General features: G+C 41.7%; 46 protein-coding genes (1 of these 46 running past the window's edge). 12 read left to right on the forward strand and 34 right to left on the reverse strand.

Annotated features, from left to right (window positions below):
• Positions 1–78: 78 nt before the first annotated feature.
• Entirely contained in the window at positions 79–1,602 is a 1,524-nt protein-coding gene (locus FC96_RS04635) for a glycoside hydrolase family 30 protein (protein WP_056942182.1), read from the reverse strand.
• Between the two features lie 105 nt (positions 1,603–1,707).
• On the opposite strand from FC96_RS04635, the gene FC96_RS04640 reads away from it, so the two are divergent.
• Complete coding sequence (locus FC96_RS04640) at positions 1,708–2,772, forward strand: mannonate dehydratase (RefSeq protein ID WP_191976657.1); 1,065 nt, start codon at positions 1,708–1,710, stop codon at positions 2,770–2,772.
• 3 nt (positions 2,773–2,775) lie between these two features.
• On the opposite strand, the gene FC96_RS04645 is transcribed toward FC96_RS04640, so the two are convergent.
• Together FC96_RS04645 and gntK are read right to left on the reverse strand one after the other, a co-directional pair.
• Entirely contained in the window at positions 2,776–3,720 is a 945-nt protein-coding gene (locus FC96_RS04645; protein ID WP_056942184.1) for a sugar kinase, read from the reverse strand.
• Between the two features lie 110 nt (positions 3,721–3,830).
• The gene (gntK, locus tag FC96_RS04650; protein WP_056942185.1) at positions 3,831–5,375 is read right to left on the reverse strand and encodes a gluconokinase; all 1,545 of its coding nucleotides are present in this window, start codon (positions 5,373–5,375) and stop codon (positions 3,831–3,833) included.
• 258 nt (positions 5,376–5,633) lie between these two features.
• On the opposite strand from gntK, the gene FC96_RS04655 reads away from it, so the two are divergent.
• Positions 5,634–6,308 carry a GntR family transcriptional regulator gene (locus tag FC96_RS04655; RefSeq protein WP_056942186.1) on the forward strand — a complete coding sequence of 225 codons (675 nt, stop codon included), beginning with the start codon at positions 5,634–5,636 and terminating at the stop codon, positions 6,306–6,308.
• A gap of 71 nt (positions 6,309–6,379) precedes the next feature.
• Here FC96_RS04655 and FC96_RS04660 read toward each other — a convergent pair whose 3' ends face one another.
• Together FC96_RS04660 and FC96_RS04665 are read right to left on the reverse strand one after the other, a co-directional pair.
• A complete protein-coding gene (locus tag FC96_RS04660; protein WP_056942187.1) occupies positions 6,380–7,372 on the reverse strand; it encodes a D-isomer specific 2-hydroxyacid dehydrogenase family protein in 993 nt (330 codons plus the stop codon).
• 36 nt (positions 7,373–7,408) lie between these two features.
• The gene (locus FC96_RS04665; protein ID WP_056942188.1) at positions 7,409–9,055 is read right to left on the reverse strand and encodes a mannitol dehydrogenase family protein; all 1,647 of its coding nucleotides are present in this window, start codon (positions 9,053–9,055) and stop codon (positions 7,409–7,411) included.
• Between the two features lie 300 nt (positions 9,056–9,355).
• On the opposite strand from FC96_RS04665, the gene FC96_RS04670 reads away from it, so the two are divergent.
• Positions 9,356–10,699, forward strand: a complete 1,344-nt coding sequence (locus FC96_RS04670; protein WP_191976656.1) for an MATE family efflux transporter — start codon at positions 9,356–9,358, stop codon at positions 10,697–10,699.
• A gap of 77 nt (positions 10,700–10,776) precedes the next feature.
• Here the strand turns inward: FC96_RS04670 and FC96_RS04675 are convergent, their stop codons facing one another.
• The 3 genes from FC96_RS04675 to FC96_RS04685 form a co-directional block, all read right to left on the reverse strand.
• Positions 10,777–11,658 (reverse strand): aldose 1-epimerase family protein, encoded by an 882-nt coding sequence (locus FC96_RS04675; RefSeq protein WP_056942189.1) that lies wholly within the window; start codon positions 11,656–11,658, stop codon positions 10,777–10,779.
• 67 nt (positions 11,659–11,725) lie between these two features.
• Positions 11,726–13,156, reverse strand: coding sequence for a glucuronate isomerase (uxaC, locus tag FC96_RS04680; protein WP_056942190.1), 1,431 nt, complete (start codon positions 13,154–13,156; stop codon positions 11,726–11,728).
• A gap of 38 nt (positions 13,157–13,194) precedes the next feature.
• On the reverse strand, positions 13,195–15,690 hold the full coding sequence (locus tag FC96_RS04685; protein WP_056942191.1) for a glycoside hydrolase family 31 protein: 2,496 nt from the start codon (positions 15,688–15,690) through the stop codon (positions 13,195–13,197).
• 399 nt (positions 15,691–16,089) lie between these two features.
• Between FC96_RS04685 and FC96_RS04690 the strand changes: the two genes are divergently transcribed.
• The gene (locus FC96_RS04690) at positions 16,090–17,526 is read left to right on the forward strand and encodes an MFS transporter (protein WP_056942192.1); all 1,437 of its coding nucleotides are present in this window, start codon (positions 16,090–16,092) and stop codon (positions 17,524–17,526) included.
• Between the two features lie 111 nt (positions 17,527–17,637).
• Here the strand turns inward: FC96_RS04690 and FC96_RS04695 are convergent, their stop codons facing one another.
• The 7 genes from FC96_RS04695 to FC96_RS04725 all read right to left on the reverse strand — a co-directional run bounded on the left by FC96_RS04695 (position 17,638) and on the right by FC96_RS04725 (position 24,917).
• Positions 17,638–17,847 (reverse strand): hypothetical protein, encoded by a 210-nt coding sequence (locus FC96_RS04695; protein ID WP_156403158.1) that lies wholly within the window; start codon positions 17,845–17,847, stop codon positions 17,638–17,640.
• Between the two features lie 340 nt (positions 17,848–18,187).
• A complete protein-coding gene (locus FC96_RS04700) occupies positions 18,188–18,478 on the reverse strand; it encodes a PTS sugar transporter subunit IIB (protein WP_054660086.1) in 291 nt (96 codons plus the stop codon).
• Positions 18,479–18,495: 17 nt separating this feature from the next.
• Positions 18,496–19,860, reverse strand: coding sequence for a PTS galactitol transporter subunit IIC (locus tag FC96_RS04705; protein ID WP_056942193.1), 1,365 nt, complete (start codon positions 19,858–19,860; stop codon positions 18,496–18,498).
• Between the two features lie 14 nt (positions 19,861–19,874).
• Complete coding sequence (locus tag FC96_RS04710; protein ID WP_056942194.1) at positions 19,875–20,330, reverse strand: PTS sugar transporter subunit IIA; 456 nt, start codon at positions 20,328–20,330, stop codon at positions 19,875–19,877.
• 1 nt (position 20,331) lies between these two features.
• The gene (locus tag FC96_RS04715; protein ID WP_056942195.1) at positions 20,332–20,754 is read right to left on the reverse strand and encodes a PTS sugar transporter subunit IIA; all 423 of its coding nucleotides are present in this window, start codon (positions 20,752–20,754) and stop codon (positions 20,332–20,334) included.
• Positions 20,747–22,222, reverse strand: a complete 1,476-nt coding sequence (locus FC96_RS04720; protein ID WP_235804721.1) for a BglG family transcription antiterminator — start codon at positions 22,220–22,222, stop codon at positions 20,747–20,749. Before FC96_RS04720 ends, FC96_RS04715 begins: the two co-directional genes overlap by 8 nt.
• 151 nt (positions 22,223–22,373) lie before the next feature.
• Positions 22,374–24,917: a glycoside hydrolase family 30 protein gene (locus tag FC96_RS04725; RefSeq protein ID WP_056942197.1), complete on the reverse strand. Its 2,544-nt coding sequence runs from the start codon at positions 24,915–24,917 to the stop codon at positions 22,374–22,376.
• 92 nt (positions 24,918–25,009) lie between these two features.
• On the opposite strand from FC96_RS04725, the gene FC96_RS04730 reads away from it, so the two are divergent.
• Positions 25,010–26,005 carry a LacI family DNA-binding transcriptional regulator gene (locus tag FC96_RS04730; RefSeq protein WP_056942198.1) on the forward strand — a complete coding sequence of 332 codons (996 nt, stop codon included), beginning with the start codon at positions 25,010–25,012 and terminating at the stop codon, positions 26,003–26,005.
• On the opposite strand, the gene FC96_RS04735 is transcribed toward FC96_RS04730, so the two are convergent.
• The 7 genes from FC96_RS04735 to FC96_RS04765 all read right to left on the reverse strand — a co-directional run bounded on the left by FC96_RS04735 (position 26,002) and on the right by FC96_RS04765 (position 38,450).
• On the reverse strand, positions 26,002–27,396 hold the full coding sequence (locus FC96_RS04735; protein ID WP_056942199.1) for an MFS transporter: 1,395 nt from the start codon (positions 27,394–27,396) through the stop codon (positions 26,002–26,004). The genes FC96_RS04730 and FC96_RS04735 overlap by 4 nt on opposite strands.
• A gap of 106 nt (positions 27,397–27,502) precedes the next feature.
• Entirely contained in the window at positions 27,503–29,296 is a 1,794-nt protein-coding gene (uidA, locus tag FC96_RS04740; protein ID WP_056942200.1) for a beta-glucuronidase, read from the reverse strand.
• A gap of 18 nt (positions 29,297–29,314) precedes the next feature.
• The gene (locus FC96_RS04745; protein ID WP_056942201.1) at positions 29,315–31,204 is read right to left on the reverse strand and encodes a DUF2264 domain-containing protein; all 1,890 of its coding nucleotides are present in this window, start codon (positions 31,202–31,204) and stop codon (positions 29,315–29,317) included.
• Between the two features lie 52 nt (positions 31,205–31,256).
• Positions 31,257–32,552 (reverse strand): MFS transporter, encoded by a 1,296-nt coding sequence (locus FC96_RS04750; RefSeq protein ID WP_056942202.1) that lies wholly within the window; start codon positions 32,550–32,552, stop codon positions 31,257–31,259.
• A 322-nt stretch (positions 32,553–32,874) separates the two neighbouring features.
• Complete coding sequence (locus FC96_RS04755) at positions 32,875–34,179, reverse strand: MFS transporter (protein WP_056942203.1); 1,305 nt, start codon at positions 34,177–34,179, stop codon at positions 32,875–32,877.
• 38 nt (positions 34,180–34,217) lie between these two features.
• Positions 34,218–36,917 (reverse strand): family 78 glycoside hydrolase catalytic domain, encoded by a 2,700-nt coding sequence (locus FC96_RS04760; RefSeq protein WP_056942204.1) that lies wholly within the window; start codon positions 36,915–36,917, stop codon positions 34,218–34,220.
• Between the two features lie 18 nt (positions 36,918–36,935).
• Positions 36,936–38,450: an MFS transporter gene (locus FC96_RS04765; protein WP_056942379.1), complete on the reverse strand. Its 1,515-nt coding sequence runs from the start codon at positions 38,448–38,450 to the stop codon at positions 36,936–36,938.
• A 265-nt stretch (positions 38,451–38,715) separates the two neighbouring features.
• On the opposite strand from FC96_RS04765, the gene FC96_RS04770 reads away from it, so the two are divergent.
• Positions 38,716–39,681: an AraC family transcriptional regulator gene (locus FC96_RS04770; protein ID WP_056942205.1), complete on the forward strand. Its 966-nt coding sequence runs from the start codon at positions 38,716–38,718 to the stop codon at positions 39,679–39,681.
• Between the two features lie 200 nt (positions 39,682–39,881).
• Here the strand turns inward: FC96_RS04770 and FC96_RS04775 are convergent, their stop codons facing one another.
• The 6 genes from FC96_RS04775 to FC96_RS04800 form a co-directional block, all read right to left on the reverse strand.
• Positions 39,882–40,466 carry a hypothetical protein gene (locus FC96_RS04775; protein WP_054660093.1) on the reverse strand — a complete coding sequence of 195 codons (585 nt, stop codon included), beginning with the start codon at positions 40,464–40,466 and terminating at the stop codon, positions 39,882–39,884.
• Between the two features lie 12 nt (positions 40,467–40,478).
• Positions 40,479–40,901: a MarR family winged helix-turn-helix transcriptional regulator gene (locus FC96_RS04780; RefSeq protein ID WP_156403160.1), complete on the reverse strand. Its 423-nt coding sequence runs from the start codon at positions 40,899–40,901 to the stop codon at positions 40,479–40,481.
• A 128-nt stretch (positions 40,902–41,029) separates the two neighbouring features.
• The gene (locus tag FC96_RS04785) at positions 41,030–41,860 is read right to left on the reverse strand and encodes an AraC family transcriptional regulator (RefSeq protein ID WP_056942207.1); all 831 of its coding nucleotides are present in this window, start codon (positions 41,858–41,860) and stop codon (positions 41,030–41,032) included.
• A 90-nt stretch (positions 41,861–41,950) separates the two neighbouring features.
• Entirely contained in the window at positions 41,951–44,080 is a 2,130-nt protein-coding gene (yicI, locus tag FC96_RS04790) for an alpha-xylosidase (RefSeq protein ID WP_054660103.1), read from the reverse strand.
• A 23-nt stretch (positions 44,081–44,103) separates the two neighbouring features.
• Positions 44,104–45,555, reverse strand: coding sequence for a glycoside-pentoside-hexuronide (GPH):cation symporter (locus FC96_RS04795; protein ID WP_056942208.1), 1,452 nt, complete (start codon positions 45,553–45,555; stop codon positions 44,104–44,106).
• A gap of 388 nt (positions 45,556–45,943) precedes the next feature.
• Positions 45,944–46,507 carry a redoxin domain-containing protein gene (locus FC96_RS04800; RefSeq protein ID WP_056942209.1) on the reverse strand — a complete coding sequence of 188 codons (564 nt, stop codon included), beginning with the start codon at positions 46,505–46,507 and terminating at the stop codon, positions 45,944–45,946.
• 164 nt (positions 46,508–46,671) lie between these two features.
• Here FC96_RS04800 and FC96_RS04805 point away from each other — a divergent pair, with 164 nt between their 5' ends.
• Together FC96_RS04805 and FC96_RS04810 are read left to right on the forward strand one after the other, a co-directional pair.
• Positions 46,672–47,214, forward strand: a complete 543-nt coding sequence (locus FC96_RS04805; RefSeq protein WP_056942210.1) for a TetR/AcrR family transcriptional regulator — start codon at positions 46,672–46,674, stop codon at positions 47,212–47,214.
• 101 nt (positions 47,215–47,315) lie between these two features.
• Positions 47,316–48,422 (forward strand): NAD(P)-dependent alcohol dehydrogenase, encoded by a 1,107-nt coding sequence (locus tag FC96_RS04810; RefSeq protein WP_054660107.1) that lies wholly within the window; start codon positions 47,316–47,318, stop codon positions 48,420–48,422.
• Positions 48,423–48,502: 80 nt separating this feature from the next.
• On the opposite strand, the gene FC96_RS04815 is transcribed toward FC96_RS04810, so the two are convergent.
• Entirely contained in the window at positions 48,503–48,751 is a 249-nt protein-coding gene (locus FC96_RS04815) for a hypothetical protein (RefSeq protein WP_054660109.1), read from the reverse strand.
• Between the two features lie 495 nt (positions 48,752–49,246).
• Between FC96_RS04815 and FC96_RS04820 the strand changes: the two genes are divergently transcribed.
• The 4 genes from FC96_RS04820 to FC96_RS04835 are packed head-to-tail and all read left to right on the forward strand — an operon-like array spanning position 49,247 to position 53,118.
• The gene (locus FC96_RS04820) at positions 49,247–50,101 is read left to right on the forward strand and encodes a MetQ/NlpA family ABC transporter substrate-binding protein (protein WP_054660111.1); all 855 of its coding nucleotides are present in this window, start codon (positions 49,247–49,249) and stop codon (positions 50,099–50,101) included.
• A gap of 12 nt (positions 50,102–50,113) precedes the next feature.
• Positions 50,114–51,196, forward strand: coding sequence for a methionine ABC transporter ATP-binding protein (locus FC96_RS04825; protein WP_056942211.1), 1,083 nt, complete (start codon positions 50,114–50,116; stop codon positions 51,194–51,196).
• Positions 51,193–51,894, forward strand: a complete 702-nt coding sequence (locus FC96_RS04830; protein WP_054660113.1) for a methionine ABC transporter permease — start codon at positions 51,193–51,195, stop codon at positions 51,892–51,894. Before FC96_RS04825 ends, FC96_RS04830 begins: the two co-directional genes overlap by 4 nt.
• A gap of 48 nt (positions 51,895–51,942) precedes the next feature.
• Positions 51,943–53,118 (forward strand): ArgE/DapE family deacylase, encoded by a 1,176-nt coding sequence (locus FC96_RS04835; RefSeq protein WP_056942212.1) that lies wholly within the window; start codon positions 51,943–51,945, stop codon positions 53,116–53,118.
• A gap of 71 nt (positions 53,119–53,189) precedes the next feature.
• Here FC96_RS04835 and FC96_RS04840 read toward each other — a convergent pair whose 3' ends face one another.
• From FC96_RS04840 to FC96_RS04860, 5 genes are all read right to left on the reverse strand, one after another.
• The gene (locus FC96_RS04840; RefSeq protein WP_056942213.1) at positions 53,190–54,002 is read right to left on the reverse strand and encodes a MurR/RpiR family transcriptional regulator; all 813 of its coding nucleotides are present in this window, start codon (positions 54,000–54,002) and stop codon (positions 53,190–53,192) included.
• A complete protein-coding gene (gene aguA, locus FC96_RS04845; protein ID WP_056942214.1) occupies positions 53,999–55,108 on the reverse strand; it encodes an agmatine deiminase in 1,110 nt (369 codons plus the stop codon). Before aguA (FC96_RS04845) ends, FC96_RS04840 begins: the two co-directional genes overlap by 4 nt.
• Before the next feature lie 30 nt (positions 55,109–55,138).
• Positions 55,139–56,104 (reverse strand): carbamate kinase, encoded by a 966-nt coding sequence (arcC, locus tag FC96_RS04850; protein ID WP_056942215.1) that lies wholly within the window; start codon positions 56,102–56,104, stop codon positions 55,139–55,141.
• A gap of 70 nt (positions 56,105–56,174) precedes the next feature.
• Positions 56,175–57,269 (reverse strand): agmatine deiminase, encoded by a 1,095-nt coding sequence (aguA, locus tag FC96_RS04855; protein WP_056942216.1) that lies wholly within the window; start codon positions 57,267–57,269, stop codon positions 56,175–56,177.
• A 20-nt stretch (positions 57,270–57,289) separates the two neighbouring features.
• Positions 57,290–57,671: the 3' end of an APC family permease gene (locus FC96_RS04860; RefSeq protein WP_054660115.1), read on the reverse strand. Its footprint extends 1,010 nt past the window's final position; 382 of the gene's 1,392 nt are visible here — the last part of the coding sequence; its start codon lies beyond the right edge, outside the window; its stop codon occupies positions 57,290–57,292.

Below are 57,671 nucleotides of genomic sequence, written 5' to 3' on the forward strand. Positions count from 1 at the left end.
TTTAACTGCAATTTAAAAAGGTATCGGACTTAAGCAAGGAATAACTCCCACTTATGTTCGATACCTTTTATTGATGAATCATTCAAAATTATTTGCGGGCGTGGGATTCAACTTAAAAGAATCATCCGCTGGAACGTTTGATACATTAATATCACGATTTGATTTGTGGCAAGTCACCGTCCCCCACGCCGGTACCGTGACTGTTTGCCAACAATTTCCATTTCCTGCTAGCCCTATAGAAGCAGTCCTCGCATGAGCATTAGGGTTATACAACTGAATGGTGATATCACCATTAATGCCTAAAAATGCAACCGATCCAATTCCTCCTTCAATACCGTTCTCAGTATAATCAGAGGATTGAATAACAGTAGCTCCCAAAGAAACGTCTTGTCCAAAGTTTCTCAGCATAAAGTATTCAAGGTTTCTTTGCACTTTACCCGTATGATGATCAATCGTAACAACACCACGGCGACCAGTCGAATCAGCCGCATTAGGTAAACCACGTTCATCCAAAGCCAAGTTCCACAGCGTGGCAAAGTTCAAGCCGTTCCTAACAAGCCAATTGCCAATCGTTCCAAACATAATACGTGATGCGTCTTCAACTGTTTCATTCATCATGCACCGTCGTTCAGTCATACCCAACTGCCAATGTGAATACGACCGAACCCCGTTAAACAGATTCTCATGTGGCACTTGGTAGGTATGAATTGCCAAGCCATCTATTTTCATCGCCTGCTCATTAGAAACCGAAGAATCAATCGGCCTATCCAAGACATGTAAACTATCATCATTGATATAGATTTTAGTCTCCGGATAACTCGCATCCAGCGCTCTTCTAAGGTACTGGCTTACAAAGCTTGCCTGTTCCCTCAACGTCCATATCATTGCTGGCCAATGAGCCGCATTTGAGGGCTCATTTTGAACCGTTATCCCGTAAATTGGGATACCGTACTGTGCGTATGCTTCAATATATTTAACAAAATAATTAGCATACACAGCCTCAAAAGAATCAACTGACGAATCGTACCCATTTCCTGTAAATTCACCAAACCTTAAATGCCCCCCAAACGTGAGGTGTCCGGTATTTTTCATCCAAGCAGGGGCCGACCATGGCGATGCAATAATCTTAACAGCTGGATTGATTGTGAGAATCTCCTGAACAACAGGTATGATGTTTTTTAAATCTTTAGTTGCCTGCGAGGCCCCAGGTTTACCCGTGCCAATACTAAAGTTCTCAAGTTTATAGTCTTGTTCCCCAAAAGGTAAGTCATCATACGTATAATACTTTTGGCTAGAGAAGTCACAAGAACCAAGTGGTAACCTGATAAAGTTGAACCCTGCTTGGTCCGGCGAAAATAATTCAGTTAGTAGTCTGTGTCGTTGCTTTGCGTCTTGACTCCGCCAAATCAAAGATGCGGCAGAATCTGTGATGGCAGCCCCAACACCCAACCAATCTTGCTTTCTCTGAGCAGGATCAACGATTATTTTATAGTCTCCATCCGCATTATTTGTTATTTTAGGAGAATTAATGACATTTCTTCGACTCATCAGGTTGCCGGCTGTTTCAGTCCAATATTCATGATCAAATTCAAAAACTCTCATTTCAAATCATTCCTTTCCAAAATCAACTTAAAGTTTCGCTTACCGTGATGAATATAAAGTATGATGGGATTAATCATTAACAAAGGAGACTATAAAATGTCTGAAATTAAAATGGGATTTCGCTGGTTCAATTCAGACGACAATATATCGCTGCAGCAAATTAGCCAAATTCCACAAGTTTCTCAAATCGTCAGCGCCCTTAACCTCAGTGCCGGAGACGTTTGGCCCTTAGATGCAATAAAACAGCTTAAAAAGAGTATTAACAGTCAGGGGTTTGAGTTTAAAGTAGTCGAATCTGTGAATGTTAATGATGATATCAAAGCTGGGCTACCTACCCGTGACGAATACATCGAAAATTACATTACCTCACTCAAAAACTTATCCCTAGCTGGTGTCGAGGTTGTCTGTTACAATTTCATGCCTGTGTTCGACTGGATTCGAACAAACCTTCGCGCACCAAGTAATGACGGCTCTTTTTCAATGCAGTTTAAAAAAGCTCAATTACCTCAATCCCCACTAAAACTCTCAGAGTCGGTTACCGAAACTATTAACTCGTATACTCTCCCTGGTTGGGAAGCAGACCGCTTAGCTGGCCTAACACAAATCATGCACAAATACGATGGCGTCACAGAGACTCAGTTACGTGAAAATCTCGCCTATTTTCTAAAGGCTATTATCCCGGTTTGCGAACAAGAACACATCACAATGGCTATTCACCCTGATGATCCGCCAATGTCCGTCTTCGAATTACCTCGAATCTATAAAAACATTGAAGATATGCGCCTTATCGAAAATATGGTGCCATCTCAGCAAAACGCCTTCACAATTTGCACTGGTAGCCTTGGCGAAAATCCGCAAAATGACGTACCTGCTATCATTACGGAAATGATGAGTCGAGGCAAGGTCCCATTCGTCCATCTTCGAAACGTCCGTCATTTAAATGCTCTTGGTGATTTTGAAGAATCCGCTCATGAATCAAGCACCGGGTCCCTTGATATGTTCCAAATTATGAAGGCACTATCCGACTCTGGGTTCCACGGCTATGCTAGGCCTGATCACGGTCGAGATATTTGGGGAGAATCTGGTCGGCCAGGGTACGGATTATTCGACCGTGCGTTAGGCATCTCTTACCTAAACGGACTTTGGGAAAGTCTCCAAAAAATGAGATAAGGGTCACATCAAGAAAGTCTCCAATTGCTGTTTATTGGGATAACCTTCATTGTCACCCTGTTTTTGAATGGCCATTGCGCCAATCGCATTACCACGAGTCACAGCATCTGGAAGCGATTTTCCAGCCATCATCCCCATGAGCACACCAACATCGAACCCATCTCCAGCCCCCACTGTATCAATGACACGTGAAACGGTAAAACCAGGAATTACCGTACCAGATTTTTCTCTAAGCTTTAAATAGGCACCCTCTGGCCCTAACTTGATAATCACCGCCAGAATCGCCGGACATTGCTGTAGATAAAAATTAGCAATGTCATCAGGTTCTTGTTGTCCTGTTAGTAGTTGCCCCTCTTTCAGCCCTGGCATCACAATATTCGCTGCTAAAGCCAAACTATTTATGTTGGTAATCATTGTGTTTTCATCAGCCCATAACGAAGGCCTTAAATTAGGATCGAACGTGATAGTCGCCCCAGCACTACGGGCCTCATTAATCAGGTAGTCAGTTAACTGGCGAGCGCCGGTAGAGATTGCTGGAAAAATACCTGTGATATGCACAAAATCATTCGAATGAATTTTAACCGTTTCAAATGATTCAACCGTGACCCGAGTGGCCGCTGAATGACGACGATAATAAATCGTGTTAGGGTCACCTTTTGTTACTAATTGTTTAAATTGAATACCCGTAGGGCCTGTTTTCGCCTGCCGCACGTACTTAGTACCGACCCCCGCTTTTTTCAACTCCGAGCGTAAAAATACACCAAATGGATCATCGCCAATCTGAGTAATATACTCACACTCATATCCTAGTTTTGCGATGCCAACAGCTACATTTAATTCTGCTCCTGCTGGATATTTTTTAAAAGTCTGCGCTTCAGAAAGCGTTGCATCCTGCTCTTGAGACGCAAAAACGACTAATGGTTCGCCTACCGTCAAAACTTTAGGCAATGAACGTCATCTCCCTTCAACTTGCTAAAATACCACACGTTCCGGTCAGAACATGTGGTATTTTTGATATCTATAACTTACCAGTACCGGATGCAGAAAATTAACTGTCCTTAATTTTCTGCATCCGGAAATTCACGTTGATAGTCTGCAATACTCTTGTACTCAGTAGCCAATTCTCGACTTAATCGAATATAAATTGGAATAAGTCGCCGATATCGTTCATAAGTTGCATCGTCCGGTTCGTACTTTTTCTCCGACCCAATATACTTTTTAATATCTTCAAGCTTATCCTCAAGCCCTAGGCTCATCTTGGCTAAAAACATTGCCGCTAAACTCCCGCTTTCATATGAATCAGGAATAACAACCTCATGTTCATACACATCCGCTAACATTTGCCGTCCAAGGGCTGATTGAACAAATCCACCAGCAGCAAGAATTGCTTTAGGCTCCCCCGTGACTTCTTTTAGCGCTAATGTCACTGAGTATAAGTTGTAAACGATGCCTTCTAAAACAGCACGAATCATGTGAGCACGCGTGTGACTACGATTAAGGCCAAAAAACGAACCACGAGCATTGGCATCCCACAATGGTGCACGTTCTCCACCTAGATATGGATGAAAAATCAAGCCGTTTGATCCCGCTGGGACTTTTTCAGCAATTTCCGTCAACATATCGAACGAATCCTTTTTCAGTAATTTAGCAGTTTCCTTTTCCGCTCCAAACAAGGCATCATGAGCCCAACTAAACACGATACCACCGTTGTTGATTGGTCCTCCGACGAGGTACTTTCCATTCATAATTGGATAGCAGTACAGCCGCGCTTTAGGATCTACCTGAGGCTCGTCTACAAATGATCGAACTGCAGCAGATGTTCCAATATTAATGGCCAGTACGCCTGTTTCAATGGCCCCCACGCCAATGGTCGATAATGCACCATCGGTCGCTCCCATCACGAAATAGACATCCTCTCCAACGCCCATAACCTTTGCGTACTCTGACTTAATTCCCTGAATTTTATATGTCGTCTCGACAAGTTCAGGTAGTTGATCCTGGGTAACTTCCGTTTCTTTGAGAGCTTCTTCATCCCATTCAGCTGTCTTCATGTTCAATAGCCCTGTAGCGGCTGCCATTGAAATTTCTTCTTTTAGAACGTTAGTGTACTTCCAAATTATATATTCCTTAATACCAACCCAATATGCCGCTTTATCAAAGACGTCTCGTTTCTCATTTTTCAACCAGAGAAGTTTATAAAAAGGCCCCATCGGATGAATCGGCAACCCAGTCCGTTTATACATTGCCAGTCCACGACCATTTTCTTTATATTCAGCAGCATATTTTTCCGCCCGATTGTCTGCCCAAGTAAGCGTTCGCGTTAACGGTTTAAAATCTTTATCAAGTGCAATCAAGCTATGCTGTTGTGCAGACCAAGAAATAGCAAGCACTTTTCCATTGTCCTTGATTCCCTTTGCTACAACCTCTTGAATCGCCTGCAAAGTTGCATTAAAAATATCCTCCGGGTCTTCTTCAGCCATATCCGGCACGTTCTGATATAGGGTATATCCTTTATTTGCTTTCGCATAAATTTTACCGTCTAAATCGTATAATAATGCTTTAGTACTTGTAGTCCCAACATCAATTCCAATAATATAATCCATCGCTATTCACGTCCTTGCAAAACTAATATGTTAGTATCATTTTACGTCTGGTATATCAGTTTGTCAATAGCGCTTTCATTAGCGTGGTTATAGCTTTTCCCTCGTTAATCATCCACATTCCCCAGAGAAAAGTTTTCTTCTTAGTTGATCTAATTCGTTTACTAGTCGCAAAACTAGCATATCTGTTTGAATTCAAATCCACTAACCTCTATAATAACTAGGTGCCCACTATTCAGGAACAAGAAGGAGAAACCCCGTATGGACAACATGCGAAACGATGCTTACAATCAAATCAAGTATAAAATCATCCATTTTGACTACGTACCTGGTCAGAAAATTTCCGAAAAAACAATTTCCACTGAGTTAGACCTTGGTCGAACACCAGTGCGCGAAGCGCTGATCCGAATTGAAAGGGAAGGCCTAATTGAAGTCATCCCCCAAAGTGGTACTTACATCACTAAAATTGACATGAAAGCGGCTGAGGAAGGCCGCTTTATACGAGAGTGCATCGAACCCAAAATTATGACTGAGGCAGCTTTACGAATTGACGACGGAACAATGGAATTACTTCGTCAAAATCTGGACGAACAAGACCAAACTGCTAACAATCAAGAGCCGGATGCTTTCTTTGACCTTGATCAAACGTTTCACCATTCTTTTTATAATGTGGTCGGTAGAGATTCAGTCTGGCAATGGTTACAAATTAACAACACTCAACTCAACCGATTCCGTCGCCTTCGTTTAAAACAGCTCACTCTAGACTGGGACATGTTAGCTACCCAACATAAACAGATATACACTGCTATTCAAAGTAAAAACGTGGACGACTTATTATATCTAGTTGGCCAACATCTACACCTAATGCTTGACGAAAAACAACAAGTTCTAGACGCATATTCCGATTACTTCCAAAATATCGGCGAGAAAAATTAATGCACCGCTTTCTTCTAAACACAATCAAAAAAAGCGAATCGCGCAATAGCGATCCGCTTTTTTGATTGTGTTTAGATAGTTTCAGTCAGCTCTCTTACCAAAGGTTTACCAGATACCAAATTTTTAACATCAGAAACACATTTTTCACCCATTCCATGCAGACACTCATAAGTGTAAGCAGACGTATGCGGAGTGATTAAGAAATGGTCATTTTTCAGGAACGGATGAGAAGCTCGAACGGGTTCAACTTCCATTGTATCAGCGGCGTAACCCGAAACCTTACCGTTTTCCACAGCTGAAAGCATCGCATTCTCATCAATCAGTGCTCCACGGGCGTGGTTAACGAAATATACACCGTCTTTACACTTCTTCAAGGCTTCCGCGTTAATGAAGTGTAAATCCGTATCATTTAAAGATGCATTCAAAGAAATGTAGTCACTTTTTTCCAACAACTCATCAAACGTCACTTCTTTAACCTTGGAATTTTCGCTAAACCAGCCTTTAGGTGCGTGTGGTTCTGGATCATTAATCAACACTTCGCCACCAAAGACTTGAAAGAGTTCCGCAACCCGGCTACCAATATTACCGCATCCGATAACTCCAAATGTTTTACCAGAGAATTCATGCCCCATAAATTGTGCCCGATCTTCATATCGGTCTTCTTTAATTCTTTCCGAAGACGGCGCAGCCTGCCGCACAAGAGCCATTAGGTTAGCTAACGCATTTTCAGCAACAGCGTTGCGTTCAACTAAAGGCGGAACGATTGTAACTTTAGTTCCATGGGCTTTAGCAGCTTTTAGATCAACGTTATTATAGCCGATACCGTGACGTGAGATCAGTAACAGCTCGTCCTTATTGTCAAAAAATTCCTGCTTGAAAAATGGTGTCACGCTTGACACAATAACGTTATATCCTTTAAGTTTTTCAGCCAGTTCCTTACCAGGAATGTCCGGATCCACCATAAAACGGTCCACCGTCCCTACTTCTTCTAGCTCACTCCAGTGCTCTTTAAAAACCTGTCCGAAACTACTGGAATTAACAACCGCAATTTTATACTTTTCCATGCCCATTTCTCTCTTTTCTTGATATATTTTTGATTGTTACTTAACTTCTTGTCCTTTTTCACTAAGCATTTCCTTCAGTGAGGATTCAATCGCGCCGGGACCAGCTAACATTGCTTTGAAATCATCTTCGATTTTTTCACCCAGGCCAACTTGGTAAAGGTTAGCGCCAAAGATGCCCTCATTGCTCAAAATACTTTCAACCGCCGAATGAACATCAACTGTACTGTCACCCAATGAAAATTCAGCTACCTTAGCATGCAACTCATCAAACATCGGATCAGGACTTGGCTCGAATGTTTCTCCCTTATCATTAATGCCCATAAGGTATCGTAACCAAGTGGCAATTACGAGTGGAATAAAGTTAAGTGTCTTAGGATCCCGGTTCACATCGTCAACGTAATGTTGGATTGTCACTCCATAACGAACGCCTAACTTTTGCGAAGTATCTGTTGCGATTCGCTGAGGGGTGTCTGGAATATAAGGATTAGGCAATCGCTTTGAAACAAGTTCATCAATGAACTGTTTGGGGTCAATAACCTTCGGATCTTGAACAACAGGAAGCCCCTCTACATAGCCAATTTGTTTAATAAGGTTAACTAAATCTAAATTCTGCATTTCTGAAGCAATTGAGTCGTATCCCAAGATACTGCCATAGACGGCCAATGCCGTATGAAGCGGATTCAAACAAGTTGTCACTTTCATTTCATCTGCGGCATTAACAGTATCGCGGTCTGTCATAATAACACCCGCATCTTCGAAGGCTGGTCGTCCGTTCGGAAAACTGTCCTCTACAACTAAATAATGGGCCTCTTCAGTATTAGTAAAGGCTGCAATATTAGTATGCTGCGGTGAATGAAGAATTTCTGAATCTTCGAATCCGTCATCTGCTAATGACTTTGAAATTGTTTCGGCTGGATTTGGCGTAATCCGATCAATCATCGAAAGTGGAAAGGCAACTTTCGACGCGTTAGATACGTAGTCAACGAAGTCTTGGCCGACAAATCCATTGTCTTTCCAAGCTTTGGCAATTGTTATAACCGTATTTTTAAGACGATCGCCATTTTGAGAAAAGTTATCCGTACTCATCAAGGTAATTGGCTTAGCACCCTTGTTAAATCGAGCGACCAAGCATCCAACTAATTGCGCCATGTTGTTCTCTGGTTTAGCTGGGCCATTCTTCAAGTCATTAGCGACAGCTGAGAAATAATCTCCAGCACCATTGGTCAAGTGGTAGCCCTTTTCAGTAATCGAAAATGAAGCAACTTGAAGGCTATCTTTTTCAAAAATAGACTTTAAATTTTCATAACCTGTGCTATCACTAGTTGCAGGGCCAGCAAATAATGCTCTGCCAACAGATGCAAATAATTGCCGATCTTGAGAACCGTCTGCTTTTGTTATCACGCGAACAATTCGATTATTATATTTATCATAGATCCCCGGGACAACGTCTTTATCGTGGGTTTCTGCAACAATCACGCCACTTTTGAGTTCTCCCTTTGCGATTAGCGTATCTGCGACGGCGGCGTGAAAAGCGCGGAATAAATTGCCACCGCCAAAGTGAATCCATTGCGGGTTTCTATCTGTCTCAGCTGCAAGTTGGCTAGCATCGTAAGTCGGAACCTGAATTCCAGCTTTTTTAAAAGCTGCTGAGTCAGTTAAATAATTGTCGGTAATTTTAACCATAGAAGTTGCCTCCATTAATTTTGATCGTTTTATAACTGGTATATTAGTATACCTGAATACGCTTTCAGTTTACCATAAAATTATAATCTGTCAAACCGTTTTTTCGCTATATATTCGGCTTTTTAACTATTCTCGTTAATGTCATTTTCTTTTTTTGATATTTCATTTCTCTAAAATCCTTATATACAACGGTTATTGTGAATATAGCAGTACATAGCTTAAAATAAAAAACAGTGTTTTATACTAGTAACTGATATACTTGATCTAGTGATGCTATATTTAGCACTAGGAGTGTTATCCATGATTGAAAAGAACGATTTAACCTCGGGGTCACCACTTAAAAAAATCATTACATTCTCTCTACCATTGGTCAGCGGCAATGTTTTTCAACAATTCTACACACTAATTGATAGCTTTATCATCAGTCACTTTTTGGGGATTAACGCTTTAGCCGCAGTAGGCGCATTCTATCCACTGAGCTTTCTGATTCTTGGATTTATTCAGGGTTGCTGCATTGGTTTTTCAATTCCATTAGCCCAAAGCATCGGTCGGAAGGATAATGTCGCCACTAAGCAAGACCTTTTAAGCGGGACAATAATTTGCTGCGTGCTAATATGCATTATGACCCCGAGCATGATTTTTTCAGCTCAACCCCTACTAACACTCTTACATACGCCTGAAAGAATTTTAACTATCACAACAATTTTTACCATCATTTCGTTTGCGGGTATTCCGGCCAATATTTTATACAATTACTCAGCTAGCCTGTTACGTTCTTTCGGTGATTCAACGCACCCTTTCCATTTTCTTGTTTTTTCACTTTTTTTAAATATCGGGCTTGCCTTAACTTTCATTCTCCTATTTCACCTAGGCTTAAACGGCGTTGCTTTGGCTACCGTTATTAGCGAAACAGTTGCTGGTCTTCTGAATCTCTATTACTATATCCACCATACGACTTTCCCTAAAATTAAAATTTCAAGACAGTATCTTAATTACCAGTCACTGATCCACGTTAGTACCATTGGGTTCCCAATGGGTGCAGAATACTCAGTGTCCGCAATTGGTGCTATTCTGATGCAAAATGCAATTAATATCTTGGGAACAGATGCCATTGCCGCCCAGTCTGCTGGCGATAAAATTAGACAATTTTTTACGCTACCAATGGAAAGTTTAGGTATGGGCATCGCAACCTATATGGCTCAAAACTTCGGTGCCCACGATAAAAAACGTATTTCTCAAGGGTTACTGGATGGCTCATTAATCCAGTTATCATGGTCAATCGTTTCTCTTCTTCTTGTGTGGCTATTAAAAAAACCGTTAATAACTCTCGTTCTTGGTGTGAGTCATGGACACGTCTACAATTTGGCCGAAAACTATCTTGTTACTATAAGTTTCTTCTTTATTATTCACGGACTATTAATGATTTTTAGAAATACACTACAAGGACTAGGTCACAGTATGGTTGCAATTCTCTCAGGATTTGGTGAATTAATTGGACGACTATTCGCTAGTATTCTTGCAACACTCTCATTCGGTTATGTTGCTATCTGTTACGCTAATCAATTAGCATGGGGGATTTCACTTGTTTACTGTTGTTATATGGTTTGGAAAATTCTATCAACAGACCACCAACTCAATAAATAGTGACACAATAAAAAGCCCTTGCGGTGAGAAAAAGCCAGTAGCTTTTCTCACCGCAAGGGCTTTTTAAATCTAGCTTTTCACTTTAATGTGATGTCATAACTAAATTCCCTTGTTTTGCCAGGATCTAAAATTGAATTAGCTTCCTTTTCAAGCAATTCAACTTCATGCCCAGCTACATCAGGTAGCCCTTGGAATGGCTCTACGCACAAGAATTTTGCGTTAGCACCTTCCTTTGTCCAAAGGCAAACATACCTAAAATCATCTAGACTAACATGAATTTGATGTTTCGTTTTTGGAGACGAAATTAATACCCCTTTAATACCATCATTTTGAATGATAATCAGACCGTCATCAAACATCTCATAATTCAAAGCAATTTGACTACCTTTGGCAGCTTTTAAATCAATCACATCACCGCTTCGATACGGATTAGGCGTCTTAACAATCTTATATTGCTTTAAATCAAGGTTTGAAGGTTCAAACGTCACCGTATAGTCTTCAAATTCCCCCTCACCATTAATCGGCAAGTTGAAGGCAGGATGGGACCCAATTGAAAAACTCAACTGTTCAGCTGTCTGATTTTCGATTTTAAAGCTTAATACCAGCCCCTCATCAGTCAATTCAAAAGTCACGAACAACGTAAAATCAAACGGATAGAACCGCCGAGTTGCCTCGTTCGCATTCAACTTTAAAGTCAGTTTAATACCATCGTTATCTTCAATCTCAAATACTTGATCAGCAGCAAACCCATGTTGGGGCATTTCGTATTCTTTACCTTGATAATAATAAGCATCATTTTCAGACCGTCCGATGGCCGGGAAAAGTACTGGCGCATGCTTTGGCCACAAATCATCGTTCCAAATATAATCAAAGTTTCCTGACTTATTCACTAGATGTGTTAACTCTGCACCACGTTCATTTATTTCAGCAATAAATCTTTCGTTCTCAATTTTTTGCATGATTTTCTCCTTCCAAAAACAGTTGCGATGAACTTTATGTCCTCACAACTGTTTTCTCAACTACCGATTACTTGACATCTTCATAAAATCCAAAATAATCGTGAGCATTGTTATATGAAATATCTTCGATAATTTGACCTAAATACTCATCATCGTCAGGAACTTGGCCGCGTTCCGCTAATTCACCGATATAGTCGCATAAAACACGCCGGAAGTATTCGTGTCGTGGGTACGACAAGAAACTGCGAGAATCTGTTAACATACCAACAAAATTAGCAAGTAGACTTTGTTGCGCCATCACTCTCAATTGTTCTTGCATACCTTCTCTGGTGTCATTAAACCACCATGCACAACCCAATTGCATCTTTTGCGTGATGCCATCGCCGTAAAAATCACCCATCCCGGTTGCTAATTGCATCCAGTCATTCGGATTAAGGGAGTACAAGATTGTCTTCGGGATATTGTCATCATCCTGCATATCGGTAAATAAATTCATAATCTCATTTGCAATATCAGGCTGCGTTCCCATTGAATCAAACCCTGTATCAGCGCCAATCTTCTTAAACATTGGCTGATTGCGGTTTCGTAGTGCGTTCATATGATACTGCATTGTCCAACCAAATTTTTTATTTAACTTCATCAACTCTTTGAGAAGAGCCGTAGCATAAATATCAACGTCTTTCGTTGTTAAAGGCTCATTGTGACGTCCGTTTTCAAACACAGTTTCGATTTGTTCAGCTGTCGCCGGAACATAATGGAAAGTATTTAAACCATGATCAGATAATCTTCCACCTAACCTGGTAAAGTATTCGAATCGTTGTTCAAATGCTTTAATAAAGGATTTAAAATCGGTAATTTTAATACCAGAAACATCTTCGAACTCTTGTAAATATTGGTCAAATGTTAATGCTGAAATATTAAACGCTTTATCTGGACGCATTGCTGGCAGTACTTTAAACCCATTTTCCTTTTCTTCGGCCTTTAATAACTTATGATATTTAAGATCAGACGCTGGGTCATCCGTTGTACAAACAACTTCAACATTTGAATTCTTAATCAAATTGCGCGGTTTAAACTCGTCAGTGGCAAGCAGCTCATTAGCCTTATCCCAAATTCGCTTGACACTCTTTTTAGTAAACGGTTCCGTAATCCCGAAGAAGCGTTGTAACTCAAGGTGCGTCCACTCATACAATGGATTTCCAATTGCTTTTTCAATGGTACCGGCCCAGGCAACCAATTTCTCATATTCGTCACCGTCACCAGTAATCAACTCTTCTGGAACGCCATTTGCCCGCATCAAGCGCCACTTATAATGATCCCCGAATGTCCCATCATTAATCCAAATTCTCGTTAAATTAGGATAATTTTTATTCTCATAAATCTCCTGAGGATTCAAATGGCAATGAAAATCAATAATAGGCATTTTTTTGGCATGCTCATGGAATAATTTTTTCCCGGTTTCATTTGTCAAAAGGAAATCTTTGTCTAGTAAAGTCATTTCTATCTCTCCTTATTTTTTACATGGTCAATGCTTTATTAAATTGAAATTAGGTCCTTCACATTAAAGTTAACTTGCACATCGAAGTTTTTTCCCTCAGGGTTAGCAAACCGGACCACAACTTGCCGCTTCTCACCATCAAAATACCATCCTGAGGACGCTTGTGCGAACTTATCGGCACTTAAATACCGCTCCAACGTTTCCTGACCAACGGAAATTTCAATCGGCGCTATTGTCGGGCAAATAACGTTCAACTCTAACACTTTAACTTTAGAGGCAAATGCACCTGTTTTTGAAAATTGAATCTGAACACCGTCCGCAGACTGATCCGTCGTAATATGGGTCAGTAAGTACTGACCATTTTTATAATCCGTTGATACACCGTCATCTTCATACAGACTAAATTGAGCTGAACGACTAGGCTCAATTAATAGCTGAAGTTTTTCAATTGCGTCATTATGGATATTCATTAGCCCTGGGCTTTGAGGAATAATACTCCCGTTTCTAATAAACATCGGAATACTGCCCAGATTTACCGGTAAACTAATTGTTTGACCGCCATCGTAAACTTTTCTAGTACTCCAATCAGTCCATGTGGCACCAGATGGCAAATAGATGGCCTTAGTGGTCTCTCCCCTATCTACAACATTGGCAACCAACAATGATGGTCCTAACATGAACTCAAAGCTTTCTTCGGCAACCTTCGGATCTTGTTGAAATTCATACACCAACGGCCTCATAATCGGTGATCCCTTCACCGAAGCCTCATAGAGTAATGAATAGAAATAGGGAATCAAAGAATATCTTAGCTGAATAGCCTCTCGAATATATTTAGTATACCCAGGATACGTCCACGGCTCCGTAACTGTATTGTCGTTATTAGACGAGTGAATTGAAAATCTGGGCTGGAAAATTCCGTTTTGGACCCAGCGTACGAACAGTTCTGGTTCCGGTAACGGCCCATCGAATCCGCCAATATCACAACCTTGATTAGCAACTCCTGAAAGGCCCATTCCTAAGATGGTGGGAATGTTATACTTTACATTTGTCCAACTCGTATAATTATCACCTGCCCACGTCTGCGCGTACCGTTGAATACCAGCAAACCCGGCCCGGTTAACTAAGTATGGCCGAACGCCTGGTGCCGCTTTTGCTATTGCTTCTTGAGCAGCCTTTGCCATCATCGTGGGCATAACAGGCTTTAACTCTCCAATTCGGCGATTTTGCCCCTCTGCGTTAACTAACGCATCGTTGTTGTTAATTTCGTATTCATTATTGTCATTCCAAATAGAAGTAATTCCAATAGAAATCAATTGCTGAATCATTCGTTTTTCCCAGGCATCACGACCATGCGGATTTGTAAAGTCAACAAAATGTGCTGATCCGCCCCAATACTGATCAACCTCTGAAGATTGCCCATCGGCATTTTTTACATAAGCATCTTCTGCCTCGAATTCTTCGACTAATGGATGAGAGAGTAGCATCCCGGGTTTTATGTTGGGCGCTAAAAGAACACCACGTTTTCTTAGCTCAGCCACAAACTGTTCTGGATTCGGAAAGCGTTTCTTATTCCAATTGAATACATACCGCTTTCCATCTTCTCCAGAAGTATAACCAGACGACAAGAAAAACCCATCACACGGAATATTGTTTTTCCGACAGGTATCCACAAAATCAAGAATGGCGACGTCAGCATCTTTGTCAAGCTCTGTGTAAAACATTGTGGAGCCCATATACCCCAATGAGGCCGCTGGCATCATAGCTGATTTACCCGTAAGATCCGTATAGTGTTCTACCACGTCTTTTATGGTTGGTCCGCCAATAAAGAAGAAATCAACATCCCCACCATCACATTCAAAATAACTATACCGTAACCAATAATTACTATGTTCACAGTCCATATCGAATACTGAATCGTTTGCATTATTGTAGAATAATCCGCTTGCCACATCATTTTCTGAGTCAAAATCAATATAAAATGGAATCATTTTATACAACGGATCAGACTTCTTGGCATTCCAACCTAGGGAGTCTGTGTTATGCATTCGCATACGCCGTTTAAATTTATTAAGCTCGCCGGATTTTTCACCAAAACCGTAGAATTTATTTGAGTTTCCCATACTACTGTAATGAAAGCGTCGGCCAAACTCATCCTTTAAGAAAGAACGTTTCGGTAGATCCCTATGGACAACCCGGCCAGACGAATCGACGATTTCAAAGTAGAAAGGTTCCTCAAAAATTTTGAGGGTGTAATTCCCAGTCGTTGTTGTGTACACTCCTGCTTCATGGTTCAATTCAATCGGAATCGGATCCACTCGAGTTCTTTCACCTCGAAAAAGATCATCCGTTGCATCATCCCAAGCCGTTTTGACCAGTGCGTAAGATTCTTCTTCAGGAAATTCATCGTCAAACGTACTTCTAATTCGAATAATGTCTTCATTAAGCAAATAAACTTGAAACTGTGCGCCTTCTGTGCGAATTAGCAAGTAATTACCATAATTTTTAACTTCCTGCAGTTTATTACTAGTTTTCATAACCCACCTCCGCTACAAGCTGATGTTCATGGAGTCACAATCTATCGTAAAATCCAGAAGATTTTGTTTTAAGTAATATACTAGATAGTCACGATACTCATACTTTATAGCGAAAGGTAAGCGCTGTCAATGGTGATTCATCCATAATTCTAAAAAAGCTTCCTTCCTTAGGGATTCACCAACAAATCGCCATACAAAAAGTGTTTCACATTAAATTCTTAATCACATATTTTCAAACGAGCTCTTGAAAGCGTTCTCTTTTGATGTTATTCTTTTGCTAAACTTATGTATCAGTTTTGGAAGGCTAGACGGATGAATATGATGAACTTTAATGGTTTGCTATTATTCAATTCTATTTCGTCCTCTACTTTCAATCAAAATGGAAAGAAGTGAATAGATTTGGACAAAACGCAAAAAACTGTCACCGTGGCAGCTGCGCCGTTTAACATTAAGGATAAAGTTGGCTATATGTTTGGTGATATTGGAAACAATTTCTCCTTCAACGTTGTTAATTCATTCTTAATGATTTTTTATACCAATGTCTTAGGCTTAACAGGTGCCCAAGTTGGGGTTCTATTTTTACTTGCTCGGTTTATCGACGCTTTTGCCGATATTACAGTTGGTCGACTAGTCGATAATAGTAAACTTCATAAGATTGGGCGATTCAAACCCTGGATTAATCGAATGAAGTACCCGCTACTCATTTTCTTGGTACTCTTATACGTCCCAGTCGTTAAAGATTGGGCGATGCCTGCACGTTTAGTTTACGTGTTCGTTACCTATCTGGGGTGGGGTATTTTCTACTCATCAGTTAACATTCCTTATGGGTCAATGGCCTCAGCCATTAGTAGCGATCCTAATGACAAAACATCACTCTCGACCTTCCGGGCACTAGGTTCAGCCTTGGGAAGTGCTATTACAAGTTATATTTTGCCAATGTTCATCTACATTGGGGCTACTCAAACCATCTCAGGATCTCGTTTCTTCTGGGTCGTCGTTGTGTGCGCCATCTTAGGTTGGGGTTGCTATATGCTAACCACCAACTTAACAACTGAACGAGTACGGACCGAAAAAAGCGAAAAAGTTCCAATGAAAGCTTTAGTCAAGGGTTTGTTTGAAAACAAAGCATTAATCGTTCTCGTCTTAGTTGATATCATGATTGTTATTAATCAAAATCTCTCGGGGACCATGATTTCTTACCTGTTTAATGATTACTTCAGAAATAAAGGTGCGATGTCAATTGCGTTAATTTTTAACTTTGCAACCGTTATTCTTTTGGCACCGTTCGGAAATTGGTTTACCCAAAAATTTGGTCGTAAAGAAACCTCCATTGTCGCTCTTTTATTCGGAGCTTTAATGTACGGCATTCTGTTTATAACACACACTCAAAGTGCCACTTTCTACCTTGTTATGTTGTTCTTCGGTTCTCTGGGAGCCGGGATGTTTAACTTGATGGTATGGGCCTTTATCACTGATGTTATCGATAATCATGAAGTTCTAACTGGCACACGTGAAGATGGTGTTGTTTACGGTGTTAACTCCTTTGCACGAAAAGTCGCTCAAGCGATTGCCGGCGGATTTGGTGGCTTTATGCTAACATTCATTGGTTACCAATCTTCAACTGGTGGAGGTGCTATTCAATCAGACGCGGTTATTCACCGGATTTACAATCTAGCGACCCTGATTCCAACAGTCTGCCTCTTGGCTGCAGCTTTACTTCTCTTATTCTTCTACCCATTGGGAAAGAAACTGGTAAACAGTAACGCAGCGACTCTTGCTAAGATCCACGCCGAAAATACTGCTGAAGAAAAAGAAGATTCCGAAACAGATAAATAGATAATAAGCACCACATACAAAAGGCCCAGCGAACATAGGATGTTTTAATATCCTATGTTCGCTGGGCCTTTTCAGCCTTCTACAGGCTATAAACTGACTAAAACCAACTTACTATTTGGTTACCGTTGTAACTTGCACAAAAGCTTGACCAAGGGCGTTAGCATCGTTAGCGGCTGAAAAGCCACCCAACACCATGCTCCCAATGACAATGGCGCTCATTAATACAATATTGGCGTTTCGAACAAAATTACTCTTTTTAGTTACAGTCTCTTTTGCAAACGTTGTTTGTTCCGAAGTGTTAGTGTATGAATTCAACATCAATAATAGTCCTCCTATTTGCAATTGTTCTCTCTTAGCAAATTCATATTACCATCTTCTTAATATTTTTCAATAGGTTTCAACCGATAAAACGTTTTCTTGAAAAGGAAAATTCACAATCTTTCATGACACTACAGAATTCATCGAATGATCAGTCAGCATCCGCACTTAATTTGGCCTAACGCCTCTACTTTAGCCTAAATTGGTCTGTTCTAATTAGCCTTACTTCTATGCTTTTTATCGTGTTATTTTGCACGCATGTGAAAAACAAAAAACTATAGTCCTACTCAAAAGGACCCGGCATTCACATCCATAAATGTAAACACCGAGTCCTTCAATTTGCCTACTTACCCAAATCCAACTTATTCAATACCTGTTCAAACACTTTATCCTGCCCAACACCGGTCAGTAGCGGGACACCACTAATCACTTTATCTTTAACATTATCTGGAACCACGGTCGTACTTACAAAGGCATCGTAATCATCAATTTTGTTGATGTATTCTGCAACGTTTCCTTTGTACGTTTTGACTTGGTCCAAAACACCTTGGGACTGCAGATAATCCCGAATTTTGCCTTCTGCTAACGTTGACGTTGCGATCCCACTACCACAAACTACCATTAATGTTTTCATATTTATAATCTCCTTTTTTAGTTCGTCACACCGTCAGACGAAGCGGGTGTGGCTTTTTTCCTGAATTTGTTAAACCAAATCATAATTACTAACGTGACAATTCCGATAAGTCCAATACCACCCCACGACATGACTTTTCCAAGGCCGACAATCAACCACGTCGACCAGACACCACCGTCACTCAGAACTGAAATGGACGAATTACCCTGCATAGCAAAGTGGGCATCCTGTGCTGACTGAGTGACTAATGGTGCTACCCAAGACGCAATATATAGGCTCGCAACAACGTTAACAATCCCACCGACGATGGTTCGGAAAATATCACCACGAAATACCGCAGCCATCACTGCAATCATATATGGTAATGTTGCGAGGTCTCCGAATGGCAAAACTGAGTTACCTGGAGTAATCACTGCAATTAGCAACGTCAGCGGTACTAAAAGCAAAGCTGATGATAACACCGTGGAGTTCCCAGCAGCCAATGCGCTGTCCATCCCAATGTACAAATCACGATTAGGGAACCGTGACTTAACAAACGAATTAGCGCCCTCTGAAATCGGTGCAAGCCCCTCCATCAAGAGAGAAACCATCCGTGGCATCAAAACTAAAACAGCCGCCGTAGTAACACCTAATTGTAGTGTTTTCGTCACATCGTAGCGCGCTAATAATCCAATGATGATCCCAATAATGAGCCCCATAACGCCAGAATCACCAAAAATACCCATCCGTTTTTGAATTGTTTCCGGTGTTAGCTTAATTTTATTGATACCTGGAATACGGTCCATCACCCAATTAAGAGGTAACGCCAGCAAAAAGCCGGGAGCTGAAGCCCCTTGTGGGAACGAAATACCTTCCAACCCGTACGTTTTTTGAATGTAGGGTGCCGCCATATCAGCCAGTAAATAGATAATCATGACGTGGACGACCATGGTAAACAGGCCCAATGCAAAGTCGTGTGAGACAACGTATACCAATGACCCAGTAAACGCAATATGCCAATAGTTCCATACGTCGACATCAAGAGTCTTAGTTAGCCCAAAGAACAGCAGGATGACATTTGCAATAACGCCCACCGGAATGGCCATACTACCTAAGACGGTCCCATAAGCAATCGCCGAAGCAGCTGGCCAACCAATATCAATTGTCCCTAAGTGTAACCCGAAATTTTTAACCATAGATTGTGCGGCTGGCCCTAAATTCTTAGTGAGTAACCCAATGACAAGATTCAAGCCAATAAACCCAATTCCGATGGTTAGCCCCGCCTTAAATGCTTTCCCCGGCTTAATTCTTAAAATCAAGGCAAAGATAAACAGTAATATTGGCAGCATGACACTGGCACCAAGATTCACGAACCATTGTAACGCATTAGTAACAGCATCCATTATTTTAATACCCCCTATTGATCAATATTAACTTCTTTCATTAGTTTCAAAAAATCAGTTTTTGTCGTGATTTTTTCTAACTTATCGATTGCCTCTTGGTTTTGAAATAATGCCATTAACGTTTGCAGCATTTTCAACTGATCATCTGAATGCTTCAACGCCAGCATAAAAATCAACTTTACCTGAATTTCGGCGTTGTCGCCCATTTGATGAAACATTACCGGTTGTTTGAGGCGCATAAAACCAATTTGAGGTGAGACAACCTTATCAGCGTCAGTATGTGGAATCGCCACACCGATTGTTGCCGTTTGAAGACCAGTGGGAAATTCTGACTCTCGTTTTAAAATCGCCACTTTAAAGGCATCTGTCACCAGGCCCTCATCATACAATCGATCTGCTAGCTTGGCTTCTGCTTCTTGCCTATCAGCAGCTTCCTCGTCTAACAGGATTACCTGTTTTTCAAATAACATGTTACTTTCTCCCCTCAATAACTAATTGTCGAATCGACTCTGGTGGTTGATTGAAATCAGCCAATTCGTCGATAAAATCTTCGTTTACCAACCGAATTATAAAATCTTCGAGAAATGGGTCCGGTTCCCGAACCAGTAAAATGATGAATACCCTGGCAGGTAATTGATCTTGCCAAGTCAATGGTTGCCGTACCCTAATAATAAGAACGGTGGGTTTGATCACGTACTCTGCTTTAACGTGTGGCATTACAGTGTCGACGCCTACTCGAGTATTTCCCATGGCTTCACGAGCTTTTATATCAACACGCAGATTATTACCCGCCTGGATCAGTTTTTTTCTGAGCGCTATCTCCTCAACTACCTGCATAAAGGTTTCGATATCAGTAATTTCTGGTTTATCCACAACAATCACAGTCTTAGTCATCAGCAATTGCCTCCTCGACCCGCTTCCGATCCGCTTTAGTGAACATTGCACTAGATAGAATAAGTTGGGCATGATTGACTGGCTTGACCTTAACCGTCGAAATAATAAGATCTGCATCCGCATACTTTTCAGGATGACGTTCATAATCAGCAAGTGAAATAACCGCCACAACCTGCAAATCAGGGAACGCTTTGCGTACTTTAACGTTGAGAAGTTTCGAGGTCCCGACACCACTAGCACACATAATTAACGCCTTCTTCGTAGATGGGGCTTCTTCAAAATACTTTGCAAAGTACAAAGTGATGAAACCCGCTTCATCATCCGAAATTTGCCATGGTTCACCCAATCTCTTCTCAAGTTGTCGCGATATCTCAATGACTCTTGAGAATAAATCGCCATATTCAACTTTTATATCTTGTAAAAGTTTATTGACGACCACAATGTGATTTTTTAGCCGATTAAGCATCGGTTTTAAGTGTCCGATTAGGTCGTTTCTTAGCACCAATACCCGACTATTGGTGGCCTGCAGATCAAAACCGTCGATGTAGCCATCCGCCAGTTTTAAAACCACTTGCTCAACCTCACCATTAAAGGCCAAATCGTGATCATATCGCATTGAAATCAAGTATTGAAGCAAGTAAAAGCTCTCAATTTCAGGCAGTTTAGTTCCCAGATAATCACTTGTATTCTTAATAACATCGTTGGCCACTTTGAACATCCTGTCATTATGACGAATAATAGCTGTTTCTTCAGGACCCAGCGCTTCAATTTTTCCACTTTCCTGAACTTTACCGGTTCTAAATCGTTTAATTAGGATAAAGAGATGAGAAAAAATATTAACGTTATACGGATACGGGATTGTTGTTGATAATGACCGCTGGATCCAGTCCAACTGCGCCGTTAAGAATTGGTCATCATACACATTGATATCTGCAAACTCGCTAGCAAAGTCGCTTAAAATTTCTTGGTTCATTGCCCGGCTTTGAACCAACGCATCGTTAATCACTCGCCGAATTTCTTCTTCATCACCAGAAACCGAAATGGTGCCATGCTCTTGCTTAAGCTGTAAATGATGATTCGAAAGAAGTTGACCAATGACGCTAATATCTTGGCGGATTAGTTCATCGCTAACGTGATACGTCTGATATAACGTATTTAACTTGAGCGAAAATGGTGCGTTGAATAACACTTTTATCATCACCTGATTGCGACGTTCAACCGGCGAGAAGTCTGTAAACTGGGATTTAACCGATTGGTTAGTCGTATCAAGATAAGATCGGTAATTTAACGAATAGCCTAATCCTCTTTCTGACTCAATTAACGGTTGGGCAACGCTTTTGTTGATTTTTGTAATAGCTCGATAGACTGTCTTCTTCGAAACATGCAGTAACGTCGCTAATTCATCAGCTGTAACATAGCTATCGCCCTTAAGTAAAGCGCTTACTATTTCCTCCTGATAATTGGTCATCATCTCCCCTCCTCTCCACTATAATAAAGCTTAAATTCTGCCATTTTCGTAAAAATGTGTCCGTTGCTATGGTCATGTTTTTGTTTTCTCTTAATATCGAAATATCCAGTAAAAAAGACCCGGAATATCCGAATCTTTTTAAATAACCTAGTTATTCTAACTGCTGGAAAACGCCTATTGCATCCAGCATATATTCACCAGAAATAACGCTAACAAGTATTTCATGCTTTCCTTCCTCTAACCCTTTTAAGATTGTATTTTCAGTCTTATCAGCCGCTCTCTCGGGAACAACAACATCTTTCCAAACAGTACCATCTACTTCAATTCTTAATTGACTTGATTGTGCTTGTCTTCCAAATAGAGCAATACCTGTACCGTTAAAAGTGAACCTGAACTTAGATCTCTCCTTCTTATTGCCAGTTGATAACGTTCTATTCCAAAGTGTATTTTCCAACCCGCACTGGTGATTCCAAATACCTTCATATTCAATTAGCGAATCTAAATTATCAAATCTTAGGGGCATTATTTCGTTTCCTAGCTGATTGACTTGAATTTTGAGAACCTCTGTGTGAAAATACCCGCTTCCAAGTTTAACTCGTCCACTATAAGATACGTCTATTAAGTCCTTATAACTGATAACTTTCTTTTGATCGACCTTAGCCCAAATGTGATTATCTAGAACTGACAAGATCACTTCATGGGGGGCGTTCAGATCCATCCCATCGATGTATCCTTGATTAATTAATTTGTCGTGTTTAAAGAATTCATAATGTCCATCTGTTGATAATTTGAAGCTATAGGCAGCACTATTTAGCCTACCTTTCACGTCTGTTACTTGATAAAGACCAATTCCAAAGTAGTTGCCGTTTGCTGAATTTTGTTGCGTTTTGACGTCAAATTTCATTTTCACGCATACTTCGTAATTATGCCACCGATCATCCCCAAAAGTTAAACTAGGCGCATACGAATATTCCCAGTCCAGTGCGCGCTTTCTTTCCGTAATTTGTTGAACAAGAGCCGATTGACCTTGTGTGACACGCTCAACTTCAAATGCGCCGCCTTGATCCGTCAGATAACGTGGTGTCCCACCCCTTTGCTGTAAAAACACCGTGGGGTAGTTAAAATCGTCGCTAAATAATACTCTTTTTTTAGGAGATTCATACAACATCATATTGTCGGGAATATCGTCAGCAAATGGTCGATATTGTTGGTCTCCCGTGTTTATTAGAGTTGTTGCGGTAACAATCGAATGCGGTAAAACTTCAATCATTACCTGCCCGTCACTTGGTTTTAACTGCTCACGTCGCTGCTTTAACTGAGAATCATAGGCGTCATCTTTAGATTTTGGCCCCATCGTCTGCCAGATATTGAGTAATTTTTGACTGGTGGATCCAAGATGTTTCAATTGTATCTGATAGCAATGCCGTACTGCACTATCATTAACAAAAATAACTGAATAGTCACGCTTATCAGGTGAAACTAAGGTGATATAACTATCTTGTTCCGTATCAGTGTCTAGATTCTCAGTACCACCAACGCCGCTATTACAAGCGCTAGGTAAAAACCGCCATGCCCCATTTTCATGCCATCCGGCTACCGTAAAATCTGTAAAATGCCGTATTACTTGAAGGCCAACCTCATCTGGTTCAAAGTACCCCGACCAAGGATAGCAAGCTCTCACCAATTCTTTATGACTATAATTCACACCTGGATAATAAGCAGAAATTGCCGGTTGAAATATATAATGGGTGCGTCTGGACATAACGTAACCTTTAATGATCCGGTTTGCGATATCTAAACCACTTTGCCGACCACCAATTCCAGCCCCTCCGGTCGCCCTAACCCGATATTTGCCCATTGTCATGGGGGAAATTCCCTCACTATACCAAACTTCATGCTGATACTCATCTGCTAAACGTCGGTACGGGTGCCCTGTACCATCATTGGTGTTGTAATGATAACCTACGGCCGGCACAAGTTTTCGAAGCTCGGCATCTGATAGCATACCGTCGCCAAATTCTGTCTCATAATTTTGATCAGCCGCCATTACTTTAATCCGATGAAACTGATTAATCGGAAACCCTGTGGGAAAGTCCGCCTCATCCTTTTGAAGCCGCTTTGCAAACCATTTAATCCATCGATACATTGGATGTTTCGTTTCATTACGATCTGGATCCACGTAGTCAAACATAAACCCATAGGCTTGATATGCCGCCACAATTGTTTGTTTGTATAACTGATACATTGACTCATATGCAGACTCTGGTACTTTTTGATCTGGGGCGCTAGATTTGACCTCCATCCATGTCGGCCGCAGATATCCTGGTTCTCCCCACCGGAGAAGACACGTTTTAATCGTTGGATTGATCTCCTTAGCATCAGCAGCTAACTGATAGCCCATCCCTCGTCTAACATTGGCTTCTTCATGAGGCGCTCTTTTAGGTGCAGGTTCAGTTCCAGAAGACGTATTCGCATCATTCCCAAGTTCAACTTTAACCATGTCAACCAACGGATGCTTGCCACCAAATAAACCCGTTAAAATTTTCCGGTAACTATCTGGATGCTCCCATTTATAGTCCATCAATAATCTTGACGAATTATTACAACTGAGTAAGCCGAATCCTTTAAATGTATTTGCGTCATGTTCGCCCACATCTAACTTGTCGCCATCAATCGTAAATGTTGTATGAATCATAACAGCCTCCTTTTCTTTCGCGTAGAATCCCACCCACCGTTTTTCACATGTTATACTAAACACACCGATAAAAAACTCATTCAGGTGAAAAAATGACAACTATTAAGGATGTTGCAAATCTGGCCGGTGTCTCACCTGCCACCGTTTCTCGAATTTTAAATTTTGATAATTCACTATCTGTTAGTGATGAAACCCGCAGAAAAGTTCTGGAAGTTGCGGAAAAACTACAATACAAAAAACATGGAAAGAAAGTCAAAAAATCAGGGGACAAGATTGCCATCATTCAATGGCGATCGGATGAAGAAGAAATGAACGACCTCTACTACTACCAGATTCAATATGGGATTGAAAGCGAAGCGGCCGCTGTAGGCGTCGCTACCGAAAGGCTCTCTTTAACGGCGAGCGTGCAAATCAATATGGACCAATACAGCGGCATTATCGCTATTGGAAAATTTGATCGCACAGAAGTAGAGCAACTTTCTCACTACGGGCAACCAATTGTCTTTATTGGTGAGAACTATCTCCTGCATCGCTTTGATAGTGTTCAAAGCGATTTTGTTTCCCCAGTCCACTGGATTATCAATCATTTCATAGATCTCAATATTACCGACATTGGTATGTTGGCTGGAAAGGAGCAAACGACCACCCACCATAGCACGGTTCGCGACCCTCGAATCGCAACTTTTACATCTCGAATGACCGAGCTTGGACTATTCGAGGAACGCTTCTTCTTTCAAGGTGCTTACAATCCTGATTCAGGATACGAGCTCATGAATAACGCCATCCATACCCTCCAGGACCGTTTACCACACGTTTTTATTATCGGAAGTGATGCTATGGCTATCGGCGCTCTGAGAGCACTTCGACAATCTAACATTGAGGTCCCTAATCGGGTCAGTCTCATCAGTTTCAACGATGTCGCTATTGCCAAATACGCGTCACCCACGTTATCTACTGTTCACGTTCATACCGAATTAATGGGACAAAAAGCCTTTGAATTACTACTCAAACGAATCAAAAATCCCCAAAAGGTCCCCGAAGCAATCCTGCTAGGAACAACCATCATTAAACGGGAAAGTAGCCTTTAAGCTTTTACCCCGCTAAGTTTAAATAGTTTCCAATAACAGAGAAAGTTGCCTATTCCAATTACGACAATTAAGCCCAACATGATGCGACTCCCTATGATTAGATTGGTATGCACGCCACTTAAATTAAAATGAACACTTGACATTAACACAGCGGTCACATTCGTTCCAGCCGCTCCCATTACCTGTTGGCCCGTACTATAAACAGCGTTAGCGTCTGCTTGAACTTGCGGCGATAACCGTTTTAAAGAAAAGGTCATCGTGTTGCTGAATGCGAGCGACCGGCCACTGGCAAACAATAAGTAAACCAAAAGGATCAAAGAAATCGAAAGTGTTGGTATCCATATCATTAAAGTCGTTGCTGCCAAAAGAAAGCAGGTATTTCCAACATACAATGGCAATTTACCGCCGTACTGATCTAACAGCCAGCCATAGACCGGCTGTCCCAAACCGTTAATAATACTTCCTGGAAGTAAAATTAGTCCGCCAATAAAGGGACTGGCCTGACCAACAATTTGGACAAAATTTGGAAGTAAAAAATTCATTGATAGGTTTGAAAACTGCATAAAGACATATGGGATGAAGCTTAATAAAAATATTGGTTGGCGAAAAATATTGACATTTAGGAAATGTTTGGAAGTTGGCTTTTGAGCAACTACAATAAACGCGCCGGCTGACATTACTGCTACCCAAAACAATAGTAGTGATGCCAGCCACTGTGTAGGAACCGCCAGCAAACTGATTACGACCATCACGGAAACGAGTGCTGTAGAGAGCAGGCTAAACTGGAGCCAGTTAAAAGCGTACTTGGCCGTTTTGGCATACTGTTTAATGTTTGGTGCCCCAATCACCACAAGAATAATTACTAGTGGTAACGTCGACCAAAAAATAAGGCGCCAACTAGCTACATTTACAATCAATCCTCCAAAACTGGGGCCTAATGCTGGACCCACAAGGATAATTAAATTTGCAAACCCTAAATACGTGCCCAACCTATGACTTGGAACAGTGGCCAAAATTAGATTAGTTAATAACGGACCAGAAAATCCTACTCCGCCTGCCTGAATTATTCTGCCGAATAACAAAACGGGAAATTGTGTTGCCGTCGCACAAATACAATCACCAACACCAAAGAAAAAAGCGGCTGCAAAAAAAAGATATCGCGCTTTAAATCGTTTATTAAAAAAGGCAGAAGCCAACATCAAAATTGAATTAGCCAACAGGTACCCCGTTGTTAGCCATTGAACGGCAGCCAACGAAACATGGAATTGATGCATCAAAGTTGGAAAGGCAACATTCATTGACGTTTCAGTAAGCACTCCCAGGAATGTCAACAGTGCAATGGCAATAATCGCCACTATAGGAATCCTTTCCTTTTCTACGCTCAATTTTATCTAGTCTCCCTTCAAATAATGTCAAAGTAAGCACGTCCAGTCCATGAGGACACGCGTGCTTACTTTGACATTATGGCGTGGTGCTAGTTAGATAATAGCCTTTAACTTACATATTCTGCCAACGTTGACGTAAACCAAAAGCCGCTTCTTTAGGCTGTCGGTCACGCGTAAATAGCCCTTTTTTATTACCGTTAACTCGCATATTCCCCTCGACTGTTTGGAAATCGGCCAGATTCCACGGCTGCTCACCTTGAATAAAATCATAATCATCAAAGACTCGACCAAACATTTCTAGCAACTCAACTTGATACTCTTCACTCCACATAACGGATGGCAGTTTATGCATCCCAGGCTCTGTATCAGCGCCGTATTCTGAAAAAACAATGGGCTTTTCAATATCTGATGCCTGCCACTGATCCATTTCTTGACGTAAATCTGCTTCACCTTCAGAGATTTCATAACCCCACTTATGATACCAACCTGGATAACGATTTAATAAATAAAAATCCGGGAATTGCTTGCACTTAGACGTTTCAAAAGTATCGTCTTCGCTCAGTGTAAAAGTCCGAGGTCTCTTCTCTGGATCCAGGTTAGCTGTTGCGTTAAAGATTTTTTTGAAATATGGTACAGCAGAATCAGTAGAGGTATCTGGTTCATTGAACAGGCTCCAAGCCAGGACACTGGGATGATTTTTGTCACGTTTTATCAGGTCAACGATTTGATCTAGATGCTTCTCGTATAACTGCTCAATCCAGTCGCCATCAAAAAACGATTGATCTAATCCGCCAAGAAAGCTAGCTGCAGCCATTTTAAACCCAACTGCCGGAACCTCGTCAATGATAAGGAACCCTTCCCGATCGGCGAAACGATAGGCTTCTTCGTCATAGGGATAGTGCGACGTTCTAAACGAATTAGCGCCCATCCACTTCATTAATTCGTAGTCTCGCTTCTCAACATTCCGATCGTAGGCGCGGCCCGCATAAATACTATCTTCATGACGACCAAATCCTTTAAGGTACACTGGCTTATCATTAACTAAGATTTGATGACCCTTAATCTCAATTGTTCTCAGTCCAATTAAATCAGAGTATTCATCAATCTCCTGGTCTTGCTTAAACAGTTTAATCGACATTCTATACAGGTGCGCATCACGTACTTGCCACAGGACTGGTTGATTAACCACTAACGTCCCCGTGTCCCCTTCTGATTTTGCGACAGTTTTCCCAGTATCATCGGCTAATTCCACTGAAATTTTTGTATCTGTTTGATTCAATAAAGCAACCGTGTAGTCAACGTATGCTTTACCATTCTCCAGCTTTGTCACTGCCGTAAAATCTGTAATGCGCTGCGTAGGTAACGCTACCAAATGTACTGACCGATTTAAACCTGAATAGTTGTAAAAGTCAAAGAAAGGTTTGACCATTTTTTTACCGTTTTTCAATGTGATCGTATCACCCGCTGGTAAGGTTTCCCGCGATAACTCATTGTTTAATTTAAGGCTAACGACATTTTCCTCGCCAAACCTAATAGCGTTTGTGACGTCCGCTTGAAACGGTAAGAATCCACCCTCATGTTGACGGATTTCAATGCCATTAACATACACCACTACCCGGTGAGTTGCTGCGCCAAAGCGGATCGCAATCGTCCGATTTTCTAACATAGACGGAACAAAAAAGCGTTTCGAATACCAAAAATCCCCAGTATATTCACGTGAATCCTTATCCGTGAAAAAATCATTAAAACTAGCGGGTACTGGCATTTTAATCGAATTAGGTAAGCCATTTTGCCAACCTTCAACCAGCCCATTTGCTCGTGAATCAAACTTAAAGTCCCACATTCCATCTAACGATTGATCAAATCGATAATCATTGGTAATTGGGTATAACAACTCTTTCTCCATCTCATTTGCCCCTTTTAATCATCTAAATTCTTCTAAAGTAATCTTCGTCGTGTTGCCGTCTAAAGTAAAGGACACTTGGTTGCCATTAAGAGAAATTTCAGGTAACACTATTTGCTCTCGTTCATCTAAACTTTCTAGTTCACGATCACCTAGGTATAGTGAGATTAACGTATATTCCCCCGGCTTAAGTACACCGGTTTGCAATGGAATTTTCGTTTTAGGAAAATACAAATTAGTGTTTGGTTCAGGCTCTGTCAACGCCACTTTCAATTCTTCAGATAACCCAACGAGCCCCGTAATGCCAACTTCTGTCTGATAAAAAACAGCATTCTTTACATCCGTGTCTAATACCTGTTGTCCCGGAATCCCATAGTCTGGTGCAGCAAAGCCACCTTCTGCGACGTTAATTGTTCGTCTTGTATTAATTTGGTGGATTCGAATATGCCAAGGCATTTGAGGAATCACGTAATTTTTGATTTCAACATCCGACCACGGCTTCCAATCTGAGTACACATAGTCGTCATGAATCGCATAGTGCTCATACTTAAAAGCAGTCTGCCAGAAGTTCTCAGTCTCTGAAACTGCAAGTGTATTGTCAAAAGCGCCCTGCTTCAATAATACTGATCCTTTGGGGGTGCTGAAACCAAACGTCGATGAATACACGTACTTCTCATACTTTGCTTCACCATGCGCATGCTCATGAGAATGTTGTCCAGCTGTAAACGCTTGAACCTCTTGTCCCGTTTTACTGTGAACGACCAGCATCCGTGGCTCAGACTGCTTTTTTCGTGGTTCAAACTTTAATTTCTCACTCTCTTTTACTTGCCAAAACGGATCATCATCTGGTAGCGCATAAAAAATGAATGTCTTTAAAGCCCAATAAGCAGAAGCTGGACCGTTATAACCCTCTGCAAAATTCATATTAGGATAGGCGTATCCGATAGGAATTAATCCATCAGTCGTAAAAATGTTTTGGCGGAACCACCAACGCAAATTATTGAGTAATAGGTGTTTAACGTCTCCCAGTTCATAACCTGACGGTAGCTCGATATGTGCATAGGCTGCTACCGCCCAAAAAGCGGCCTGTGCAAATCGATAATCCAGACTTCGGCCATATGGTAACGCTGCACCATCCGCCGCAAACCAGTTAGCATAACTTGGAACAAAGGCTTGAGCGCGCTCCTTTAACAATTTCGCCTGATCGTCCTGCCAATCAGTTAAGCCAACCGTTAGTAATGTGAAGAACTGGTAAGCAAAAGGTATATAGTTATCAATTTGATTTTCATAGCCATCGTATGACCATCCATGATCTAAGTAATGTTTATTAGTGATGGCGTAGTCGTCTAAAACTAGCTGGTAATGATCATCAAATCCAGAATCCGTAATAAATTTATTTACCATTGCCTTAAAAAATAGCCAATTTGTTTTGGGAACAACATGATCATTAACCTGGTCCATCCACTCAACAATTTGCTTCTGCTTCACGTAGGAAAGATTATCCCAAAAATCTGTCTTAGTTTCGTATAGAAACGCTGTTAGAGCGCCCATTTCAACAAACATTTGATCATAGTCACCTAAATTACCGCCCCAGTAGCTCGGCGATCCTGGATCGACTCCCGCAATAATTGATTGGGTTGTCATTTCGTACCAGTCGGGATACTCGGAGATGTTTTCCCGGTTACTGAAGAATGGTCCAAGTCCCCATAATAACCTCATGAAGCCTTCAATTTCCGTTTTATCCTGAACGTAGACGGCGCCGCTATCGCTTATTCGAAAGCGACCCTTTAGTTTTTGTTGGTCTAAAACGTGCATTGCGGGCGCCAGAATATCCACAAGCGCACTTTTTATATCTGCCTTACTACGCAGCGGATTTTGTTTAATCTGTTCATTAAATAGTTTCCGTGCCATTATCTTCGTCCTCTCTCCATTACCATTATCCTAATTGAATGACTACGAGCAATCAGTGCACTCGCTTAATTAATAAAATACAAGTTCCGCCAACGATTTCCATACAAATTGCAAAAATAAAAATAGCACCGTAACCAAACGCCTCCACAATAGCTGAAGCAACCATGGCTCCAAGCATCTGGCCTAACGTGTTAGCTAAATTAATGAGTCCCAAGTCTTTCCCAGCCGTATCTGAGGACGGTAACACGTCCATGTTCAACGCACCATCTACAGAATTGTAAAGGCCATTTCCAAAGGCGGCAATAACTGCATATACAAACATTGCCCATGGTTCTTTAACAAAAAGCGGGAAGAACGCTGCAAAGCCTAAAGCAAAAGTAGCGATTACGACAGGCGCCTTAACACGTTTCAACTTATCAGCGATTGGTCCCCCAAGTAACGCGAAGAATACACCGATAAATAACATAATAGATGAAAAGATCGATATTGATTTTCCTGCTTCACCAGTTGACTGCCCGATATAATCGGTAAAGAGGAACAACAAAAATGTTGTCACGATTGTAGACCCAACCACCATAAAAAACTTACCAACTAGAGCTAAGTAAAAATCGCGTGCGTCGTGCGTTGGGAAAAAGAAGTATTTCTTAAGCGTTTCCTTATTTAAGCTGACTTTCGGTTCGTCTAAATTGCTTCCTTCTTTAATCAACAGCACGTGGATAACAGCTAAAATAACCGTACATGCAGCCATTGTGTAGATCCCAAATTTAACATCGCCGAGAAATTGGGCTGCAAATAATGCAAAACCTTGCTGGGCAATCGTAAAGCCGACCCCATAAAAAGTCGATACTGTGCCTCGCCACTTCGGGGCGACTCTATCTGATATTTGTGGATAAATAGCTGCAGCAATCGCATTTTCGGCGGCAGCCGCTATTATCCAGACAAATATAATAGCTGTAATTGATTTCATATTTGCAATAACAACCAATGAAATCGCTACTGCTAAGGTCCCCACTAGAATATAAGGCTTACGCTTACCCAAACGGGTTCGAGTCACATCTGAAAAAGCGCCAAACAACAGATTAGAAATCGCGCCTACGATGGAAGCGACCGTTGCTAAAATACCAACCGCCCAAACTTTGTGGACTGGATCAAGCTGTGCGAATAATTGCGGAATCAAAACGCTTCTTGTTGATCCAATCGGGCCATACCAGCAAAGAGGTGCTAAAAACATAGCCGATGAAATCATCCAAGGTAACTTTGGCTGCTCTTCGTCTTTAATTTTTGCGTTGGTAATCTCACCGACGGCAGACTTAACAACTCGTTGGTCATCTTTCTTTTTTTCTGACATTGATTTTCACTCCCTATTTTTGATGGTTATCCCCAAACCGCTATCCCTTTCATTTTATAAACCACTTTTAATTTAAAAAAGCACTTTTTCCGGTTTAAAGTAACCGCTTACAATTTTTGATTATAGCGCTTCCATTTCCTTTTGTATATATTTTTTTACTAAATATTATTTATATTTTACTATTTTACTAAAAATAAATTAACCGCTATAACAATAAAAATTACCACATTTTCAATTTTCTTCGTTTGAAAGCGTAAAAAAGCCCGAAAGCTTTATTGCCTTCGAGCCCTGCTCCGCGGATAGATAAGTCTAATACGACTTTCTAATTGGTAGTAACCTTAACATCACTGGTGCTATCTTCTGATTCTTCTTCATCGAGTAAATTATATTTCTTTTCCAAATGAATCATTCTGAAACCGGACAAGCCAAAAATTAAAACAATGATGACAAATCCCCACATCGTCGTTTTAATGGTCGTTGGGAGAACCAACAAGGGCGTAACCGTTGCCAGAAGTCCACAGAGAAAGCGAGAAGTTCCGTTAATGAATCCTTGGATCGATGCTCTAACATCAGAAGGAAATGTTTCCTGAGTCCAAACTTTATAAATGGCTTCGCCGGAGAGCATACTACCGACACCCCAAATCAACATAAATCCGACAATGAGTGCCACAGAGGTAGCCCCAAATATGGCTAATCCAGCCATGGCAATTACTGCAAAAATAACACCAATGGTAAACCAAGTATTTCTTTTGGCCGACCCCGCGATGGTAACATACACACCCAAGATGAACAACGCTGCAATATGCAACCCTAACCCAATCCCTGTTGACAGAGTCTGTGATGCTCCGGCCTTCACGAACATAAACGTTGTAAATTGTCCGAAAGTATTAGCAACAAAATTCCAAAAAATATAGTAAATCATAATTACAACAAATACATTCAAATACATTTTGCTGTTTTTATCATGGAATAAAACATCCATAACTGAGCGTTTTGATTTTTTAATGATTGGGCCCTGAACACTGATGCGTTCACTTCCCTCAATATGCAACTTTTTGATTCCTGTTGAAAATGTTCGCCAAGCCCAAATTAATAATGAAACTGCCGCAAAAAACGCGAAGACAATTCGACCGCCTGTAACACTCATTGTCGAAACAACAAACGCAGCACCGGTGGACACAAATTGACCAGCCTGCCAAAAAATTTGAGTCGATGCCACCATTTCCGAAGACATTTTTTTCGACGGTGCATCTCTTGAAATAACCGCTAAGGAAACCGGTAAATCTGTTCCTGAAGCAATCCCGGCAATAATGACTCCTATCAGGAGTGAATAAAATCCCGTAGAGAATACAACAACCAGTGACCCAATAGCGTATAAAAAATTGATCCAATTGAAAATCCGAATAATGCCAACTTTATCCGCAATTCGGCTCCCAAAGATTGAACCAAAAGCAATTGCAAACGTGAGTGCTCCAGAGACAATTCCAACCTGCCCATTTGTAAGATTCAGACCTGCCTGCCAAACAGTGATCGTGCTAGCTAGCCCCACAATTATACCTGATCCTAACATTGAACCTAATCCTGCAGTAATGGATAGATTCCAATATTTTCCATACTTATTTTTCATAACGTCTATCTCCTATATTTTATAATATAATCATAAATTTATTTTGAATATACAATTTTGTGTCGACCAGATTTGACAATTAATTCCTTCACAGATGATTTCTGAATAATACCGTCACATTTAATTTCCGTTGATTCGGTCGGTAAAATTAAATGCGCAGTCGTATTCATCGGAATATCAACAATGGTAGTCACGACACTTACGGCATTGTATGAAACTCGAATTATACCTTTAGCTGTGGGAACAACAGCTTTCAACGTGTTAACGGTTCCTGGACGAATTTTGATTTTAAAATCTTTAAACCCTGGCTTTAATGGTGTTATCCCAAGAATTCCTTGAATGATAACAAGGCCCGGCGTTGCACCCCATGGGTGGGACAACGTTAAGTTGGGTTTGTAATAATTACTCCATGCTTCTGGCGCAATCGTTGCATGTAGGTTGTCTAAAATAGCTGCAAAAGTTTTTGCATTTTCTTGATTATTTGGATTAATCAGTAGATCGACTGCCTTGTCAGCATGTCCACTATCAACAAGCCCCTTCAACATAAAATAGATAAAGTAAACACTTCCGATAAATTCACCATCATTGGCAACATATTCACTCAGTCTTGCAGCCATCTCTTCATCCTCATACACGCCATAACATAATGCATATGCAGAAGCATGATGAGACGTATGGAGATTTACCGACAGATCTTTCTTCAATGAGTCGTGGAATTTTCCAGACTGAGAATCATACAATCGTTTAATCATCTGATTTTTAATTTCAGCTGCACGATTTCTGAAAAAAGAAACGTCATCTTGATGCCCTGTTACTGCTGCAATTTTGCTCATAATCTGGTAATTTCCAAAAAAAACAGCATTAAATGGTGTATTGTATTCACCTGACACATAGCCATCCCGTTCTCTAATGGGCCAATCTACTAAACCATCATTTGTGACTAATCCAACGCGATCATCGAAATTATCAACACCGTGCCCATTTCTTAAAGTTCCTACAAAATCGCTTGATGCACCATCAAAACTGTCCTTACCTTTTCCGCGGTTAAACTTAACACGTAAGTCATCATATCTGGCTGTTAATAAAGTCGCATCTCCCGTATACAGATAATCCATCCACGCCATCTCAACATTAAATAGTTTATAATCTTCTGGCCAAGTTGGATTATCAATACAATAGTCAATAGAATGTCTTGTCAGTGAATACTGCGACGAAATTGCATAGCTTGTTAATCCATTAACAAGCAAATCTCCCTCGTAAGGACGGCGCTCACGAGCTTGTGAGTCAACGAATACATCTTGGTTTGTCGCTTTAATAGTGTATTTAGACAACTCATACTCTTTATTGAGTAAGCTATTATCACTAGTAAATGAACCTTCAGACTCGTCAAATGGTTGTTCAATTGCCCATCCTTGTATGTCATCAATAGTTAAATTACCTTTAAATCCCACTATTTCAACATATCTGAAATTTTTCATCTGAAATGTTGTAAAATTATTAGTCCCTTGTTTTAACTTCCAATTTTCGACATAGTCAGGCCCACTCGCCATGTGATGGCGCACGTGCCCTTTGTCATCCAACTGTTCTCCCATCAGGATTGTTACCCTTTGGTTTATAGGACTCTCAATTTCCGCCTTCAAACTGCCAATAATCTCTTTCCCTAAATCCAAAATAAAATGTTCGTCATCCAAACGCGTTATTTTCTTTGAAGGATTTGTCACCAATTTTCTCAGCGTATTTTCGCTTCTATAAGGAACTAGAACTTCTTCATTATTAACCATCTCAGCTTCATTAATAGTTGCGGTTGGCCATGCTGAATCATCAAACTCGGTCTGATCCCAGCCAGTTGGATAAAAATCCATATCTATATTGTCAGACGGCATACCAAAATATAAACTTCGGATTTTAACGCCATAATCTCCAAAAGCAGTGCTTCCGTCTAAGGCTTTCCAGTTGCTATTCGAAAGTTGAACAACTTCCTTTGAACCATCAATCTTATATACCTCAAGCTGGCCAAAAAAAGCTCTCCGTGGTGAGTCGCCACCAATTATTGCTGCGATAACATTTAGGCCGTTCTTTATAGATTGCGTGACGTCATATCGATTGTAATAGATCGCGGTTTCTTCTCCACCATCATAATATGCCTGCGGTCTAGCTGATCCTATAACCGCACCCTCTCCGTTTACTCGTAGTTCGAATCCCTGAACAAATTCAGGTTCACTGCCTCTAGAAAAAGCCGTAATAATAGCGCTATCAATTTCCTGCGTATTTAACGAAAAGTTGGGACTTCTAATGAATGCCACATTCCCTAAATGAACCAATTCATCGTCCTTTTTATGCAGGTTAGGGGACCATATGCCATATATTGGCTTCTTCAAGTATTGTATTGTAATAAACTTTTCCGGTTGAGAATAGTCGCTTACATTTCCAAAATTATCTTTAATTCTTACTTGCCAGTAATAAACTTCATTTTCAACAAGATGTCCCTCGAGCTGAGGAATCATTACTGCTGAATTTTTACTTGATTGAACCCAGCCTGTGTCAATCTGATAGTCATGATTTAAGAGTTGCACCGCCCGTTTAGATATAACAATCTGATACTCTACTTGGTAACAGTCATTATCCTGGCTGTGATCCCACCAGCTAAATGTTGCACTTTCATCAACATTGTAGGCAAACGCCAATAGATTTACCCTCAGGTGACTAGGTGCCAGTAATCCACTTACTTTAGATTCCAAAATTCTATCCCCTTTTAATTAACCATTTTCATCTTTCCAAACTTGATTATAGTTAAGACCTGTCAATTCTTTTACAACACGTTTTACCTCAGAAGTTGCGTCGTCTTTGCTACCGCCAGACCGTAGACGTTGAATTTCATTTAGCACGACTTGGTGTGACTGTTTGTTGAGTTTAAACCTTAAGGCTACAATTAAAGCCAATAATACTAATCCCCCAGTACCGATTAATAAGATCAAGGCAATGGCATGCTGGGCAATTATCGGTTCAGTAGTTGCATTTTTAACAAATCCGCTACTGTCCAAAATGAATCCTACCGCCATAGTTGCGACTGCGACAGTTGATTTACGAGTAAAGCTCATTACTGCAGCATACACACCGGTTCGCCGACGTTTGGTTACAATTTCATCGATATCTGGTATAAATGGAAAGACGTTCCACGGAGTAAACTCTAAAATTGCACGTCCAACTTGATAAATTAAAGAAATAAAAAATAGTATCAAAATAACATGTTGCTTAACATGCAACGTAAACAAGGCGTAATATGCTACTAGCATGAGAAGCATCAGCCCATAACCAGTTATATACAGAAATTTTGGTCCGTATTTAACCATTCCTATTCCCGCAAATACCGTGACCACCAGTCCTACCAGCGAAAGCGAGAGCATATTAGCTGCAACTGTTGCTGATAATCCGAGACAATAGATGCAAAAATAAGCAAATACCGTGTTAAACGTATCTTTACCCGTAAATGAAAATAAATAAATTAGTAAGTGTTGTCTGAAACTTTTAAGCCGAATTGTCGACGCATAGTCCTTCAATAACCCGCTTAATCGGGCATAGATGTTTCCTGAATTTGCCTGATCTTTTTCTAATTCTGCTTTCATTTCTTCAGTTACAGGTTTTTCCCAGGTTACCGAGTAACAAATAAACACGCCAATAGCAAAAATAAACGCAAACATGGTACCGTTTATCAAGAATGGAATTGGACTATGTTGCCCTAAAATTGCAAATAACTGTCCTGGAATAAACGTAGCCAAAAATGTTGATCCTGCCGAAATGAACATTCTGGCAGACGATAACTTTGTTCTAGCATTAAAATCATCCGTCATTTCGTTCGGTAATGTCTCATACGGAATCATCATTGCACTTGAAATTACTTCAAATACCATGTACGTCGTAAAATAATACCAATAATTCATCCCGGAAATCCACAAAGTGATATACAAGAACATCAGTGGTGAGCCAATGAGCAAAAAGAAGTGTCTTCGTCCATATTTTTGGCCTAGTCTAGTTTTATAGAAATTATCAGTTAAACTTCCCATTAACAAACTACATATTGCATCCGCTATTCGTGCTGCACCAATAATACTTGCACCTTCAATCGCAGTTAAATTGCAATATGAAGTATAGAAAAACAACATCCAAGCGCCAATGATTGTCATTGACCCGCCACCAACAAAATCAACAATACCGTAACCCATGCCCCTCCATATTGTTATTTTCCGAGGGGTGTAAACTTTGTTTTGCTTCATCGTTAACCTCTCCATTTACTGTAAATGATTCAAGCTAATTCTTGCCTCCTCATTGCACCATTTTCACAATATGAATGTTATAATATCCTTTATTAGCCGTCAATAAAACGCTTACAATAATATTTAGGTAAGGATCGGGATTGGTTACGAACCGCGGCATAATAGTAATATACTAGTTTTTTAAAATAATTCCGTCATTTTTTAACCTGTATATTTGATACCTTTAGCCTAAATCTTTGGTATTTAAAATTTGGGAGACCTCATTATGAATGATAAAGTATTGAATCAACTAATGAAACTAACAGCCACAGAGAAAAAGCGGCTCAAGTATCAGGAATTTTATGATGATGTTCCGAAAAATGCTTACGCTGAAATGGGCCCGGACTCCATAATCAATAATTTCTTTTTCGAGCAGAAAAAAATTTATATTAGTCGTCACAATCGATTCTCTCCTTACCCCACTCACTCCCATACATTTTTGGAGATTAATTATATGTTGCGAGGAAGCTGTGATGAAATTGTGAATTCAACCTCAATTCATCTGAACCAAGGCGATATTTTATTGATCGATATTGGCTGCCCCCACTCCATTGATTATTTAGGAAGTGGTGACTTACTAATTAATATTTTATTTCAAGATACCGATATTAATATCGATTTGTTAAGGGGAATGAAAAGTAGCAAAAGTGTCTTGTATAAGTTCATGTTAGACAGGAAAACTTCTCAGAAGACGCCTGAGCCTTTCTTACTTCTCTCACAATTAAATGACCCATCTATCATCGAAACTTTGGACAAGTTAATTGAAGAATATTATCTTCAGCGAGAGTTTTCTGAAACAATTATTTCTTCATACCTCTCAATATTAATTGCTCAGATGACCAGAAGTTTTACTGTCCAGAGTTCGGCCGTACTCTCTAAATCCCAAGTTTTAATTTCCGATATACTACTGGATATTGATAATAATTTCAAAACCATCACCTTGAAACAAACAGCGCAAAAATATGGCTATAATAAAAATTACCTTAGTAATTTATTCAAGATAACATTAGGAAACTCTTTTTCTGAAGTGTTAAATCAAAAAAGAATTATGCAGGCTCATAGTTTGCTTCAGATCTCGTCTGCGCCTATTTCTACAATAATTAAGGAAGTAGGCATTAGTAATAAGAGCTATTTTTATTCAAAGTACAAAAAAATGTTTAACCACACTCCTGGAACCGATCGGGACAATTAACTTTCGGAACAATTCTGCTGTTAATACAAAAAAATGTTATTATCCATAGTGAAGTGCCCCGTAATAGTCGGCCCAAAATCTGACTATTACGGGGCACTTCACTTAAAGATATGACACTTTTTATCAATGCTTTCCCACAGCCGGCAAATTATCATCTAACCAGCTCTCAACCTGTAAAATATGTCGTCCGCCAATTTCTCCTATGCGAGGGCTTCGGGCGCAGCAGGTTGGGGCGCTAGTCCCATGCGGGCCAACACCCAGTCGTCATAATTCCACTCTTCAGTTGCCCGGCGTGATTGCCAGTAGTCCCATTCGGATTCGCGTTCCATCTCAATGACTTGCCCGCCAGCACCGACGGAAACCCAGTTATAGGATCCGTTAGCGTGAGCGAATTTGACCCACATAATTGGAATCGCAACTTGCCGGTTAGCATCGTCAACGAAGCTCCGAGACAGTTGGTCAACTCGCATGTAGGATAAGTCACGAGCATACTGCGGGTCTAATTTTTGAAATAACCGTTTAGCAATGGCGACTGCCTCGCGCTTTGACGGCATTTCGGTCGTCGAACGCTCAGCAAAGTTATTGTAGCTAATTAGCCGACCATCATCACCATAAACAACCGTCACGTGAGGCCCGTTCATGACCACCGGCTCTGTCATCTGATACCGCTCAACAGTGACGGTCTCGTGGTTACGTGTCCGAGAATCACTGGCAATTAACTTAAACTGATCCGGGAGTGTGAGTTCCGCTTGAAACTGACCGAAAACTTGAATAGATTGCGTCATTTGATGACCTCCTCAATCAAAGGTTGCGTCAATATCCTGAAGTGTTTTTCGTAATAATTCTTGGTCCGCAGCTGGAAGTGCGCCAAAAGCCTGCTGATTAAGTTGCTCAATCGCCGCTTCAATCCGTGGCACGAGCGCCTTACCAGCCGGTGTCAGCGTGACTTGCCAGGTCCGCCCATCCGTCTTATCAGGCGTTTTTTGAACCAAGCCAAGTTGAATCAGTTGGTCAAGCCGCCGGGTGACGTTGCTGTGGCTTAGGTAAATCCGCTTATACAACTGGTCTTGTGTCAGCGGTTCTTTGGTGTCGATTTTTAAAATGAAGTAGTAGTTATTAGCTGTTAAATTAAGTGGTTTTAGTAACTCGTTTAGCCGGTTCTGCAGTTTTCTTGCGGTGATATTTAGTTGTGAAACGAGTGCGTCACTTTCTGTTGTCATCAAAATATCCCCCCCCTTTCAATGCTTCGTTAGTTTATCGTATTTTATTTGCTTTCGCAAACAAAATAACTTCAAAAAAGAACAGACAAGCAAGCCCATTCCTTTTGAGATTTTAAAACATTCTTCACCTATTTAAGTTCCCGATTCCGTCGAATCTCCATTGGCGTACTATCATATAACTTTTTAAAAAGCTGAATTCCTAACCGCCTATTATTTAAACCATGCTTCTTAAATAAATCGTTTACTGGAATATTAGTATTCAATACATCTTGATGGATATGTTCAAGCCTCAATTGACGAATGTATCGTGTTAACGTCAGTCCCGTATCAATTTTAAATTTTCTGCTCAAGTAATCTGGATGATAATGAAACCTATTAGCAATCCCATTTACAGATAATGGTTCTTGGTAATGCTTGTACACATAACTCAAAATATCCTTAATTTGACTTTTTTCGCTTAATTTTTTGGGTGCTAAACTCACGCTATATTTTGTAATTAATCGATATAACGCATCTAGCATTTTGCTATTAAAAAGTAAAAGATATCCCATTTCTTTCTGAGCATATATTTTTGTCATCTCTTTGAGCAAACTCGCAATGGCCTGATAGTCGTATGACCATTTGTCTCTTTCAGAGGTCGGCAATGAGAATAACAGGAGCTCGCTATGTGGCCAATAGTGATTCAAATAATCCACGGGAATTTGTAATACCAAGGAAACGTTCGCCAAGTTAGATGTCGCATGAAGTATTTCTGATCCCACAACTACAAATTCATTTGGCTTGAGCACTACTTCTTGGTGGTTAAAATGAAAAGTGACCTCACCCTCTAAAACAAGCACAATTTCAATGTGAGAGTGCCAATGCAGTGATTTAAATCCAGCCGCTTCCTTTGACAGGAAAATTCGCACCCCGACATCAACATTGTCATTGATAATTTCATGCCTTGAATCTGAAACCATTAATATCACCACCCTTAACGGTTAAATAGATTAAAAAAGAAGCAGCCTGTTCACTGCTTCTTAGTATACCATTGCCATATTTACACGGAATTAGAGCCTCTTCCAAAGCGGTAAACTAAGGAAATCATAGTTTTCTGCCATCCATTTACCATTTTCGGGTACTTCAATAACGCGCCCATCCAGAATATGTTCCCATTTACCCTCTGGCAAGTAGTAATCCACATCTCCAGACTCCGTCATCACTGGTGCAACCAACCAATCGCTTCCAAGCATGTACTGCCGATCAAGCGTCGCCGTATTAGCATCCTCTGGAAATTCCATATACATTGGTCGCATAAGCGGAATTCCCTGCTTGACTGCTTCCCGGGCCTGTCCATAAATATAATCCATATTGTCCATCTTGAGTTGCGTAAACTTGCGCGTCACTTCGACGGCTTCTTCGTCAAACAACCAAGGGACCCGATACTGAATATTCCCGTGGTATCGGGAGTGAGAGGACAGTAGCCCAAACTGCGTCCAACGTTTGTAAATTGCTGGACTCGCATTTTCTTCAAACCCACCAATATCATGACTCCAAAAAGTGAAGCCAGAAGACAGAAAACTTAATCCGCCTCGAAGACTATCAGCCATTGAATGGAATTGGCTCAAATTGTCGCCACCCCAATGGATAGGAAATTGTTGGCCTCCGACCGTTGCGGACCGAGCAAACACAACGGCCTCATCTTCGCCCTTCATTTCTTTCAATAGATCAAATACTGCTTTGTTGTACCGATGCGTGTAATAGTTGTGCTCCCCTTGCGCATTGTTTCCATTGGCAAAAACGGCGTCGTGCATCGGAATTCTTTCCCCGAAATCGGTCTTGAAGCAATCCACACCCATCTCAACCAGGTTTCTTAACAATCCTTTATACCAATCCACTGCCTCTGGGTTAGTAAAGTCAACGTACGCTAAGCCTGGTTGCCATAAATCCCATTGCCAAACGTTCCCGTCCCCTTGTTTAACGAAGTAACCTTTTTCCTGACCAACCTTAAACAGCGGAGACTTTTGCGAGATATATGGATTGATCCACACACAAACCTTCAGTCCTTTATCATGAAGCCGTTTGAGCATTCCTTTTGGATCTGGGAATTGTTCCTTATCCCATTCAAAGTTGCACCATTCAAAGCCCTTCATCCAGAAACAATCAAAATGAAATACGGATAGTGGAATGTGACGCTCAGCCATACCATCAATAAACTTCATAACCGTTTCCTCAGAATAATCCGTGGTGAATGAAGTGGAGAGCCATAATCCAAATGTCCATTCTGGCGGTAGGACTGATCCCCCCGTTAACTTGTTATACTTACCCACAACATCTTTCGGCGAATCGCCTGCAATAATATAGTACTCTAGCGATTCTCCCCGAGTAGAAAAGCTGACGCGATCAACCACTTCGTTAGCAACTTCAAAGCTAGTTGGTTGACTCTCATTGACAAATACACCGTAGTAAACGCCAGGTTTGCCAGCCACCCCGGACTTACCAGCGAGATAGAATGGAATGGACTTATATGATTGCTCAGAACCAGTACCGCCATCCATGTTAACGGTATTAATGGTTTGGCCATTTTTGACGAAGTTACCAAACCGCTCGCCAAATCCGTAGACGTTTGTCCCAGGTAGCAAACTAAGTTGTTCACGCATAAAGTGATCAGCTCGTTTTACACTACCAGGAGTGGCTAAGCTCTGAGCGCCCGCAACAGTGTTGGGATGCATGACTTTTCCTAGTTCCTGCCCACTCAAATCTGCAATTGACGCCTGAGCTTTATACTCTGAACCCGTAATTCGTGAGCCATTGTAGTTAAAGTCAATATGGAAGCGGTCATGCAATGACGCAACGAATTCCAAATTGCCACTCTTTAGCATCGCTGTATTGTCATCCACGTTAATTGTTGGCTGGACCTTTTCAGGATAAAGTTTGAACAGTGGATTATGGTCATCCTGATCAAAATGCTTAATCTCAACACCAATCACATCCTCGGCTGGTGTTGAAACAGTGATAGTGGACATACCGACATCCAACATTTGACTTCTCGAGTCAATCGATTGGTACGCGGCAAAAACTCGGAGGGCCTCGGTCCCGTTTTCAGTTTCTCCTGAAACTTTTGAGGCATCAAAAGCTTCGAGCGGCGAATTAATTAAATATTCGTCTTTCGCTAGCCAATACCCATTACTAAATTTCATCTTTTTCACCCATATTCTTAATTTTAATTTTTAACACTAGCCATTTCAGCTGCATGCTTTTTATCCAAGTCTGCAATCATCTGTGGTTCTAGTTTATCAATGTTGTTAAACATCAAGGCTACAGCTGAAGCGGCGTAACCAATGAATGGAATCCAGATGAAGGAGAAACTGATCGCAGTTAAAGCGGTAGAAGGTTGTTGTCCTGCATAATTAGCGGCTGAAATATAGTGCCCACTGGCCAGAACCATGGCCATCAGCATCCCACCAATTCCCATTCCTAACTTAGCTGAAAATGAAGAGAACGATGTCACAAAACCTTCCGCACGAATACCATTTTTCCATTCGCCGAAATCAACAGCATCTGACAGCATAACCGCAATTAGCGCACCTGTAAGGCCATACGAGATATAGTAAAGAACAATCCCGATTAAAATAACAGCAACGTTACCGTTCATTTTGTCGGCAACAAATAGGATAAGTTGAGAAACAGCCGTTCCGACCATCCCAAGCATCATACAATTTCGCTTACCAATTTTCCCAGAAATCAATGGCACTAATGCTGTTGAAGCAAGCGTAATAAAAGTTGCTGCTAAGGTTAATGATCCCAATGCTTCGTTGTGTAAAACGTACTTAAAGTAATAGGGAAGTGAACCAGATCTAACAGAGAAGCCACCCCAGTAAATAAAGTTAATGAAGATGATGATCAGCCATGGATAATTTCCCTTAAGCGCTTTGACTGACTCGCGCATCGGAATCGACCGCAATGAGTCTTTAGTCACGACCCGTTCCCGAGTCCCTGCAAATGCGATTAGAAGGCACGCAGCTGTGATAACTGCTAAAATAATCGCCCAAATGAACCAACCTAAAGCAGAAGAAGTTGATTTCCCATTCGAATCGCCGAAAAGACCACCCAGAAATGCAACAGCAGGCAAGGTCAACGGGAGAAATATAGCGCTTCCACTATTCCCGAAAAATTGGCGAATCGTTGACAGCGTCACCCGCTCTTGGGGATTACTGGTCAAAGACGGTAAGATCGACGTAACTGGAATGTTAATTCCCGAATACAAAACCTTGGCACCAATATAGGCGACATAAACCCAGATTACTTTACCAGTTTCAGAGAGACCAGGTAGGTCAGTGAAACACATCACACAGAAAATAGCGAATGGAATTGAAAACCACAGCCAGTAAGGACGTGATTTACCCCAACGAGTTCGTGTTCGATCAATAAACTGTCCCCAAACCAACCCATCAACTGAATCAATAATAGCTGTAATTGCAAAAAGACCAGCAACAGCGGCAGCTCTGACGCCCATTGTGTCCGTACAGAACACCATGAAATACGTTCCGACAATCTGAAAAATCGTGTTACATCCGAAATCTGACATTGCATAGGCAATTCGTTCCTTAATCCCGACCTCGTTTGGCCGTTCTTTGACCGACGAGACCGGTTTAGTTTGTGCGCTTGTGTCCATATTTCTATCTCCTCAATACATCAGATTTTGTGAGTTGTGAGTATTGTGTGAACGCATTTCAGTATATTAAAGCGCTTTCATAACAACAATATTTTCGTAACGACACGTCAGGATACTGTCGTCATGATGTCAGATTTGGGTATTTATGTTGTTCTTTCTAATCTTTTTTTAATTTTGTTGTTTTTAGAATCTACGCCAAGCACCTCTCTACTCTGTTTTTTAAAGACAATTTTAAAATATATTTTGATCGCAAAAATGGCCCCGCTACTGTTAACAACAGAAACGGGGTCATTACTAATCAAACCGTATTTATTTGCTGAATCTCTGTTACATTTTAACTTTTTACTGAGACCTTTATCACTAGCTGCTCAGTTGCATTTCAATTTTTTTAAATCTTACCCACCAACTCAACGCCAGGTGTCAGCGTCTTCTCACCCGGTTTCCAGTTAGCCGGGCAAACTTGGTCGCCGTGTTCGGCCACAAATTGTGCCGCTTGGAGGGTCCGCAGAATCTCCTCAGCATTGCGCCCAATTCCCATATTGTTAATGGTGTAAGATTGAATCTTGCCTTCTGGGTCTAAAATGAAGACACCACGGTAAGCTTGACCGGCTTCCTCGTCTAAAACACCGAAGTACCGAGCCAACACACCGGCTGGGTCGGCAATCATTGGATATTCCGTCTTCCCCACTTCCGGGCTTTCAAGATGCCAAGCTTGGTGCACGAATTCGGTATCTTCTGATACTGAATAGATCTCAGCGTTAATGTCCTTAAATTCCTGATAATGGTCCGCCAAATCACCTAATTCAGTCGGACAAACAAACGAGAAATCAGCCGGATAGAAGAACAATACTGACCAATGACCCAAAAGGTCCTTTTTCGTCACTTCCCGAATACTCAAATCCTGATAAGCATTTACCTTAAAGTCATCAATTTCTTGTCCAATCATCGTCATATGCGTGGCCTCCAGAATGTTTTTGATTACTTATAGCGTACCGCAACTCGATGAGCTATTCAATAATAATTCTAAAGTGGAGAATAAATTGGTTAATTTCCTTACGCCCGTTCGATGTGAACATGCTATCATTTGAACAGACATAAAATGATCGAGGTATTGCGATGACTCAAAGATCAAACAAGGATAAGAGTACGGATAAGCTCTATCAAGCACTGATTCAGATTAAGGCTGATCAAATTGATTATCGAACTGTTACCGTTCAACAAGTGACCTCCTATGCCAATTTATCACGTCAGACTTTCTACCGTCATTATCGCTCTAAGGATGAAATCATTACCTCTCGCATTCATGAGTTTAAGCTGAGCGCCCTGCATCGCTTCAGTCAATTATCTACGCTGGATGCAGAAACAATGATCAGTTACTTGATCACCTATTGGAACGATAACCGTTCCTTTTTTGCGTTAATTGAATGGGCCGGTTTAAGATATGTCTTAATTGATAACATCGCCTTTATGAATCAGGAAATCATGAAGCAAAATAACGTGGTTCACTTAGACGAGAACTACATCTCAAACACATATGCAGGAGCCACTTACATGTTCTTAAAAACCTTTCTCGAAGGTAGTGAAAAAAACGTTAACCTGCCTGGCGTCATTCAGTTGTTCTTAACCCTAATTAACCACTACGAACTACTATTTAAATAGTGACACTTTTATGGAATTTGGTACAGGCGAGCCCTCAAAAGTTTGATATTCTAAGATCAAATGTGAAATTAATATCAAACTTTTCTCAGGAGGGGTTCCAAATGAAAATTACCGCAGCAGTTGCTCTTAAACAGGGCGACCCTTTAGTTATTAAAAACGTTAACTTAAATCGTGACCTCAAGTCAGATGAACTATTAGTTAAGACCGTGGCCAGTGGTATTTGCGGCGCTGATATCCAAGAAATCAACGGTGGGCCGACTGGCTTCGCACCAATTCCAATGATTATGGGCCATGAAGGCGCTGGCATTGTAGAATCCGTTGGATCGAGTGTGACTGAATTTCAACCGGGGGACCACGTTACTGTGTCTTACGCCAGTTGTGGGACCTGCAAACAATGCGTGGCTGGGCGGCCATACGCGTGCGAGCGAATGAATGAATTGAATTTTGGTGGCAAAGATATCGATGGCGGGACGCGCTACGAACTTGACGGTCAACCACTTAGTTCATTTTTCCAACAGAGCTCCTTTGGTAACTACATGAAAGTCCAAGCCCGCAATGTTGCAAAAGTAACTAAGGATGTCGACTTAAAGCTACTCGGACCACTTGGATGTGGCCTCCAAACTGGTGCTGGTACAGTGCTTAATGACCTGAAGCCTCAACCCGGTGACGGCATCGTGATCTTCGGAACTGGTACCGTTGGGCTCGCCGCTATCATGGCAGCGAAGGTCGCTCACTGTGACCCAATCATCGCAGTCGATATTGTTGATAGTCGGCTCGATCTAGCTCTCGAACTTGGTGCCACCAACGTCATTAATAGCCAAAATACCCCTGATGTTCCCGCAGAAGTGAATAAAATTAGTGCAGGCGGCGTTGAATTTGGTGTTGTGTCCGCTGGCATTAATGGTTTGGCTGAAAATGCCGTTCGTTCTACTAGCATTTACGGAACTGTTGCCATTGTCGGGGGTGCTTTTGAAGGAAAATTCAATCTTGCCCAAGATGTCTTAATCCCAGCGCGGACAATTCGTGGTGTTCTTCAAGGATCATCATTACCAAAACTATTTATCCCCAAACTAATTAACCTATATCAGACTGGACAATTTCCGTTCGACAAGTTAGTGAAATTCTACGATTTGGCTGATATCAACCAGGCCATCGCTGATTCAAAGTCAGGAAAGGTCATCAAGCCGATTCTCATTATGCCTGAATAACCGCTAACACCCATAAATCCAATGGATTTATGGGTGTTTTGTCGTTCGTATGACAGTTGGCCTAAAGCTGGTATTTTAGCTTATTTTTCCCACCCACAAAGTGTGTAATGGTGCGCTCTTGCCCACTTCAAAGTGTGCTTGGTAATCTTACCAGCATTATTTAACCCACGGCAGTGCCTTGAGAAATGGTACTTCTTACCATGGTGTGGTGCAATGTACACAACTCTGGTTCTAGCTTGAACATCAGTTGGAACCGTGGGAATGGCGCCACCCATGGCTAAGGTAAATGAAAGCACAATGGTACTGGCAATCTTTGTGAAAGTCTTCATGTTACTCCTCCGAATAAATAAGTATAATGGCATGATACACATATTAGATTACCATAAATTTTCAAACCAAAAAAATTTAAAACCAATTTTTTGCGTACGAAACCCAATTAACGTTTTCACTTGACACATATCTAATCATGTTCTAATATAATCACATTGAATCTTACGAAATTAACAGACAAACCTCATACTACGTTGAGGGGAAGAGTAGACAACTGTTAGTCACACAGAGAGTGCCACTTGTTGAGAAGGCGCGTTTAACCGTTGTTGAAGATGAGCCCTGAGTATGGCCGTGGTGAAAGCCGCTGTCACGTTTGACCCCGTTAGCGGTCCTGGCTTCGCCGATTGGCCGAGCTTTTAAGTCAGTAATTGTGAGATTACTGAGAACAGTGGTGGTACCACGTCTTGTTTGACGTCCCTGTAGCTTATAGCTGCAGGGATTTTTTGTTGGTTAATTTCGGAAGATATCGCACACAATTTTAGGGGGATTTTATCATGAAGAGAAGTACGAAGTGGATTTTATGGATTATCGTTGCAGTGGTTATCATCGGAATTGGTTGGTTAAGCTTTGGCCGCGGCAGTGCCTCGAAATCTAAGACCGTCACTATTGGTGTTATCACACCAAGTAAACAGGAAAATGCTGTTTGGAATACCGTTAAGAAAACAGCTAAAGACAAGTATGGCATCACCATTAACTTGAAAGAATTCACCGATTACTCACAGCCTAACAAGGCTTTAGCAAGTCACAACATTGACCTGAACTCTTTTCAAACAGTTGGTTTTCTAGATCAATCAAATGATGCCAACCACCAAACATTAACCCGAATTGGTGACACCATTATCACACCAATGAGATTGTACTCCGACAAGTACAAGAAGCCTTCTCAAATTCCAGCAGGTAGCACAATTGCCGTTCCTAATGATACTGCAAACGAAGACCGTGGGATTCGCCTTTTGGCTAGTGCTGGCTTGATCAAGTTGGATCCCAAGATTCGTTTTACAACGCCAAAGGCCATCACTAGCAACCCAAAGCATTTGAAGATCAAGGCCGTTGATGCCAACTCAACCGCCCGCGCTCTACCAGACGTTGCCGCCTCGTCAATCAACGGTGGTTTCGCTAAGAACGCCGGTGTTCCACTGAGTAAGACCATTTTCACAGAACCATTGACCTCCTACTCTAAGCAATACGTCAACGTTATCGTTGCTAACAAAAAGGACGTCAACAACAAGATCTACAAGCAAGTTGTTAAGGCTTATCAGACCGCTGAAAACAAAAAGCAAATTGAAAAGCAATTCGGTCAGTTGGAACGGCCAGCCTGGACCATTGATTGGAGCAAAATTAGCGACTAACGGAGGTACACTATGACGGAACCCATTATTAAATTAGAAGACGTCAACGTGACGTTCCAGCAAAAAAACCAGACATTGCCAGCCGTTCAACATGTCAACCTTGATATTAATCAAGGCGATATTTACGGCATCGTGGGCTATTCAGGTGCCGGCAAATCCACGTTATCGCGGACCATCAATTTGCTGCAGAACCCCACTAGCGGGAAAGTGACCGTCAACGGGCGCGTCTTCTTCGACCAAAAAGTCACGATTAAAGCGAAAGAACTACGCCAGGAACGCCAAAAAATTGGCATGATTTTCCAGCATTTTAACTTGCTCAATGAACAAACCGTTATTCAAAACGTGGCCTTTGCGTTAAAGCACAGCAAACTCAAGGAAAAGGAAATCACGGCCAAAGCTAAAGAACTATTGGACCTAGTCGGCTTAGGCGAATACGCGAACTCGTATGCCGCACAACTTTCTGGTGGACAACAACAACGAGTGGCCATCGCTCGGGCATTGGCCAACGACCCCAAGATTTTGATTTCTGATGAGTCCACCTCCGCGCTGGACCCGCAAAACACTAACCAGATACTGGACTTATTGAAGGATCTCAATAAGCGGTTGAACCTTACCGTTATCTTGATCACTCACGAAATCGACGCTGTTAAGCGAATTGCCAATAAAGTGGCCGTGATGGATCATGGCCAAATCATCGAAAAAGGCAGCTTAATCGACGTGTTCATTCACCCTAAACAAGAACTCACGCAAAAGCTAATTGGCTTCAACGACGGTCCTTTGAAGGCTATTGGCCTGCTAACCAAGAGCGGTGAGCGAACGCAGGACGAAACCTTCGTGAAGCTGACCTATACCGGTGGCGAAGTCAATGAACCAATCGTTGTGAAGTTGTACAAGGACTTCAGTGTCGCTGCAAATATCATTTACAGTAACGTGGACTTCTTAGGTGACCAACTTATCGGGACACTGTTTATTAGCTTACAGGGTGACGATGCTAACATCCGATCATCCATCGCGTACTTGAACAGTCACAACGTCACGGTCGAAGAGATTCAACAGGGAAAAAAACAAAACGAAAGTGAGGCTGAAGCCGTATGACAACATGGTTTGCACACACATTTCCAAACGTCGTTTACCTCGGTTGGGGCGGATCAGATGGCTGGGAAACCGCCATCATTCAAACCCTTTATATGACCTTTTGGCCCGCTATCTTCGGCGGTATCCTAGGCCTACTATTCGGGCTTGGACTTGTTCTCACTGAGGACGGCGGCGTCCTTGAAAATCACGCATCATTTACGTTCTTTGATAAGGTTGTTTCGCTTTTTCGAGCGGTTCCATTCATTATTTTGCTGGCGTTTATTGCCCCAGTGACTCAAAAGATTGTCGGCACTCAAATTGGAACCACAGCCGCATTAGTCCCACTTTCACTAGGGGTCTTCCCCTTCTTCGCGCGTCAGGTGCAAGTTGCCCTGAAGGGTGTCGATAAGGGTGTGATTGAAGCCGCCCAATCAGTTGGCGCAACGTTATCTGACCTCATCTTTACCGTATATTTGCGGGAGGCGCGATCAGAGTTAATCCGGGTATCAACGGTGACGCTGATTAGCTTAGTTGGTCTGACTGCGATGGCTGGTGCGATTGGCGCCGGTGGCCTCGGAAACATGGCGATCGCTTACGGGTACAACCGGTTTGCCAACGATACGACGCTTATCGCAACCCTACTTGTTTTAGTGTTAGTTCTAATCATCCAATTTTCGGGTGACTTCCTTGCGAAAGTATTCAATCATAAAGCCGCCTAAATCGGCCACTTCCACAAGAAACTGTTGAATGAGGAGGCCTTTAAGGCTATGGAAAAAGAAGCAGAACTCAATATTTTAAGGGATTTAATCAAGATTCAGACGCCTAATAGCAACGAACTCCGAGTTGCCGAATACATTGGCAAGTTGTTCGATGCTCACGGTATCAGCTATTACATCGACAAATTCGATGATGACCCGACTCGCGCCAACTTGGTGGCCGAAATTGGTGAAAAGGAAACGGACGACGTGCTGGCATTTGCTGGTCACCAAGATACCGTCGCCATCACCGACCCAGACGACTGGACTCACGATCCGTTCGATCCCGTCATCGAAGGCGATAAGTTGTACGGTCGCGGCGCCGCCGATATGAAGAGTGGTCTAGCAGCGCAAATTATCGCGTTGATCGACCTCGCCGATAGTGGCGTTAAAATTCCAGGCACGCTGCGCTTCATCGCAACAGCGGGCGAAGAATACGGGACCCCGGGTGCTTGGAAGCTGAACGCAGCTGGTGTCGTAAAAGACGTCAGCGCTCTGGTCATCGGCGAACCAACGAGTGGCGACGTGATCTACGCCCATTCCGGCAGCATGAACTACAAGGTGGTCAGTCACGGCACTGCCGTTCATAGCTCGACACCGGAGCTTGGAGTTAATGCCATCAAGGGATTGAATGCCTTCATCAACGCTGAGGATACGCTCTTCGACGATGCCGGTGAAGACCCCTACCTTGGCCACGTTAAGCACAGCATCACGCTGATTAGCGGTGGCGATCAGGTCAACATCATTCCCGATCACGCCGAACTTTGGGGCAACATCCGCCCCACTGAAACGTTTAACAATGACCAAGTCATTGAGCATCTCGAAAGTGCGATTCGCCAACTCAACGATTCAACGCCGTTCAATCTAGAACTGACAATTACCCATAACTTCTTGCCAGTTGAGACCGAACCGGACAACGAATTCGTTCAATTGGTAAAAACCGCTTCTGACAATGCGTATGCAGCTGATGACCGCACACCGAAACTGGACACAATTAATGGCGCGACGGATGCTAGTGTCTTTGTCACGACTAACGATCAGATGCCAGTTGTGATTTTTGGTGCTGACCAGTGGGACAAGGCGCATCAGGTTAATGAATATACAACCTTGAGTAGTTTTTATGCGACGATTGATGGCTATGAAGAAATTGCTAAGAAGTATTTTGAGGTTAAGGTTGCAGCTAAATAGTTTGTCATACAAAGGACCACTGACGGTTGAGATCATCGTCAGTGGTCCTTTGTTTGTGCTTATATTCTTCACTAATTCTTGCCACTCAATTTAACAAAGTTAAAATCCCGGCCACCGTAATCCTCAATGTATTGATACAGAATCAACTCCATGACGGCGATCGTCGAAATTCTCGAACTAATTTCAGTGTTGTACACCGAAACATCATCCGCAAAAATATACAGGTTCAAATCACTCAAATTTTGAATCGTATTGTTATCGGGTTCGGTCACTGAAATAATTAGCGGTTTCTCACCATTTTCGACAAATTCATTGATCATCTGCAAGTATTCTGCATCTTGACCGTCGTAGGTTAAGAAAAAAACGACATCATTCTTTTTTACCTGGTGGCAAGCAACAGCCCTGAAGTCGTGGTCACGTGGGTACTCCACCTCAAATCCAGCCATTGTGTACAGATAATGAATGTACTCAGTTGCGTACTTGTCTACCCCCTTTGAAAAAAAGAATAACCGGGGATGTTCAGCTAATTTGGATGTGATTTGGTGAAGCTTTTCCGTCGAAATGACCCGAACGGACTCTGTAATGTTTTTTAAATACTCTTCTCGATAATCCGTCTGAGAAACGGTAAACGGTGATGGCTTTTCTTCGTCTTTGTTATTGAGCACCGTGAACTTTATCACCGTGGTAAATTCGCTGAAACCAGAAAACCCAATTTTTTTGACAAAACGCAAAAAAGTGGCAGTTGATACAAACGTTTCTGCCGCCACTTCGCGAATACTTTGGGTTTTAATATGATCCATGTTTTTAATGACGTAGTCAAATAAGGACTGCTCACTCTTGGTTAATGAACTTAAGTGGGCGTTGACGATCTCGAAGAAGTTCATCGGCTGTCACCTCCAAGATGATGAGTCGGAACACTTAGCACAAGAGTATGGAGGCCCCCTCCACCTGTTAAAAATTCTCTAGCGGGGAAACCAACGACTTCACGACTAGGAAAAAATGAAGCAAATTGTTGTTTTGCGACTTCGTCTTGAGGGTCATCAAACTCTGGTACTACCACTGCCTCATTCAGCAATATGGCATTAACGTAGGTTGCCGTTAGTCGCTGGCCTGCATTCCTTGGCAACATCCCATTAATCGGATCAACCCCATTAGCCTCTTCTTGAGACAGCCATTGGGGCTTAGGCCCGATGACCTTATGAATTTTCAGTTTTCGTCCTCTCGCATCAGTTTCATTTTCCAATATCCGAAGCGCCTCATGGCTAGAACCATACTGGTCGTCCGTCTCATCATCAGTCCATGTCAGCAAAATTTCTCCCGGTTCAACGAAGCTCACCATATTGTCAGCATCTCCCCCGGTCTCATCCATGAAAAATCCCTGTTTAAGCCAAATGACCTTCGTAATCCCTAGATAGTCATGAAAGATCTGTTCAGCATCCGTCTTCGTAATTTGACCGTTTCTGCCCTCAGATAAAATAACATCCTCGGTGGTAATCAGTGTTCCCTCGCCATCCACTGCAACCGAGCAGCCTTCCAACACGAAATCTGATTGATAGCTATCAAAACGGTCCAAATCCGCAAGTTTCAGCCCTAGTTCATCGTCCTTATCCCACGGAAAGTACAGACCATCTAGAAGCCCGCCCCAGGCGTTAAACGAAAAGTCGACACACCTGACCTGCTGGTTGGCATCAACCACATAAAACGGTCCTGTATCCTTAACGAAAGCATCATTACTGCTCATTTCAATCACCCGAATTTCATCAGGTAACGCGCCTCGAGCATTCTTGTACTGATTTTCGTTCACTAGAACCGTGATTGCCTGATACTGCGACAATAGTTTCGCAAGCTGCACAAACTTCTTTTGAGCTGGCTTGCCACCATCCCGCCAATTATCTGGGCGCTGCGGCCATATCATATAACCAGATTCAAAGTCTTCAAACTCTCCCGGCAACCTAAAACCGTCTTGAATTGGTGTTGATTCTTGGATCATCTACGAAACAGCCCCTTTGACTGGTCAAAATTAGATTAACGTACTCGCTGGCACCTTAGAGATGACGGTGCCGTCTCCATTTTCCAAGAAGTTCGCAATATTATCTAGCGATGTGATGACAGCTCGTCCGTTATCTGAATTTTCAACAAAATCGATAGCCGCTTGCACTTTGGGTAGCATGCTCCCTTTGGCAAATTGATTTTCGTCTACATATTTTTTTAACTCGTTTATTGTAACATCTTCAAGTGCTTTTTGATTTGGCGTATTGAAATTCACAAATACGTGATCGACGGCTGTCAAAATGATCAGCAAATCTGCACGAACTTGTTCGGCCAATTTCTCAGAAGCAAAATCCTTATCGATAACCGCCTCTCTACCGACCAAACGATTCCCTTCACGAACAACCGGGACGCCACCGCCACCAACTGAAATGGGGACCACACCGCTCTTAACCAATTTCTCAACAACGAGCGCTTCGTGGACATCAATCGGCTTGGGTGACGGTACGACTCGCCGATAGCCACGCCCTGCATCTTCAACGAACTTAAAGTCTGGGTGGGTAGCAGATTGAACTTTCGCTTCTTCTTCAGAATAAAATGGTCCAATCGGCTTAGAAGGATCGCTGAACGCTTGATCATCAGGACTAACCTCTACCTGCGTCACAACGGTAGCAACAGAGACGTCCAACCCAGCCGCTGTGATGACTTCGTCTAAGGCATTTTGTAGCCAATACCCAATGCTGCCTTGGGTCATTGCGACGGCAGTGTCGATTGGCATTGCTGGGTTTGTCTCAGTACTACCAGCAGCTTGCTGTAATAACAAATTACCCACCTGTGGTCCGTTACCATGAGAGACGATTAATTCATCGCCATTTTTGATGAACTTGACCAACGATTTGGCGGTTTCTCTTAATGCATTTTGCTGTGCTTCAGCTGACGCATCCTTGGATAAGATGGCGTTGCCCCCAAGAGCCACGACGATTCGACGTTTTGACATGTTATAACCTCCATTTTTAAAGAAATAGAGCAAAACATTTTAACGTTTTGCTCCTTTCTCACAGAAAATTCTAGTTTTGTGGCACTTGTTGGGTGATGCAGTGAATATTACCGCCACCTAACAAGATTTCACGTGCAGGAACACCAACGATTTTACGATCTGGGTAGAGCTTTGATAGTGTTTCTTTAGCTTTTTCATCGTTTGGATCTCCAAATGTTGGGAAAACGATCCCGCCATTCGCAGTGTAGTAGTTAACGTAGCTAGCTGCTAACCGTTCGCCTTCGGTCCGTGGTAATGTTCCGTCAACCGCGTCCACACCTTCAGATTCTTCTTTAGTGATGGTCACCGGCTTTGGGACATATAGTTTTTCGACTTGAATCTTACGACCCTTAGCATCAGTGGCATTCTCCAAAATCTCAAAGTTTTCCTTTGAAATTTCGTATTGAGGATCACTCTGATCGTCAGTCCAAGCTAATGCGACCACGCCCGGCTTAACGAAGTTGGCAATATTATCAACGTGACCATTAGTTTCATCGAGATAGATCCCACGCTTCAACCAGATGATTTTTTCCAAGTTCAGGTGTTCTTTCAGAACTTCTTCAATCTGCTCTTTAGAAAGCTGGGAGTTCCGTCCTTGCGACAAAAGGCATTCCTCAGTCGTAATCAAGGTTCCTTCACCATCAACATGAATTGAACCACCTTCAAGAATGAAGTCATCAAGACGGTAACGGTCAACATGTTCCAATTCGGCCATTTTTGAAGCCACACGATCATCTTTGTCCCATGGGAAGTACAAGCCATCTACTAATCCGCCCCATGCGTTAAAGGTCCAATCTACAGCTCGCAAGTCGCCCTGATCGTTTTTTACGAAGGTCGCCCCACAGTCACGAACCCATGAATCATCATTGGAGATTTCAACAACTTCAACATCGTCAGGTAACATGTTTAAGGCATTTTCATATTGAGCGTCACTAACGCCAACTGTGACGTGTTCGAATTGAGAGATTGCCTTGGCAACTTCAACAAATGTCTTTTGAGCTGGTTTTCCACCATTACGCCAGTTGTCAGGCCGCTCTGGCCAAAGAATGTAAACACCTTTGTGAGGTTCAAATTCCCCGGGCATTCTGTAACCGTCTTTTTTAGGGGTGCTATCTAAAGTCTTCATGTTCGTTTCTCCTTTTTAAATTAATGAGTGGCAGTCGAATGGGCTTTCTTCGCCGCATTTTCACTGTGATTAGCATATCGGACGACAATCTCTCCAACCGCTAAGGTGATAATCGTCCCGATCAAAATCGGCATTTTACTGGAAATTTCAGCGTGAGTACCATTCAATGGAATGATAGTGAAGATAATCGTCACAACAAGGAGAACCTCAGGAACCCAAGTCATCAGTTGAATCATAAACTGATTACCTGGCACCTTGAATGGACGCTCACGGTTAGGATCCATTTTACGTAGCTTCAAGAACGCTGGGAACATCATCATATAAGACATCAGCAGTGCGACAACGTTGAGGGAGAAGAATGCCCAGAAAATATCTTGATTAGGAATGAACGGAGCAGCGATC

The sequence above is a fragment of the Secundilactobacillus kimchicus JCM 15530 genome, assembly GCF_001433995.1.
GTDB lineage: Bacteria > Bacillota > Bacilli > Lactobacillales > Lactobacillaceae > Secundilactobacillus > Secundilactobacillus kimchicus.

Coding starts and splice junctions, on each gene's coding strand:
- FC96_RS04830 (WP_054660113.1), top strand. CDS start 51,193: ATGACAACATGGTTTGCACACACATTTCCAAACGTCGTTTACCTCGGT.
- aguA (WP_056942216.1), bottom strand. CDS start 57,269: ATGAAGACTTTAGATAGCACCCCTAAAAAAGACGGTTACAGAATGCCC.
- FC96_RS04805 (WP_056942210.1), top strand. CDS start 46,672: ATGACTCAAAGATCAAACAAGGATAAGAGTACGGATAAGCTCTATCAA.
- uidA (WP_056942200.1), bottom strand. CDS start 29,296: ATGGAGAAAGAGTTGTTATACCCAATTACCAATGATTATCGATTTGAT.
- FC96_RS04815 (WP_054660109.1), bottom strand. CDS start 48,751: ATGAAGACTTTCACAAAGATTGCCAGTACCATTGTGCTTTCATTTACC.
- FC96_RS04820 (WP_054660111.1), top strand. CDS start 49,247: ATGAAGAGAAGTACGAAGTGGATTTTATGGATTATCGTTGCAGTGGTT.
- uxaC (WP_056942190.1), bottom strand. CDS start 13,156: ATGACTTTACTAGACAAAGATTTCCTTTTGACAAATGAAACCGGGAAA.
- FC96_RS04825 (WP_056942211.1), top strand. CDS start 50,114: ATGACGGAACCCATTATTAAATTAGAAGACGTCAACGTGACGTTCCAG.
- FC96_RS04835 (WP_056942212.1), top strand. CDS start 51,943: ATGGAAAAAGAAGCAGAACTCAATATTTTAAGGGATTTAATCAAGATT.
- FC96_RS04670 (WP_191976656.1), top strand. CDS start 9,356: ATGATTGAAAAGAACGATTTAACCTCGGGGTCACCACTTAAAAAAATC.
- FC96_RS04660 (WP_056942187.1), bottom strand. CDS start 7,372: ATGGAAAAGTATAAAATTGCGGTTGTTAATTCCAGTAGTTTCGGACAG.
- FC96_RS04755 (WP_056942203.1), bottom strand. CDS start 34,179: ATGAAAAATAAGTATGGAAAATATTGGAATCTATCCATTACTGCAGGA.
- FC96_RS04770 (WP_056942205.1), top strand. CDS start 38,716: ATGAATGATAAAGTATTGAATCAACTAATGAAACTAACAGCCACAGAG.
- gntK (WP_056942185.1), bottom strand. CDS start 5,375: ATGGATTATATTATTGGAATTGATGTTGGGACTACAAGTACTAAAGCA.
- arcC (WP_056942215.1), bottom strand. CDS start 56,104: ATGTCAAAACGTCGAATCGTCGTGGCTCTTGGGGGCAACGCCATCTTA.
- aguA (WP_056942214.1), bottom strand. CDS start 55,108: ATGATCCAAGAATCAACACCAATTCAAGACGGTTTTAGGTTGCCGGGA.
- FC96_RS04705 (WP_056942193.1), bottom strand. CDS start 19,860: ATGGATGCTGTTACTAATGCGTTACAATGGTTCGTGAATCTTGGTGCC.
- FC96_RS04665 (WP_056942188.1), bottom strand. CDS start 9,055: ATGGTTAAAATTACCGACAATTATTTAACTGACTCAGCAGCTTTTAAA.
- FC96_RS04785 (WP_056942207.1), bottom strand. CDS start 41,860: ATGGTTTCAGATTCAAGGCATGAAATTATCAATGACAATGTTGATGTC.
- FC96_RS04745 (WP_056942201.1), bottom strand. CDS start 31,204: ATGGCACGGAAACTATTTAATGAACAGATTAAACAAAATCCGCTGCGT.
- FC96_RS04800 (WP_056942209.1), bottom strand. CDS start 46,507: ATGACGATGATTGGACAAGAAATTGATGACTTTAAGGTAAATGCTTAT.
- FC96_RS04685 (WP_056942191.1), bottom strand. CDS start 15,690: ATGAAAACTAGTAATAAACTGCAGGAAGTTAAAAATTATGGTAATTAC.
- yicI (WP_054660103.1), bottom strand. CDS start 44,080: ATGAAATTTAGTAATGGGTATTGGCTAGCGAAAGACGAATATTTAATT.
- FC96_RS04775 (WP_054660093.1), bottom strand. CDS start 40,466: ATGACGCAATCTATTCAAGTTTTCGGTCAGTTTCAAGCGGAACTCACA.
- FC96_RS04810 (WP_054660107.1), top strand. CDS start 47,316: ATGAAAATTACCGCAGCAGTTGCTCTTAAACAGGGCGACCCTTTAGTT.
- FC96_RS04795 (WP_056942208.1), bottom strand. CDS start 45,555: ATGGACACAAGCGCACAAACTAAACCGGTCTCGTCGGTCAAAGAACGG.
- FC96_RS04725 (WP_056942197.1), bottom strand. CDS start 24,917: ATGATTCATACAACATTTACGATTGATGGCGACAAGTTAGATGTGGGC.
- FC96_RS04635 (WP_056942182.1), bottom strand. CDS start 1,602: ATGAGAGTTTTTGAATTTGATCATGAATATTGGACTGAAACAGCCGGC.
- FC96_RS04715 (WP_056942195.1), bottom strand. CDS start 20,754: ATGACTAAGACTGTGATTGTTGTGGATAAACCAGAAATTACTGATATC.
- FC96_RS04730 (WP_056942198.1), top strand. CDS start 25,010: ATGACAACTATTAAGGATGTTGCAAATCTGGCCGGTGTCTCACCTGCC.
- FC96_RS04710 (WP_056942194.1), bottom strand. CDS start 20,330: ATGTTATTTGAAAAACAGGTAATCCTGTTAGACGAGGAAGCTGCTGAT.
- FC96_RS04655 (WP_056942186.1), top strand. CDS start 5,634: ATGGACAACATGCGAAACGATGCTTACAATCAAATCAAGTATAAAATC.
- FC96_RS04720 (WP_235804721.1), bottom strand. CDS start 22,222: ATGACCAATTATCAGGAGGAAATAGTAAGCGCTTTACTTAAGGGCGAT.
- FC96_RS04765 (WP_056942379.1), bottom strand. CDS start 38,450: ATGAAGCAAAACAAAGTTTACACCCCTCGGAAAATAACAATATGGAGG.
- FC96_RS04780 (WP_156403160.1), bottom strand. CDS start 40,901: ATGACAACAGAAAGTGACGCACTCGTTTCACAACTAAATATCACCGCA.
- FC96_RS04700 (WP_054660086.1), bottom strand. CDS start 18,478: ATGAAAACATTAATGGTAGTTTGTGGTAGTGGGATCGCAACGTCAACG.
- FC96_RS04840 (WP_056942213.1), bottom strand. CDS start 54,002: ATGAACTTCTTCGAGATCGTCAACGCCCACTTAAGTTCATTAACCAAG.
- FC96_RS04750 (WP_056942202.1), bottom strand. CDS start 32,552: ATGTCAGAAAAAAAGAAAGATGACCAACGAGTTGTTAAGTCTGCCGTC.
- FC96_RS04675 (WP_056942189.1), bottom strand. CDS start 11,658: ATGCAAAAAATTGAGAACGAAAGATTTATTGCTGAAATAAATGAACGT.